Genomic DNA, 45,439 nt, shown 5'->3' on the forward strand with positions numbered 1-45,439 from the left:
GGCTGAGTGGGGTGGCCGGGCTGGGCCGGGTAGCCGGGGTACGCGGGGTACTCAGGCTGAGTGGGGTGGCCCGGGTAACCGGGGTAACCGGGGAAACCGGGGTGGTAGCCCGGGTAGCCCGGGTACGTGGCGTGGGGCGGTTGCGGCGGCACGGCCGCCGCAGCGTCCGGGGCCGGCGGGGCCCAGGGATCGCGCGGCTGCTGCTCGGGCCCGGGCGCGGGTGCGTCCACGGGTACCGGGCGCTTGGTCAGCGTCACGTGCTCCTGCGGGGCCTGCGGTACCGGCGGCACGGGCGGCGCCCAGGGGTTGTGCCCGGCCGGCGCACCCGCCTGCCCGTACCCGGGGGCGACCGGCACCGGCGGCGCCCACGGATCCCGCGGCCCGGGCACCTCCGCGGGCGGCGCGCCGGCAGGCGCGTCAGGAGCGACCGGAGCATCCGCCGCACCGACCACGGCATGCGAGCCGTCACCGGGCTCGGCATCGGCGACCGGCGCGTCAGCAGGCGTCGCGCCCTCCGCACGAGTCACGCTTCCCGGCACCACCGCGCCCTCGACATCGGGAGCCGCCGAGGCATCCCCACCCGGAGCGGCGCCGGGCTCGGCCTCCGCGACCGGCGCGTCAGCGGGAGTCGCGCCCTCCGCGGGCGGCGCGCCGGCAGGCGCGTCCGGGGCGACCGGAGCATCAGCCGCACCGACCACGGCATGCGAGCCGTCACCGGGCTCGGCATCGGCGACCGGCACGTCGGCAGGCGTCACGGCCTCCGCACGAGTCACGCTTCCCGGCGCCCCCGCGCTCTCGACATCGGGAGCCGCCGAGGCATCCCCACCCCGGGCGGCGACGGGGGCGGCGTCCGTGGGCGCCGCAGGCGCCGGGGCGGGCAGCTCGAAGTCGGATGCGGGCCGTGCGTCCGCCGGGGCCGCCGAGGACGACGGGGCCGCCGCTTCGGGGGTGTCGCTCGCGGCGTCGCGCGGCGTCGGGTGCTCGGGCTCGTGGGACATCGCTGCCTTCCTGCTGACTACGTCGGGCAATGCTATGGCCTGCGAAGACGCCGGACGGAGGCAATTTCGCGTTTACGATGGCGGTTGCCGCCGACCCCGCAGGAGGATCGCCCCATGTCCGACACCGCGTCAGCCCTCGACGCCTTCATCGCGGGACTCCCGAAGGCCGAGCTCCACGTGCACCACGTCGGCTCGGCCTCACCCCGCATCGTGGCGGAGCTGGCCGCGCGGCACCCGGATTCCAAGGTGCCCACCGACCCCGCCGCCCTCGCCGAGTACTTCAGCTTCCGGGACTTCGCCCACTTCATCGAGGTCTACCTGTCCGTGGTCGACCTGATCCGCGACGCGGAGGACGTGCGTCTGCTGACGTACGAGGTCGCCCGCGACATGGTGCGCCAGAACATCCGTTACGCCGAGCTGACCGTCACCCCGTACAGCTCGGTCCGCCGCGGCATCCCGGACAAGGCGTTCGTGGAGGCCATCGAGGACGCCCGCAAGGCGGCCGAGGCGGAGCTCGGCATCGTGCTGCGCTGGTGCTTCGACATCCCGGGCGAGGCCGGGCTGGCCTCCGCCGAGGAGACCACGCGCATCGCCACCGAGCTGCAACCGGACGGGCTGGTCAGCTTCGGCCTCGGCGGGCCGGAGATCGGTGTGCCGCGTCCGCAGTTCAAGCCGTACTTCGACCGCGCCCGCGCCGTCGGCCTGCACAGCGTGCCGCACGCGGGCGAGACCACCGGCCCGCAGACGATCTGGGACGCGCTGAACGAGCTGGGCGCCGAGCGCATCGGCCACGGCACCAGCGCCACCCGGGACCCGCGCCTACTGGACCACCTGGCCGAGCACCGCATCCCGCTGGAGGTCTGCCCGACCTCCAACATCGCCACCCGCGCCGTCGCCACGCTCGACGAGCACCCCGTCAAGGAGATGGTGGCCGCGGGTCTGCTGGTCACCGTCAACAGCGACGACCCGCCGATGTTCGGCACCGACCTCAACACCGAGTACGCGGTGGCCGCGCGGCTGCTGCAGCTCGACGAGGGCGGGCTGGCCCAGCTCGCCAGGAACGCCGTGGAGGCCTCGTTCCTCGACGCCCCGGGCAAGGCGAAGCTCACCGCCGAGATCGACTCCTACCTGGCGGGATGGCAGCGCTAGCGGTCGCCCACCGCGGCGACCCGTACCGCCACCGCGAGAACACCCTGCCCTCGCTGCGCAGCGCGCTGCGCGCGGGGGCGGACGCGGTGGAGATGGACGTACGGCTGAGCCGCGACGGTGTGCCGGTGCTGCTCCACGACCCCACGCTGAAGCGGCTGTGGGGCGTGGACTCCGCCGTCGCCGGCCTCGCGGCGGACCGGCTGCCGCCGGGCGTGCCGACCCTCCACGAGGCGCTGGCCGCCGTGGACGGCTGCCGGGCCCTGGTCGACCTCACCCTGCCGGAGTCCGCGGGCCCGGTGCTGTCCGCGGTCCGGGACGCGGGCGCCGGGGACCGTACGTACTACTGCGGGGAGGCGGCCGCCGTGCTGGCGGTGCGGGACCACGACCCGGCCGCCGAGATCGCACTGACCTGGAAGACCTCCGCGCCGGTGCCGCCGCTACTGCTGTCGGAGCTGCGTCCGCGCTGGATCAACCTGCGCTTCGGGCTGGTCCGCGCGCCCCTGGTGGAGTGGGCGCACGGCGAGGGCCTGCTGGTCGGCGCGTGGACGGTGGACCTGCGCCGGACGATGCGACGGCTGGAGCGGCTCGGCGTGGACGCCGTCACGAGCAACCGCATCGACGTGCTGCGCGCGGAGTTCGGCAGCCGGTGAGCTTCTCCCACCCGGCCGCGGTCTGCTCGCCGTACGGCCCCGGACCCGGGCGACCGCCGGTCCGTCAGGCGAGGGCCGGCTCGGCCGGCACCGTGCCGGAGCGCTCCAGCCGCTTGATCATCCGCCGCAGGACCAGCAGCGGCACGATGCCGAGGACGCCGAAGGCCATGTCCACGGGCATCCACCACAGCGGCAGGCCGCGCAGCGGGATGCAGATCGCGGCGAGCGGGATGATCCCGACGCAGGCGATCATGGCCCACTCCACGATCCAGATGTTGCGCACCGGATCGCGCCAGACGCCGTAGAAGGCCACCGCGATCACCAGGTGCGCGAAGGCGAGCCAGTCGGTCCCGTACATCATGAACGGGTACTTCGCGTCGGTGGCGTCCAGCCCCTCCCGCACGTGGGAGATCCAGTCACCGACGGCTCCCGGCAGACCCCAGCCGTCCACCCACCGCACCTCGTGCACGAGCGGGAACGCGGTGGCGCCGCTCAGCACCAGGCACACGACGAAGACAACCAGCCATGCGCGTATGCGCTGTTCGAGGGCTCTTCGATACTCCATGGAGCGGAGCGTACGCGCGCATGCCACGGCCCCGGACACGGGGGCCGGTCCGGGGCCATGGCGGGCTCGCGCCCTGTGGCGTCAGCCGTCCAGGGACGTCATGACGTGCTTGATGCGGGTGTAGTCCTCGAAGCCGTAGGCGGACAGGTCCTTGCCGTAGCCGGACTTCTTGAACCCGCCGTGCGGCATCTCGGCGACCAGCGGGATGTGGGTGTTGATCCACACGCAGCCGAAGTCGAGGCGCTTGGACATGCGCATCGCACGGGCGTGGTCCTTGGTCCACACCGAGGAGGCGAGGGCGTACTCGACGCCGTTCGCCCACTCCACGGCCTGGTCCTCGTCGGAGAAGGACTGGACGGTGATGACCGGGCCGAAGACCTCGTTCTGGATGATCTCGTCGTCCTGCTTGAGGCCGGAGACGACGGTCGGGGCGTAGAAGAAGCCCTGCTCGCCGACCCGGTGGCCGCCGGCCTCGACCTTGGCGTGCGCCGGGAGGCGCTCGATGAAGCCGGTGACCTGGGCGAGCTGGTTGGCGTTGTTCAGCGGGCCGTACAGCACGTCCTCGTCGTCCGGGGCGCCGGTCTTGGTGTCGGCGGCAGTCTTGGCGAGCTGGGCCACGAACTCGTCGTGGATCGACTCGTGGACCAGGACGCGGGTCGCGGCGGTGCAGTCCTGGCCGGCGTTGAAGTAGCCGGCGACGGCGATGTCCTCGACCGCCTTGGCGATGTCGGTGTCCTGGAACACCACCACCGGCGCCTTGCCGCCCAGCTCCAGGTGGACCCGCTTGACGTCCTTGGCGGCGCTGGCCGCCACCTGCATGCCGGCCCGGACCGAACCGGTGATGGAGGCCATCGCGGGGGTCTCGTGCTCGACCATCAGGCGGCCCGTCTCGCGGTCGCCGCAGACGACGTTGAAGACGCCCTTGGGCAGGATCCCGCCGATGATCTCGGCGATCAGCACGGTGGAGGCCGGGGTGGTGTCCGAGGGCTTCAGCACGACCGTGTTGCCCGCGGCGATCGCCGGGGCGAACTTCCACACGGCCATCATCATCGGGTAGTTCCACGGGGCGACCTGGGCGCAGACGCCGACCGGCTCACGGCGGATGATCGAGGTCATGCCCTCCATGTACTCGCCGGCCGAGCGGCCCTCGAGCATGCGGGCGGCACCCGCGAAGAAGCGGATCTGGTCGACCATCGGAGGGATCTCCTCGCTGGCCGTCAGCCCGATCGGCTTGCCGGTGTTCTCGCTCTCGACGGCCACGAGCTCGTCCGCCCGCGCCTCGAAGGCGTCGGCGATCTTCAGCAGCGCCTTCTGGCGCTCGGAGGGCGTCGTGTCGCGCCAGGCGGGGAAGGCGGCCGCCGCGGCGGCCATGGCCGCGTCGACATCGGCGGCGGCGGAGAGCGGGGCGGTCGCGTAGACCTCGCCGGTGGCGGGGTTCACCACGTCGGTGGTGCGCCCGTCGGCGGCGTCGCGGAATTCTCCGTTGATGTGGTTGCGCAAGGTACGGAGCTCGCTCACTGCACCTCTCCCTGTTCCTGTCCGATGTGTGAGACGGACCCCAGCCTACCTGCAGCACTGCCGTATTCGACATAGCCGAAACTCCGAAACAATGGATTCCGTGAGTTTCGAGCCCCAAAACCACGGATTTCATCGATCGGGGCTTGCGTGACGGCTGACCTCTCGTGCAGAGTGGGGTGCGTGGCCACTCGTACTCCGGATCACAGGGGCGCCAACGGCGCCTTCGTGATCGATTCCGTCTCCAAGGCGATCATCGAACAGCTCCAGGAGGACGGCAGGCGTCCGTACGCCGCCATCGGCAAGGCCGTGGGCCTGTCGGAGGCGGCCGTACGGCAGCGCGTCCAGAAGCTGCTCGACCAGGGCGTCATGCAGATCGTCGCCGTCACCGACCCGCTCACCGTGGGGTTCCGGCGGCAGGCGATGGTCGGCATCAACGTCGAGGGCGACATCGAACCCGTCGCCGACGCGCTCGCGGAGATGACGGAGGTCGAGTACGTCGTCGTGACCGCGGGCTCCTTCGACCTGCTGATCGAGATCGTCTGCGAGGACGACGACCATCTCCTGGAGACGATCAACAAGCGGATCCGCACGCTGCCCGGCGTGCGGTCCACCGAGAGCTTCGTCTACCTCAAGCTCCGGAAGCAGACCTACACCTGGGGAACCAGATAGCCATGAGCGCGGACCTTTCCAAGACCGCGTACGACCACCTGTGGATGCACTTCACCCGCATGTCGTCGTACGAGAACGCCCCTGTGCCGACCATCGTGCGCGGCGAGGGCACGTACATCTACGACGACAAGGGCAAGCGGTACATCGACGGCCTCGCGGGGCTGTTCGTGGTCAACGCCGGCCACGGCCGCGTGGAGCTCGCCGAGACCGCCTACAAGCAGGCCCAGGAGCTCGCCTTCTTCCCGGTGTGGAGCTACGCCCACCCCAAGGCCGTCGAGCTCGCCGAGCGCCTGGCCGACTACGCCCCCGGGGACCTCAACAAGGTCTTCTTCACCACCGGCGGAGGCGAGGCGGTCGAGACCGCCTGGAAGCTCGCCAAGCAGTACTTCAAGCTCAAGGGCAAGCCGACCAAGTACAAGGTCATCTCACGCGCCGTCGCCTACCACGGCACCCCGCAGGGCGCCCTGTCCATCACCGGCCTGCCGGGACTGAAGGCCCCCTTCGAGCCGCTGGTCCCCGGCGCCCACAAGGTGCCCAACACCAACATCTACCGCACCCCGCTCTTCGGCGACGACCCCGAGGCCTTCGGCCGCTGGGCCGCCGACCAGATCGAGCAGGAGATCCTCTTCGAGGGCCCCGACACCGTCGCGGCCGTCTTCCTCGAGCCGGTGCAGAACGCCGGCGGCTGCTTCCCGCCCCCGCCCGGGTACTTCCAGCGGGTCCGCGAGATCTGCGACCAGTACGACGTGCTGCTCGTCTCCGACGAGGTCATCTGCGCCTTCGGCCGCCTGGGCACCATGTTCGGCTGCGACAAGTTCGGCTACGTCCCGGACATGATCACCTGCGCCAAGGGCATGACCTCCGGCTACTCCCCCATCGGCGCGTGCATCATCTCCGACCGCATCGCCGAGCCCTTCTACAAGGGCGACAACACCTTCCTCCACGGCTACACCTTCGGCGGCCACCCGGTCTCGTCGGCGGTCGCCCTGGCCAACTTCGACATCTTCGAGCGCGAGCAGCTCAACCAGCACGTGCTCGACAACGAGGGTGCCTTCCGCGCCACCCTGGAGAAGCTCCACGACCTGCCGATCGTCGGCGACGTCCGCGGGAACGGCTTCTTCTACGGCATCGAGCTGGTGAAGGACAAGGCCACCAAGGAGACCTTCACCGACGAGGAGACCGAGCGCGTCCTGTACGGCTTCCTCAGCAAGGCGCTCTTCGAGAACGGCCTCTACTGCCGCGCCGACGACCGCGGGGACCCGGTCGTGCAGCTCGCGCCGCCGCTGATCGCCGACCAGTCGACCTTCGACGAGATCGAGGGCGTCCTGCGCACCGTCCTCACGGAGGCCTGGGCCAAGCTCTGACGGTCCCCGCCGGAACACGGGATCCAGCGGCCGGGGCCGCCCTCCGTCGACGGAGGGCGGCCCCGGCGGCTCGTCAGGCAACCCTCACTTCAGGGCGACCCGGTCCCCGCCCGCCGCGACGGGCGCGACGGTCGTGGTGCCGGCGAAGGCCCACCGCCAGAGCCGACCGCCTTGGCGGTCGCGGTGCGGATAGCCGACGAAGGTGGTGGCGGCGTCGGTCGTGGCCCGGGTGAGGCGGCCGGTGACGGTCAGCTTCCCGCCCTTGGCGACCGGCTCGGGGGACGCGTTGACACTCAGCTTGGCCACCTTGTAGGGGGTGACGCCGTCACCCGCGGAGACCGAGGCGGCCGATGTGCCGCTGCCGGCGAACGACCGCCGCCGGACGCCGGAGGTGCTGACCCCGACCGTCGTCCTCAGCGAGCCCTTGCTGCCCGAAGTGACGCCGTGACGGTCGTGGAGCCGCCTGCCCCCATGACGATGGGCTTGCCGATGTTGATGGTCGTGCCGACGATCGCGATCCCGGCCGCGTGGGCCGGTGGTGCGAGCAGCAGACCACCTGCGACCGCTCCTGCCACGAGCAGGGCGGCATTACGTAGGGATGTCAACGAACCCCCACGGATCTCACACCGTGCCGGAGGCACGGCCGCCGCATCGTGCCACAGCCACACAACGCGCAAGTGAGCGGATGATCTTCCTGACGAACCTCGCTCCCGCTACTCCGCACGGGTGGGCGCGGGCCGGAAACGCGCCCCCGTAACCGTGGTCCCGGGCCGTGGGGCGCGTACGGTGCCGCAGTGACCCGGACTCCCCGCGTTCGTTAGAGGCCAACGTGAACCCACCCGACAACGACGTGCTGTGGGCCCGCGGCCTGCGCCACGCGCACGACCGCTCACCCGCTCTGCTCGGCGTGTCACTCGGCGTACGGGAGGGCGAGATCCTCGGCGTCCTCGGCCCGCACGGCGCCGGGAAGACCACCCTGCTGCGCTGCCTGTCCGGCGAACTGCTTCCCGAGCAGGGCGAGGTGTGGTTCAACAGCTCCCCCGTGCACACCCTGGGCGTGACCGCCCGGGAGCGGCTGCGCCGTGAGCGCTTCGGCTGGATCGACAGCAGCCCGCAGCTGCTCCCCGAGCTGACCGTCCGGGAGAACGCCGCGCTGCCGCTGCTGCTGTGCGGCGTCCCGTACCGCACGGCGCGCGCCGCCGCGCAGGAGTGGCTGGACCGGCTGGACATCGGCGGGGCCGCCCGCAAGCGTCCCGGCCGGCTGCTGCAGGCCGAGCGGCAGCGGGTGGCGATCGCCCGCGCCCTGGTCAACCGGCCCTCCGTGGTCTTCGCCGACGAACCGACCGCGCCGCTGCACCGCGCGGACCGTGCCCAGGTGCTGCGCATGCTGACCAGCGCCGCCCGCTCGCACGGCATCACCGTGGTGCTCGCCTCCAACGAACCCGAGGTCGTCTCCCTCGCGGACCGGGTGGTCACCCTCGTCGACGGGCGCTTCGTGACCGGCATGCCGCACCAGGAACGGGAGGACGCCGACTCGTGCTCAGCCTCCGTGTAGCCCTCGGCTCCCGGCCGGAGGTGCTGCTGCGCCGGCTGCTGGTCGTCGCCGCGGCCGCCGGCACGGGGTTCCTGCTGCTCGCCGTCCTCGGGCACGCCCTCGCGCACCCCGAGGACGCCCCGGACGGCCTGGTCCGGCTGCTCTGGTGCGCCGTGCCGTTCGCCGCCACCGTCCACCTGTCGGTTCTCGTGGCCCGTACGGAGCCGAGCGGACGGCTGCACGCGGGCCTGGCCGCGGCCGGGCTCGGCCGGCACGGGCTGCCCCTGCTGGCCGCGGCGAGCTCCGCCCTGAACTGCGGCCTGGGCGTCCTGATCGCGCTCCTGGGCTTCCTCTTCCTCCGCGGTGAGCTGCCCGGCCCGCACCTCGGCGCTGCCGCCGAGGCGCTGGGCGCGGACCGTGAACTCCCGTTCGCGGGCGCGTTGACCCTGCTGGCCTCACTGCCGCTGGCCGCCGCGGTCTCGGCCGCGGTCGTGCTGCGGCCACGGCGGTCCCGTGGGGACGAGACCACCGCCCGCGACGACGGGGTGCCGTCCGGCCTGCCGTGGGGGGTCGCGCTCGTGGCGATCGGCCTCGCCGTGCAGATCTCCTCGGCCGGGGACGCCGGCGCCCCGGGGCCCGACGGCGCACTCCCGCTGCCCGGCGGTCTCGGCCATGCCGCCCCGGCCGTCGTCGGCGGCTGGCTGCTGACGGCCACGGGCATGGTGCTGGCCATGCCGGGCCTCGTCCACCTGTGCGGACGGCTGCTGGCGGCGTACCGGCCGGGTGCCCTGCGGCTCCTCGCGGGCCGCGCCCTCCAGGAGGAGGCGACGCTCGTGGGCCGTCCGCTGGGCGCGCTGTGCGCGGTGGCCGCCACCGCCCTCGCCGGCAGCGACCGGTTCGGCGCCGTCGCGCACCCCGTCGGACCGCTCACCGTACTGGGCGCCGTCCTCGTCGTCCTGTCGGCGGTCGCGACCGCCCTCACCGCGACCGTGGACGCCAAGCGCGCCCGCCGTCCGGCCACCGCCGCCCTCAGCCGGCTCGGCACGCCGGCCGCGCTGCTGCGCAACGCGGCCGCCGTGCGCGCCCTCGCGGTCCTCGGCGTCGTGCTCCCGCTGACCCTGCTCATCGCCCACCTGGGCACACTGCCGCTGCCGTAGCGCCGTGCGGAGCCCCGCGGCGGCGGCCCCCGCCGCGGGCGCTAGGGTGGCGGGCGTGCTGTCGCCGAATGATCCGAACGATCACGAGATAGAGACCCTCGAGGAGTTCGACCGCGTCGCCGCGTCGGGCTCGCTGCGCGGACACCGCGTCCAGTCGGTCGACCTGACGACCCGTACGCCCGTCCTGATGTCCGCCGACACGACCGAGGCCGTGTTCCTGGGCTGCCCGATGGAGCCGGAGGCGGCCGCCCACGTCCGCGCCGGCGGCGCCATGGTCTTCCCGCCCGTCCCGGACCTGCCCTTCGACCCGTACCGGGGCTCCCTCTACGGCCCCGACGCGCTGTACGAGGGCCTTGACGAAGGCGGCTACGAGGCGACGCCGGACGCCCGCGGCTACCAGTGGTTCCTGCGTACCCGGGGCAGCGGCGACATCTACGCGTCGATGCTCCGCAGCATCCACGACGACGCCGTCTCCGACGCCTTCGACGAACTCGTCTCGGACGCCCGCGTCGTGGGCGTCATGGGTGGTCACGCCATGGAGCGCGGCACCGAGGCGTACGCGGGCGCCGCCCGCCTCGGCCGGGCACTGGCCCGCGAGGGCCTGAGCGTGGCCACGGGCGGCGGGCCCGGCGCCATGGAGGCGGCCAACCTCGGCGCCTACGCCGCACCCTTCGCCGACGCGATGCTCGTCGAGGCCCTGGAGACGGTGGCCAAGGTCCCCTCCTTCCGCCCGTCCATAACGGACTGGGCGCGCACCGCCTTCGACGTGCGCGACCGCTGGCCCGGCGGCGGCGCCTCCATCGGCGTGCCGACGTGGTTCTACGGCCACGAGCCGCCGAACGCCTTCGCCGCGCACATCGCCAAGTACTTCGCCAACGCCACCCGCGAGGACGGCCTGCTGGCCCGCTGCACCGCCGGGGTCGTCTTCCTGCCGGGCGCCGCGGGCACCGTCCAGGAGATCTTCGACAACACCACGCCGAACTACTACGAGTCCAACGGCGCCCCCCGCCCCATGGTGCTGGTCGACCGGGACCACTGGACCCGGCGCCTGCCGGCCTGGCCCCTTCTCCAGGCGCTGGCGGAAGGCCGCTCCATGGAGCGGCGCATCGTGCTCGTCGACTCCGTCGAGGACGCCCCGGAGGCCCTGGCGCGCCTGACGCGCAGTTAGCCCGTACTCCGGAATCCGCACGACCGGGGCAGCCGACCACGGCCCCACCCCGCACCCGCCCACTCGCGCCACGGCTCCGCCCCAAAGGCCCCCGCTGCTCAACGGGGTCTACCCGCCCAGGACCACAACCTCGTCCGCCGTGAAGGAGACGCCGACCGTGTCCCCCTCGGCGGGGGCGTCGCGCAGGGCGCAGCCCGCCTCCAGCGGGGGCCCCTCCTCGGGGCGCAGGAGGAGGGTGACCTGGTCGCCGCGGAAGGTACGCGCGAGCACGTCGCAGCGCAGCCCGTCGGCGGCCGGGACGAGCCGTACGCCGGCGGGCCGGACGAGCAGCCGCCCGGCGCCCTGCGGGGAGCCCGGGGGGACGGGGACCTTGCCCCAGGCGGTGTCGGCGGCGTCGCCGGTGACGGTGGCGGCCACCACGTTGTCGAAGCCGAGGAAGCGGGCGACGAACTCGGAGGCGGGCCGCTGCCACACCTCCAGCGGGGTGCCGGCCTGCTCGACCCGGCCGTCACGCATGACGACGACGCGGTCGGCGAGCGCGAAGGCCTCGCTCTGGTCGTGCGTGACGGCCAGCACCGTGGTGCCCAGCCGCCGGAAGAGCCCGCGCAACTCGACGACCAGGCGCTCGCGCAGGCCCCGGTCGAGCTGGCCGAGCGGCTCGTCGAGCATGAGCAGCCGCGGCCCGGGTGCCAGGGCCCTGGCCAGGGCGACGCGCTGCTGCTCGCCGCCGGACAGGGAGGCAACGGCGCGCCGCTGCGCACCGGGCAGGCCCACGAGCTCCAGCAACTCCTGGACCGTGCGCTCCCGTTCGGCACGTCCCGCGCCGCGCATGCGCAGACCGAAGTCGACGTTCCCGGCGACGTCGCGCTGCGGGAAGAGCTGGTGGTCCTGGAACATCAGGCCCACGCCACGCCGGTGTGCGGGAACCCCCCGCTGGTCCCGGCCGGCCAGCAGGACGCGCCCGGCGTCCAGCGGCTGCAGCCCGGCGACGACCCGCAGCAGCGTCGACTTCCCGCTGCCGCTGGGCCCGAGCACGCACACCGTCTCGTGCTCGGCGACCTCCAGGCCGACGGCGTCCAGGGCGGTGTGGCCGCCGAAGCGCACGGTGGCGCCGTCCAGTCGCAGCAGGGTCATCAGAACTCCCCGGACCTGTCGATGCGGATACGTTCCAGCGCCAGCAGCGCCCCCGCGCACACCAGCATCAGCACGGTGCTGAGCGCCATCGCCTGGCCGTAGTTGAGCTCCCCGGCCCGCCCGAGGAAGCGGGCGACCGCGACCGGGAGGGTGGGGTTGTCGGGGCGGGCGATGAAGACGGTGGCCCCGAACTCGCCCAGGGACACCGCGAAGGCGAAGCCCGCGGCCACCAGCAGCGCCCGCCGCACCAGCGGGAGGTCGACCTCCCGCCACACCCGCAGCGGGGAGGCGCCGAGCACCGCCGCCGCCTCGCGCAGCCGGTCGTCCACGGCACGCAGCACCGGCAGCATGGTGCGCACCACGAAGGGCACGCCGACCAGTGCCTGCGCGAGCGGCACGAGGATCCACGAGGAGCGCAGGTCCAGCGGCGGCTCGTCGAGGGTGATGAGGAAGCCGAAGCCGATGGTCACCGCCGAGGTGCCGAGCGGCAGCATGAGCAGGGCGTCGAAGCCCCGCACGAGGCGCCCGGCCCGCCGGGTGAGGGCGGCCGCGGCCAGCCCGCCGACGACCAGGGCGATCGCGGTGGCGGCGGCCGCGTACTGCAGCGAGTTCCAGACCGCGGCGACGGGCGCCACCAGGAAGGTCCCGCCGCTGCCGGCCACCGAGCCCAGCGCCCGGTAGGAGCCGAGGCCGTAGCCGTCGGGCCCGTGCAGCGAGCGCTCGGCCAGCACGCCCAGCGGCAGCAGGATCAGCAGCGCGGCCACGCCGAGCGCGCCCGCGAGCAGCCCCCACTCGCCGGCGCCGCGCGGCCGGCGCGCGGTGCGGGCCGGGTCCACCAGCCGCAGCGCGCTCTCCCTGCGCCGTACCGTCCCGGCGTGCACGGCGAGGATCGCCGCGACGGCGGCGAACTGGACGATCGTCAGCACGGCCGCCGTCGGCAGGTCCAGCAACTGCGCGGTCTCACGGTAGATCTCCACCTCCAGGGTGGAGAAGGTGGGACCGCCGAGGATCTGGATCACGCCGAAGGAGGTGAAGGTGAAGAGGAAGACCATCAGCGCGGCCGCGGCGACCGCGGGGGCGAGGGCGGGCAGCGTCACCCTGCGCCACGCCGCGAGGCGTCCCGCGCCGAGGACCCGCGCGGCCTCCTCCTGCCGGGGGTCCAGCTGGGCCCACAGGCCGCCCACGGTCCGTACGACCACGGCGTAGTTGAAGAAGACGTGCGCGAGGAGGATCGCCCAGACCGTGGTGTCCAGGCGCACCCCCCACAGTTCGTCGAGCAGCCCGCCGCGCCCCAGCAGCGCGAGGAAGGCCGAGCCGACGACCACCGTCGGCAGCACGAAGGGCACGGTCACCACCGCGCGCAGCACCTGCTTGCCGGGGAAGTCGAAGCGGGCGAAGACGTACGCGCCGGGCAGCGCGATCGCCAGGGTGAGCGCGGTGGAGGCGGCCGCCTGCCAGCAGGTGAACCACAGCACGTGCAGGATGTCGGGCTCGCCCAGCACCTGCGCGAACCGGCCGAACCGCCACCGCCCGCCCTCGCGGAGCCCGCGGGCGACGATGGCGGCGACCGGGTAGCCGAAGAACAGCCCGAAGAACGCGACCGGCACGGCCATCAGGCCCAGCCGTACGGCGAGCGGCCGGACGGCCGCCGCCCCGGCGCGCGTCCCCTCGGCGGTCTTCGTTACTTCAGCACGAGCGAGGACCACGACTTGACCCACTGCTCCCGGTTCCCGGCGATCTTCTCCGGGGCGACGGTGGCCGGTTCACCGATGACCGGCGCGTACTTGGTGAAGACCTCGGGCAGCTTCGCGTCGTCGCGGACGGGGTTGACGAACATGTTGAGCGGCATGTCCTCCTGGAAGGTGCGGCTCAGCAGGAAGTCGACGAGCGCCTTGCCGCCCTCGGTGTTCTCCGCGCCCTTCAGCAGGCCGGCGAACTCCACCTGCCGGAAGCAGGTGCCGGTCGCGACACCGGTCGGCCCCTGCTCGGGCTGCGTCTTCAGACCGAGCACCTCGGCGGGCGGGCTTGAGGCGTACGAGACGACCAGCGGCTTGTCGCCCTTGCCGCCGCCGGCGCCGGAGAAGGTGTCGTAGTACGCCTGCTCCCAGCCGTCGACGACCTGGACGCCGTTGGCCTTGAGCTTCTTCCAGTAGTCCTCCCAGCCCCCGTCTCCGTACTTCGCGGTGGTGGCGAGGAGGAAGGCGAGACCCGGGGAGGAGGTGGCGGCGTTCTCGGTGACCAGCAGGTCCTTGTACTCGGGCTTGACGAGGTCGTCGAAGCTCTCCGGCACGGGGAGCTTGTGCTCGGTGAAGTACTTCCGGTCGTAGTTGACGCAGACGTCGCCGAAGTCGATCGGGGTGACGCGGTGCTCCGCGGCGTCCAGCTGCAGTGCGGCGGGCACCTTGTCGAGGTCCTTGGCCTCGTACGGCTCGAACAGGTCGTTGTCGAGGGCCCGGGACAGCAGCGTGTTGTCGACGCCGAAGAAGACGTCGCCCTGCGGGTTGCCCTTGGACAGCACGGCCTGGTTGACCGCGGCACCGGCGTCGCCGCCGCGCAGCACCTTGACGGTGTAGCCGGTCTGCTCGGTGAACGCCTTCAGCACGTCCTTCGACGCGGCGAAGGAGTCGTGGCTGACGAGGGTGACGGTCTTGGAGGCGGCGCCCTTGCCCTTGGCGGTGTCCCCGCCGTCGCTGCCGCAGGCGGCGAGCGCGGTCGCGCCGAGCGCGACGACGAGGACGGTGCCGGCCGCACGCCGACGGATGGTGCTCATGTGGTGACTCCCTACGCCGGTATGACCCGGATCAGGTCCGAGGGTCTGCGGCCGTGCCGCACTCTCAGCGCTTTCCGCGCTCCCCTGTCGGATGTTCTTTTGTGTGCTGTGCGTGACGTCGCGGCAAACGGCCGCAAACGACCGTCACCCTAGCAAGCGCGGATCAGCGCTCGGAAGCCGCCAGCTGCCCGCAGGCACCGTCGATCTCCTGCCCCCGGGTGTCCCGGACGGTCACCGGCACGCCGTGCGCCTCCAGCGCCGCGACGAACGCCCGCTCGTCCTCGGGCCGCGAGGCCGTCCACTTCGAGCCGGGGGTCGGGTTGAGCGGGATCAGGTTGACGTGCACGCGGCGACGCTTGAGCAGCCGGCCCAGCAGGTCCGCCCGCCACGCCTGGTCGTTGATGTCCCGGATCAGCGCGTACTCGATCGAGATCCGGCGCCCGGACACGTCCGCGTAGTGCCACGCGGCGTCCAGCACCTCGCGCACCTTCCAGCGGGTGTTCACCGGCACCAGGGTGTCGCGCAGCTCGTCGTCGGGCGCGTGCAGCGACACCGCGAGCCGGCACTTGAAGCCCTCGTCGGCGAAGCGCAGCATCGCCGGGACCAGGCCCACCGTCGACACGGTGATGCCCCGCTGGGACAGCCCCAGCCCGTCCGGCTCCGGATCGGTCAGCCGGCGGATGGCGCCGACGACACGCTTGTAGTTCGCGAGCGGCTCGCCCATGCCCATGAACACGATGTTCGACAGCCGCGCCGGGCCGCCCGGGATCTCCCCGTCCCGCAGCGAGCGCATGCCCGCCACGATCTGGTGCACGATCTCCCCGGTCGACAGGTTCCGGTCCAGACCCGCCTGGCCGGTGGCACAGAACGGGCAGTTCATGCCGCAGCCCGCCTGCGAGCTGATGCACATCGTCACCCGGTCCGGGTAGCGCATCAGCACCGACTCGACCAGGGTGCCGTCGAACAGCCGCCACAGCGTCTTGCGCGTGGTGTCGTTGTCCGTGCTGCTGTGCCGCACAACCGACATCAGGTCCGGCAGCAGCCCCTCCGCCAGCTTCCCCCGCGCCGCCGCCGGGATGTCCGTCCACGCGGCGGGGTCATCGGCGTAGCGCGCGAAGTAGTGCTGCGACAGCTGCTTGGCGCGGAACGGCTTCTCCCCCAGCTCCGCGACCGCCTCCCGGCGCTCCTCGGGCGAAAGATCGGCAAGGTGCCGCGGCGGCTTCTTGACTCCGCGCGGCGCGACGAATGTGAGTTCTCCGGGTGCAGGCATGGTTCGTCCAGTGTCGCAGATCGATAAGGCGCCCCCAGGTCGGATGGGTGAGGCCCCCGTCACCCTCGGGTGTCCCCTGTCAACGCCGGCCGGCCTTCCGTGGCCCAGGGGACGCCGTCCGCGCCGCCAAAGGGCTTCGAGTCCGGGCGGCGGATTCGGCCTGCTGGATCTTGGCGTCCACAGCGTCGAGTTGGCTCTCCGGATACAGACGGATCACCCGCAGGCGCGCCAGATTCGGAAGTAACTCGTTCGCACGTTCGATACTCGCTTCGTCCGTGCGCTTTGAGCATGTCCTTCGCTGCCGCCCGTGGTGCACCCTCCATACCCGCAGTGGCCTTGGCCTGGGGGTTTAGCCCAGGTAGAAGTCCTTTCGGGCGGTTACGAAAGCCTCGATCGACTGGGGTGGCGTGCCCGTCACGCGCTCGACACCGTCGGCGGTGCGGTTGTAGCGGTTGTCCCGGTGAAGTTGGGCCATGGTGGCGACGTGCTGTTCGAGGTGCGGCGGCATCCCCAGCTTCGGAAGCTGGGCCTCCCACCTCTCCGGGGGCACGTCCACGTAGGACACCGGACGGCCCAGCGCCCGCGAGAACTCCTCGGCCAGCTCCGTCATATCCACCGAGCGCGGCCCGGTCAGCTCGTAGACCTGCCCGATGTGCGGTGCCGGATCGCGGAGCACGGTGGTGATGACCCGGGCGACGTCATCCACGGCGACCGGCGAGGTGCGTCCGGCGCCGAACGGAAGCGCGATCGTGCCGTTCTCCTGGATCGACCGTGCCGCCATCGTGGTGAAGAGCGGAGTGTCCAGGAATGCCGTCGGCCGGATGTGCACCACGGGCAGACCGGACCAGTTCAGTACCTGCTCCGTCAGCCAGTGCAGCCGCTGCTGGTGCGACTCCGCGGTGCTGGTGGGGGTCATCTGCGACACCGTCATCTGCGACAGGTCGACCAGGGCCTCCAGTTTCCCGTACTCCTTGGCGACGGAAGCCACCACGGTTGCCGCCAGCAGGTGGTCCGGCGACACGCGCATCGCGAAGTACATCCGCGTCACGCCCTGTAGTGCGGCCGCCACCGTCTCCGGCCGGGTCAGGTCGCCGATGACAACCTCTGCACCGAGCGACCGCAGTTCGGCCGCACGCTCGTCCTCACGACGGACCATGAAACGCACGGGCACGTGCTGAGCCCGCAATTGATCGAAGACCGTGCGGCCCACGCCGCCGGCGCCGGGGATGAGAACAAGGTTGTCGGTGACCATCAGTCGATCTCCTTCGGAGTGATGGAATAGGCGAGTTGTGGTGTGATCCGAGCGTCAACAGAGCTGGCAGCGAGGGGTTCCGGATCGACGTGCCGAGGAGTTCCCCGGTGTCGGCAACGGCACTGCGGAGATGCCCCGTAGAGGTGGTCGTCTCCGGTGTCGCACGGGGATGGTTCGGATCACCGTTGGGATCAGACGCTCTGGCGCCGGGACTTGTCACTGGCGACGGCCTCAGCGACATCCTTGCCCGGCAGGAAGGCGAGCACGACCACGGCACCGACCAGTGCGACGGCCGCCGACCCCATGGCGGTGAGGTGCATGGCATGGATGAAAGAGTCCTTTGCGGGCCGCACCAGCGCCCTGCCGACCGGTCCGAGCTTCTCGGCGACGGTCAGGGTGGCCTGGAGGGATTCACCTGCGGCATGTCGGTCGGAGGCGGGCAGTACGCCCAGGTGGCCGTCGATACCGTTGCGATAGGCGGTGGACAGCAGTGACCCCAGCACGGCGACCCCCATGGCGCCGCCGACCTGCCGGAAGGTGTTGTTGACCGCGGATCCTGAGCCGGCCTTCTGTCTCGGCAGCGACGACATGATCATGACGGTGGCGGGCGGCATCACATGGGCCATCCCCGCGCCCATCAGGAAGAACAGCACCTCCAGTACCCAGATGGGGGTGTCCTGGCCGAGCAACAGGAAGCCGGCAAAGGACACGGCGGTCAGGACGAGGCCGACGGCGCACACGGCTCGGGCGCCGAAGCGGTTGACGACCAGCCGGGCCCGCGGGGCGAAGAACATCTGGGAGGCGGCCAGCGGCAGCACGAGCAGACCGGACTGCAGGACGCTGTAGCCCCGAACGCTCTGGTTGTAGAAGACGCTGAAGAACGTGACGCCCATGAGGGCGAAGAAGACCAGGCCGATGGCGGCGACGGACGCCGAGAACCGCCGGTTGCGGAAGTAGGCAACATCGAGGGCCGGATGATCGCTACGGGCCTCGTACGCCACGAATCCGGCCAGGACCGCCAGGCCGCCGAGGATCGTCACCCAGGCCTCGGGCCGGGTGAAGTCGCCCAGCTGACCGCCCTTGATGATGCCGTAGACCAGCAGCGCCAGACCGGCGATCGACAGCAGCACGCCGACCGGGTCGAGCCTGCCGGGCCTGGGGTCCTTGGAGTCGGGGACGATCGCCACCATCGCGACCAGGGCGGCGAGCACGATCGGCACATTGACCAGGAAGACCGAGCCCCACCAGAAGTGCTCCAGCAGGATGCCACCCGCGATCGGGCCGGCGGCGATGGCGAAACCGACCACACCGGTCCATATGCCGATGGCCTTGGGCTGCTCCTCGCGCTCGAAAACGTTCATGATGATCGCGAGGGTGGTGGGCAGGATGAAGGCGCCGCCGAAGCCCATCACGGCGCGGAAGGCTATGAGCTGCCCGGAGGAGTCCGACAACGCGGACAGCGCAGATCCCGCACCGAACACCAGCATGCCGAAGAGCAGCACCTTCTTGCGGCCGAGCCGGTCACCAAGCAGGCCCGCGGTGAAGAGCAGTCCGGCGAAGACCAGCGTGTAGGAGTTGACCGCCCACTCCAACTGGCTCTGGGTGGACCCGAGTCCGGTGGGAGCCGGCTCGGCGATGACCTTCATCGCCACGTTGAGGATCGAGTTGTCCAGCATCACCACCAAGAGGCTGCACGAGAGCACGACCAGGATCACCCAGCGCCGGCGGTGGACCACCTCGGAAACGGTTCGTTGCCGGGCAGGCGGCACGGGCGACGGGGACTCCGCGGGTGCCGAGGACTCGGTGGGGGTGGGCGGTGGTGCCACAGAGGTCTCCAGTGCTCTCGGTAGTGCTGCGATTGCGGGACAAAGGCCGTCAGCCTCGGGCAGGGAGCCAGCTCAAGGCGCTGCCTGGCCTGCCGAATGATCCCGTCGGCACAAAATAGCTGTCGCGATACAACTAAACACAGGCTAAGATAGATGACAAGCGACAGCCATTCGAGGAGGGTGATTCCGTGGGCCGCGTGTCCAAGGCGCAAGCACAGGAGAACCGGCAGCACGTCGTGGCCACCGCCTCCCGGATGTTCCGCGAGAAAGGCACCGCGGTCAGCATCGCCGACCTGATGAAAGCCGTTGGGCTCACCCATGGCGCGTTCTACAAGCAGTTCACTTCCAAGGAAGACTTGGTCGACACCGCCATCGCCCACGCCTTCGAGGATCCGGCGGCACACTCACCGGTGACGCCCGAGGAGCAGACCGGGGACCCCGAGGCCGCCCGCAGGACGCTGATCGAGCAGTACCTCTCGATCTGGCACCGCGATCACGCCGGCGACGGCTGCCCCGTCTCCGGGTTCGCCGCCGACCTGGGGCGTGACCCCGGCCAGGCCACCCGCTCCCAGCAGGTCTACATCAACGGCGTACGGAACCGCGCCGCTCGCCTGGCCACCGGCGACGACGACGGCATGACACAGCTCTGCACCATGGTCGGCGCCCTCGTCCTCGCCCGCGCCACCCGGGGCAACCCGATCTCCGACGAGCTACTGCAGGCCGCGCGCACGGCTCTCACCGAGCACGAGAGCGGGAGGTCCGACACTGCCGTAGCGCAGTGACCGAGCCAACGTCTTGGAGCCGGCTCCGGAACGGGCTCAACTCGCAGGGGGCAACAGCCTGAGCTCAGGTGCTCTTGCCCTGCGATGGCCGCCGTCTGCGCGGCTGTCTGTCCCCGATCGTGATGGATCGTCGCGGAGCGCGACGTCCGGCACCCGTGGGCGACGTGTGCCGACTTGTGTCAGTAGTGCCAGCAGTAGAGGCCGAGGGCACCGCCGGCACCGTCGACCGTTGTCGCGAGCTCGGCAGTACTCATCAGAACGACCAGAGGATCGTCGTCGGTCATATCGTCTCCGTCTTCGAGCCTGAGCCTCTCAGCCCACCGCGTGGCAAGTTCACGCAGCTGACTGGAGGTGGCGTTGGCAAGTGCGCTGGGGAGCTTCGCCGAGAAAGCGAACACCCCAACCCCGTCGTTGAGTACAGGGGCGACGTAGTGGGGCCAGTCCCTCTTGTTGAGCTCGTGCTGTGGTGGGAGGTGGGAAGACGGTGCGTCGCAGTACATCTCCCACTCGACGACGGCGTCGTCTGCAGAGAAGTCGTGGCAGGTCAGCGATGTAAATGCCGGCCCGGGACCCTTGAGCCGGGTCTTGGCGGCAGTCTCGTCGTCGGGAGCGAGGAAGAAGACGATGTCCATGCTCACCTCGGGATGATGACAGGTAACGGGCCGACGCGGGTTATCCGGGAACGGCGGAAGCGGTTCCATGGCGGCCGGTGGGACTTGGGCGAGACCGCTTGGCATCATGCCCGTATGGACTTTGATCTCCTGCCGCCGCTCGGCCTCGGTCCGCTGCAGATCGGCATGCCCCGGGAAGCGGCGAATGCGGCGCTGGACTCGCTCCGCGATCACTCTGCGCTCTCCGAGTCCGACCGCCCAGGGCAACACATCTTTCGTCCCAGCGGCCTCATGATCAGCGTCGAGTGCACGCGGGGCACCCTGCAGGCCGTCGAGCTGGGGAGGCCGCTGGCGCAAACCGACCGAGTGATGTTCCGAGACCTGGACGTCTTCGCGCTTCCTGCACGCGAGGTAATCGAGCGCATGCGCGAGTACGCCACCGTTGACCCGGATCCGGACGATCCGGCGTCTTTCCTTGCTCCTGACCTGCTCCTGGGCTTCTGGCGCCCATTCGCTGCTGACGATGCGCCTGAAGAGGAGCAGGGTTACTACTTCAGCTCCGTGCTCTTGGCGGAACCCGGCTACTACGACACCCCCGCCCAGGCGGCGGAGCGAAGCAGACAGAACCACTAGCGGTCCGTGTCGTCCGTGCTGGGAACCGGGACGGTTCCACCTCACCTTGATCGACTCGTCCCGCATCAACTCGGCGACCGAGGAACGCAGCCGGGCGCGCTGTTCAGTCGCCTGAGTGGCCCCAGAAGCAGATCTCCTGAGGGATGCCCTCGTCGTCGTGCAGCACTGCGCACCGTCCGACCTACCGCGACCGGGGAAGACGTCGAAATCCCTGACGTGTGCACGCGTCAACCTGCCGGTGTCGAGCAGTTCGCGCGCCTCCTCGGCCGTCACAGGTTCCACGGTGTTGTAGTCCGGGGTCTCGTCGGGCCCCACGACGCGCAAGATGTCCGGGATCGAGTGCGTGCCGGCCTCCTGGACCAGCTCGTCGGCCCACAGCTCCTCCAGCGACTGCGGGCGAGGCTCCCGCTCCGCCTTCGGTCGCCAGTCGGCGCCGCCCACCCAGTAGTAGTCCCACGCCGAAGCCCCCACCGGTCCCCAGCGCCCTCCCAATGCCCTTGGACCGCGGAAGCTGGCACCCGGCTCCGACATTCAGGCCCAGGTGGGAACGCGGGCGGTAGCGTCTGCGTCATGTCCGATGCTCTCGACGTGGCGGTGGCGCTGCGAGGCGGGGTGACCAGCCGTTCCCAGGCCTGGGACTTCGTACGTCGGTTCGCCGACGAGTGGACGGGACGCCCCTTGCGTCCCGAGGACGGCTGCACCGCCGCCGAACTGGATTCCGCCGAGGCCGACTTGGGCTTCGAGCTTCCCGCCGCCCTGCGGGAGGGCTACGCGCTGCTCGGCCGCCGCGAGGACCTGACCGGGCAGCAGGATCCGCTGGTCCCGCCGATGGGTCTCCATGTGGACGACGGCTTCGGCGGCGTCCTCGTCTTCCGCGTCGAGAACCAGGCCTGCGCGTCATGGGGCATCCCACTGGGCCGGGTCGAGCAGGACGATCCGCCCGTGGTGGTGGAGTCGCACGAGGGGTGGGTCCCGTTCCTGGACCACATGTCCGTGGCCTGGGTGGAGCTGGTGCTGAGCGAGTCGCTGCTCGGGGCGGGAAGCCTGTACGACGCCTGCGAGTTGCCGGACGCGCTCCTGCCGAACCTCGCGGCGCGCTACACACGGGTCGACCTGCCCGACCACCCGATGTGGGCCAGCGCCGAGGACTCACCCCTGCGCTGGTACGCGGCCCCAGGCCGCCTGCTGCGCCGCGACGGGGTGCTCGACCGGTGCTGGCTCCACGCGTGCGGACGCACGGCCGCGGATCTCGAACGGATCCGCGACGACCTGCCGGCCCGATGGGAAGCCTGACCGCTGGTTCCGTGATCGTGCCGTCAGCGGCCCCGGCCGCCGCGTTCGCGGCAGCTCAGTGCTTGAAGACGTCGACCCCGCCGGGCTCGGTCTCCAGTGACCGGCGGTCGAAGACCAGCATGCCGAGGAAGAACAGCCCGCCGACGACGAGCAGGCCCACCACGATCACCAGGGGCACCAGCGCCTCGCGCGGTGTCACCAGGGCGATGAGCGCGACGACCGTCCAAACCAGGGCGGCGAGGGCGACGGGCAGCTCGAGGCGTCCCAGGTCGAAGGCACCCTTGCGGCGGCCAAGGCGTCGGCGTACCGCCAGGTAGAGGACGATCGTCGAGCCGTAGATGAGCGCCGGGAGGATCGTCGACGCCGTGATCAGCTCCAGCAGTGCGGCGCCCGGTAGCGCCACCATCAGGACGACCCCCATGGCGAGGATGAGCACGGTGGCCGGGATCGGGGTGTGCGTACGCGGGTTGACCCGTCGCATGATCCGGTGCGCGGGGAAGCGCCCGTCGCGCGACATCGCGAAGATGATCCGCGAGCACGCCACCATCACCACCATCCCCGCCCCGAAGAAGGCGAAGGTGATCGCGACCAGCAGCGTCCGTTCCGTCACCGGGCCGAGCTGGTCCCGCATGATCGTGGCGACCGGGGAGCCGTCGCGGCTGATCCGCGGAATGTCCTCGATGGCCACAGTGAGCGTGATCAGGAAGAGCATGCCCAGCAGCCCCGCGGCCACGACCGAACCGACGATCGCTCGGGGGACGCTGCGGTAGGGGTCCTTGGCCTCCTCGGCGAGGTTCGCCGCGGAGTCGAAGCCGACGAGCGTGGCCAGGCCCATGATCATCGCGATCATGAGCCCGCCGCCGACGGTGAAGTAGTGCGGGGCCCCCTCGGTGATGCCGCGCGAGGTGAGGTTGCCGACCGCGCCGTTCCCCGTGACCGCCGCGGCGATGACGAGCGCGACCGCCATCACCACGACGAGCGCCAGCTCCAGCCCGACCGCCGCGCTGTTGATGAGGCTGACGAGGCGTGTGGAGGCCACCGCGAGCACGGCCTGGACGAGCAGCACCACGAGCGTGATGACGCGGGCCGTGTCCTCGTCCGGACTCATGCCGGCGAGCGGCATGAACGCCTGGCTCGCGAGGGCGTTGTCGATGGCGACCACGGCGATCGCCAGGTAGCAGAACGTCAGCCAGCCGAATCCCCACCCCACCTTCGGGTTCGCCAGCCGTGAGGCCCACTGGTACGAGGAGCCGCTGAGGGCGATGCGTCCCGCGAGCTGAGCCACCACCAGGGCCACCAGGGACTGCCCGACCGCGACGAGGATCCACAGCCAGATGCCGACGGGGCCCGCGTTCTGCAGCACGTCGTCGTAGGTGGAGAAGATGCCGACGGCCACGGAGATGAACGCGAACGAGATCGCGAAGACCTGGAAGGAGCCGAGGGTACGTTTCAGTTCCTGCCGGTATCCCCCCTCCTCGACCGACCGCTCGCCGGCCGACTCGTCCGTCGGGGCTTCCGCCACCTCAGCCACCTCGTCCTCGCTCGGGATCCTTCCGGGCCACACCCGTTTTCCACATATATGTCATGAATGCTTCCTGGCCTGCACCTTGAGGCTCCCCGGGTCGCCCGCGCCCCGCGAACGTTGGCCAGCGCTGCACGGCTCACGGCCGGTCAGGGTCTGTCCAGGCGCGGGCGTCGATCGGGTGAGCGCGGCCCGGCGGCCGGGAACGGGCTGCGCCACTGGGATGACCTTGGCGCCGGACGCCGGTGGGCGCGGGTACGGATCTCGTCGACAGGAGCCCGAGCCGTGCCGGAAGGCCCTCCGGTTCGGTGCCGGCCAGAGATCGACGAGGAGTGTCTCCATGCGTCCTGCAGACAGGACCCCTCCGCCCTCCAGGCGGTCCCTTCGACGGTTCGGACGGCTCGTCGGCACGGTGGTGCCGGCGGCCCTGATCGCCACCGCGATATCCGCGGCCTCCCTGACGACGGCTCAGGCCGCCGACACGAACGGCGCAGCCTCGTCCGGGTCGCCGGCGTCGAGCTTCCCGTGGCCCGACCCATATGACGACTACCCGTACCCCGAAGGAGACCTCGACCCCGGTCCCGGTCCTGGTCCCGGACTCGGCATCGGTCCCGGACTCGGCCTCGGCCCTGTCCTCGGCTCCGGTTCCCTCCTCGACACCGACCCCCTCCTCGGTCCGGGTCGCGGGCCCCTCCTCGACACCACCGGTGACGGCCCGGTCCTCGACCCGGCCGGTCCCCTCCTCGGCCCCGGGCGCGGGCCCTTCCTGGCCCCCTACCCCGGTCCCGGCAGGCTCTCGGGGTGTGACATCGACTCCACGGGCGTGGCCAACACGACCAACCGCGACTTCTCCGTCGCCGTGGTCCGCGGCCGGACGTTCGTCGGCCAGCGCGACACCGTCCCGGTGGGCGGCACCTACACCTGGCAGGACCTCAGTGTGCTCCCCGGGTACCCCGGCACCGGGGTGTGCGGCGCGAGCGTGAGCACCTCCTCGGTATCGGAACTGTCGGTCAAGGTCATCACCTTCCGCGGCGACGTGGCGGAGAGCCGCTGCACCATCACCGGTGCCCTGCCGGTCTGCAGTGCCTGGAGCCCGCTGCCGGGCACCTTCCAACCGCCGCCGGTCGCCATCCCCTGACCGGCCCGGGTCGACGGTCCGTCGTAGTGTGCGCCCGCCGAACGACGGGCACCGGCGTGGCCGGTCGTACGAGGGGCCGTCAGCCCCGGGTGGGTCCCGCCTGTGAGGCGGAGGACGGGAACCGGCCGCGCACCTGACGGGCCAGGCGGCCGTCAGGCCCGGCCATGGGTAGGAACCACGTCGATGTGGCCCGAACCGGAACGGAATTCCCTCCGGTCCGGCTCGGGCCCGATGTCGACGAGGAGTCTCCCCATGAGTCCTGCAGACAGGACCGCTCCGCCCTCCGGGCGGCTCTCGCGGTGGTACGGACGGCTTACCGGCGTGGTCGTGTCCGCGGCTCTCGCCGCCACCGCGGTCTCTGCCGCCGCCCTCGTTCCGGCCCAGGCCGCGGGCAAGGGCGGGGAGCCCTCCGCCGATCCGGCCGCGATACGTGAGTGGAACGCCATCGCCACGGACGTCATCGGCACCAACCTGGGCCCGACCCGGCCCTCGGGGCAGGCCGTCGTCTGGCACGGGTTCGTCTCGGTCGCCGTCTACAACGCCGTCGTCGGCATCGAGGGCCGCTACGCACCCTACAAGTGGCACGCCCGCGGGCCCGCCGGCGCGTCGCCGGAGGCGGCGGCCGTGACCGCCGCACACCACGTCCTGCTCTCCGACTTCCCGGCGTCCCGCACGCTGCTCGACACCGCGTACGCCGATTCCCTCGCCCGGATCCCCGACGGCAACGCCAAACGGCAGGGCGTGGCCTTCGGGGCGCGCGCCGCCGACCGTGTCATCCAACTGCGGCAAGGCGACGGCCGGTTCGCGACGGTGGAGTTCACCACCCCGCCGGCGCCGGGCGTCTGGCGGCCCACGCCGCCCGGGAACCTCCCGTTCATCGACACCTGGCTCGCCCGGCTGCGCCCGCTGCTGCTCGCCTCACCGTCCCAGTTCCGGCCCGGGCCGCCGCCCGCCCTGACCTCGGCCCGCTACGCCCGGGACGTGAACGAGGTGAGGACCATGGGCGCGCGGACGGGCTCGCCCCGCACCGCGCTGCAGACCGAGACCGCCCTGTTCTTCGGGGGCAACCTGGCCGTGCAGCTCCAGGCCGCGTTCCGCGACCACAGCGCCCGCCACCGCCTGGACATCGCCGACACGGCACGGTTGTTCGCCGCGGCGAACTCCGCGGCGACCGACGCCGTCATCACCGCGTGGGACGCCAAGCTCCACTACGGATCCTGGCGGCCGATCACAGCCGTCCAACTGGCCGGCACCGACGGCAACCCGGCGACCGAGCCGGATCCGCAGTGGCAGCCGCTGCTCGTCACGCCGCCGCACCCCGACCACATCAGCGGGCACGCCGCGGTCGCCGGCGCCGTGGCCCAGACCCTGACGGGGCTCTTCGGCACGACCCGCATCGACCTCACCTTCCCGTCCGACGCCACGGGCACCACACGGCACTACGACGACGCCGTGCAGTTCAACCAGGACATGATCGACGCCCGTGTGTGGGCCGGCATCCACACCCGGACGGCGGACACCGCAGGCTGCCAGGCGGGAGCCCGCGTCGGCCTCTGGGCCCTCACGCACTACTTCCAGCCCCTGCACCCGGCGCACCCCCACTCCTCCCGGCCGATCCCGCGCACGTGCCCGCAGACCGAGGCGAGCTGACCCGCCCTCAGCGTCGCGTGCCCTCCCGCCCGGCACCCGGGGAGGGCACGCGGTCGCGAGAGCGCCGGGCTCGCCCGGTCAGTCCCACCAGAAGCTCCACATCTGCTTGCCCAGGAGCTCGTGGGCCGCGAAGGTACGCAGGGTGTCGTGATCACCCGCCTGGGTGATGGTGTTCGGCGAGAAGGCGAAGTGCTCCGCGCCACGGCGAGCGCCTCGGCCATGGTGGTCGGCGGCGCGGCCACCGAGACGACCAGACGTTCACGGTTGAGCGCCAGCAGGCGTATGCCGAAGCGGTCCTCCCACGACCGCAGCACCGTGCACATCTCCTCGACGTCGGACGACCACAGGTCCGGCAGCCCGCGCTCGTCGGCGAGGGAGGGCACGTCCGTGCTGCGGGACACCCGCTGCACGACGCCCCACGCGTCGCCCTCGCTCACCTCCTCGTCGTCCGCCAGCGTGGCGAGGACATAGGCGGCCAGTTCGTCGGGATCGGTCCGAGGGCCGGCCGGGGGCGCCGCCGACCCCGGCCACCGGGGCCCGAAGGGCGCGATCAGTTCCTCGAACGGCTCGGGTTCGCCGAAGGCCTCGACGACCATCGCCCGGCCCGGATAGTCCTGCCCCGCCTCGGCGAGTGCCTCCTGGGCGTACTCCTCCCACCGCTCACCGAGGATCTGTTCCACCGTCCGGTGACTGCCCATCACTTCCCCCGCTCTCCCCGACCTGGACACGCGCACGCGCCGACGCCCCCCCTCCGGAGCAACGGCACGTACACAGTGTGCGCGCAGGGTGTGACACTTCCGTTGCCGGAACTGTGGATTCCGCCACAGCCCAGGCGGTCTTGCGGTGGCGGACCCGGCGGATGACCTTCCTGCCTTGCGCTGTTCCGGGCGCCGGACCGGCTCGGACGCATGCCGCGCGGTGACTTGACTGCCCGTCACATAGCGCCACTCGGGACGCGCGACGCGGTCCTGGGCCTCACGGGGTGCGCTCCGATTCCGGGTGGCAGATCTCGCACGGCGCGACGTCCGGCATGCCGAGGGCGACCTCGAACTCCTGCCGGTTCAGCCGCCCGCCCCCGGGCACGCGGCAGTCGTCGCGATGGAGGACGCCCCGGCCCGCACCGCCGCGCGGGTCGGGCACGCTCTGCAGCCGCCAGGCGGAGGTGCGACCGCGCTTCCCGCCCCGAGTTCGCGGAACGGCGTCATCTCCGGCCTCCGCCCCGGCCACGACCACGAAACCGGATTCCGCCTCCTGGATCTTGGCGTCGACTGCGGCGATCTGCATCTGCAGATAGAGGCGTATCACCCGCAGGCGCTGCGGATCCGGAGGAAGCTCGTACACACGTTCGAGTGTAAGCGGCGGACCGACCGCCGACCAGCGTCACGGGCCTCCGCACCGTGCGACCGACGTCACGACGAGCGGCGACAGCGCAGGTCAGGGAGGAATGTCGGCCGTGGGCCGCTCAGCGGCAGCCCGCCGCACGCACACCCGGCTTCCCGGCCCGGCCGGACTGCGCCAGGATGGGCCGGTGAACACGATCATCAGCGCCGCGGAGCTCGCCACCACCCTGCGCGACGGTACCGCCCCCGTGCTCCTGGACGTCCGCTACGAGCGCGGAGGGCCGTCCGGGCGCGCGGCGTACGAGGCGGGCCACATCGCGGGCGCGGTGTACGTCGACCTGGAGGCGGAACTCGTCGGACCGGCGGGCCCGGCCGGCCGGCATCCGCTGCCGGACGCCGGGGTGTTCGCGGCGGCGATGCGGCGGGCCGGGGTACGCAGGGGCAGCCGGGTCGTCGTCCACGACGGCGGCCAGGGCTGGGCCGCGGCACGCGCCTGGTGGACGCTGCGCTGGGCGGGCCACGACGACGTACGCGTGCTGGACGGCGGACTGGCCGCCTGGACGGCCGCCGGCGGCGGACTGACCACACGGGCCACCGCACCGGGGCCCGGCGACTTCGAGGCCGTACCGGGCGCGCTGCCGGTGCTGAGCGCCGACGACGCTGCGGTGCTGGCCCGTACGGGGGTGCTGCTGGACGCGCGCGCGGCCGAGCGCTACCGGGGCGAGGTCGAGCCGCTGGATCCGGTGGGCGGTCACATCCCGGGGGCCGTGTCGGCTCCGACGTCCGGGAACGTCACCGCCGACGGCACCTTCCGTCCCGCCCGCGAACTGGCCGGCCGTTTCACCGCCCTGGGGGTCACGGCGGACGGCGGCAGGGTCGGTGTGTACTGCGGTTCGGGGGTCTCGGCCGCGCAGCAGGTGCTGGCCCTGGCCGTCGCGGGGATCGACGCCGCGCTGTACGTCGGTTCGTGGAGCGAGTGGAGCGCCGACCCCGCCCGGCCCGTGGCGACGGGGCCGCAGCCGGGCTGAGCTGCTGACGGCCGGCTGCCGGGGATCAGCCCGAGCCGACGAAGACGACCAGCAGCAGCCACACCACGGGGGCGGTCGGCAGCAGCGAGTCGAGGCGGTCCATGATGCCGCCGTGGCCGGGCAGCAGCTTGCCCATGTCCTTGATGCCGAGGTCCCGCTTGATCATGGACTCGCCGAGGTCGCCGAGGGTCGCGCTGGCGGCCACCGCGAGGCCCAGCAGCAGACCCTGCCACCACCGGCCGTCCTCGATCAGGAACTGCATGGACAGGGCCCCCGCCACCATCGCGAAGGTGATCGCGCCGACCAGGCCCTCACGGGTCTTGCCGGGGCTGATGCGGGGAGCGAGCTTGTGCGTGCCGAAGCGCCAACCGACGGCGTAGGCACCGGTGTCGCTGATCACCGTGAGCAGCAGGAAGACGAAGACCCGCCACGGGCCGTCGCCCGCCGCGAGCATCATCACCACGAACGTGGCCAGGAACGGCACGTAGAAGGCGGCGAACACGCCCGCCGTGACGTCGCGGAGGTAGTTCTCCGGAGGCTCCGTCATGCGCCACACCAGTACGGCGAGCGCGGTGAGCGCCATCGCCACCCACGCGCCCTCGGCACCGCGTACGTAGCCCGCGACGACCATGGCGGCGCCGCCGACGGCGAGCGGCACCAGGGGAGCCCGGATCTCCTTGCGCTCGGCCAGGCGCGAGGTGAGCTCCCACAGGCCCACCACGACCGCTGCGGCGACGACGCCCACGAAGACGGCCTTGACGATGAAGAGCGAGGCGATGATGACGACCCCGAGGCCGACACCCACCCCTATCGCGGCGCGCAGGTTGCGCCCCGCGCTCTTCTTCGCCCGGCCGCCGTTCCCACCCGCCGCCGAGGGCTGCGGCACGGAACGGTCGGGCCGGGCGGAGTGCCGCTCCGGTTCGGGGGCGTCGTCGCGGAACAAGGGGCCGCCCATCCGGGTGGCCCCTTCATCCTCGCCTCCCCAGGAACCGGCATGTGGCGAGGGCCCCCAAGAAGAGTCGTTCACGGAGTTTCGCCTCGCGTTTTCGTCCGGTCCGGGTCGGTCGGATGGGTGGGTGGTCGGGTGGATGGGTCGCCCGGCCGCGGGTCTGCGGAGCCGGGGATCCGGTCCGGCGGTGTGCCGGATCAGACCTCCAGCAGCTCGGCTTCCTTGTGCTTGAGCAGCTCGTCGACCTGCGCCACGTACTTGTGGGTCGTGTCGTCGAGCTCCTTCTCCGCGCGGCGCACCTCGTCCTCGCCCGTCTCGCCGTCCTTGACGAGCTTGTCGAGGGTCTCCTTGGCCTTGCGGCGCACGCTGCGGATCGAGATCCGCGCGTCCTCCGCCTTGCCGCGGGCGACCTTGATGTACTCCTTGCGCCGCTCCTCGGTGAGCTGCGGGAAGACCACCCGGATGATACGGCCGTCGTTGGTCGGGTTGACACCCAGGTCCGAATCCCGGATCGCCTGCTCGATGTTGCGCAGCGCCGAGTTGTCGAACGGGGTGATCACGGCCATCCGCGCCTCGGGCACCGCGAAGGAGGCGAGCTGGTTGATCGGGGTCGGGGCACCGTAGTAGTCCGCCACGATCTTGTTGAACATCGCCGGGTGGGCGCGGCCGGTGCGGATCGCGGCGAAGTCCTCCTTGGCGACGACGACGGCCTTCTCCATCTTCTCCTCGGCTTCGAGGAGGGTCTCTTCAATCACCATGTGCTCCTGGTATTCAGAAGGCAGAGCCTCGGCCCTTGCGCGCGTCTTTCCTGCACGGTGTCCGACCGGCAGCGTCTTGTCCATCCCCGTTCCGGGCGGATCGCAGGCCGGATTGCGGCCGGCGCCGTCCGTCAGCGGGCGCCCGTGTCGTTGACGAGCGTGCCGATCTTCTCACCCTTCACGGCCCGCGCGATGTTGCCCTCCGCGAGCAGCTCGAAGACGAGGATCGGGAGCTTGTTGTCCTGGCACAGCGTGATCGCCGTCAGGTCCGCGACGCGCAGGTCGCGGGCGATGACGTCGGCGTACTCCAGGGCGTCGAACATCACCGCGTCGGGGTTCGAGCGGGGGTCGGCGTCGTAGACCCCGTCGACCCCGTTCTTGCCCATCAGCAGCGCCTCGGCGTGGATCTCCAGGGCGCGCTGCGCGGCGGTGGTGTCGGTGGAGAAGTACGGCATGCCCATACCGGCGCCGAAGATCACGACGCGGCCCTTCTCCAGGTGGCGCACGGCGCGCAGCGGGATGTAGGGCTCGGCGACCTGGCCCATGGTGATCGCCGTCTGCACCCGCGACTGGATGCCCTCCTTCTCCAGGAAGTCCTGGAGGGCGAGGCAGTTCATGACCGTGCCGAGCATGCCCATGTAGTCGGAGCGGGCCCGGTCCATGCCGCGCTGCTGGAGCTCGGCACCGCGGAAGAAGTTGCCTCCGCCGATGACGACGGCGATCTCGTAGCCGTCGCGGACGACGGCGGCGATCTCACGGGCCATCGTGTGCACGACGTCGGGGTCGACTCCGAGTCCCCCTCCGCCGGCGAAGGCCTCGCCGGAGAGCTTGAGCAGGTACCGGCCCTTGTGCGTGCTGCCGGTGGCGGTGGGTGCCTTGTCGGCGTCCTGTTCCATGGAGATCTCCTCGTGCACGTACGAAGAAGGCCATTGCCGAGGGTCCGTGATGGTTCCCTGTGGGCAATGGCCTCCTCGTCACAACTGCGGCCCGCCGGTGAGCGGCCGGCTGCGTACGACCCTAGCGGGGCCGTCGGTCAATCGCTTGCGCGGTGGTCGCTCAGACGCCGACGCGGAAGCGGGCGAAGCGCTTCAGCGAGACGCCGGCCTCGTCCAGGACCTTCTGGACGGTCTTCTTGTTGTCCTTGGCGAAGGCCTGCTCGAGAACGACGTTCTCCTTGAAGAAGCCGTTGACGCGACCCTCGACGATCTTCGTCAGGGCGGCCTCGGGCTTGCCCTCCTCGCGGGCGGTGGCCTCGGCGACGCGACGCTCGTTCTCGACGGTCTCGGCGGGCACCTCCTCGCGGGACAGGAAGGTGGGGGCGAAGGCGGCGATGTGCTGCGCGACGTCCTTGGCGACCTGGGCGTCGGCCTTGTCCAGCTCGACCAGGACACCGACCTGCGGGGGCAGGTCCGGGCTGGTGCGGTGCAGGTAGGAGGCGACGTAGCCGTCGGTGAACTGGGCGAAGCGGTCCAGGACGATCTTCTCGCCGAGAGTGGCGTTGGCCTCGTCGACGAAGGCCTGGACGGTCTGGCCGTCCTTGATCTCGGAGGCGAGCAGCGTCTCCAGGTCGGCCGGCTTGCTGACGGCGACGTGGGCGGCGAGGGCGTCGGCGGCGGCGATGAACTTGTCGCCCTTGGCGACGAAGTCGGTCTCGCACTTGAGCTCGACGAGGACACCCTCGCTGTTGTCACCGGCGATCAGGGACACGACGGCGCCGTTGGAGGCGGAGCGGCCCTCGCGCTTGGTGACGCCCTTCTGGCCCTTGACGCGGAGGATCTCGACGGCCTTGTCCAGGTCGCCCTCGGCCTCCTCGAGCGCCTTCTTGCAGTCCATCATGCCCGCGGCGGTCAGCTCGCGGAGCTTCTTGACGTCGGCGGCGGTGAAGTTCGCCATGGTCTGTCAGTCTCTTCTCGGAAGTCGGTGGATCCGGTGAGCGGTGGTTCTACGGACGAACGGCGGGGGCCGGAGCCCCCGCCGTCCTCACACGCATCGGAAGGCGGGCTGAGGCTCAGGCCTGCTCGGCGTCGGCGGCGGGCGCCTCGGCGGTCTCGGCAGCCGGCGCAGCCTCGGCGGCGGGCGCCTCGACGGTCTCGGCCGCAGTGGCCTCCGCAGCGGGCGCCTCAGCGGTCTCGGCAGCCGGAGCAGCCTCGGCGGCGGTCTCCTCGGCCTTCGCCTTGTCGCCCTCGAGCAGCTCGCGCTCCCAGGCGGCCAGCGGCTCGCCCTCGGCCTTGTCACCGGCGGTGGCGGCACCGGAGCGGGCGATGAGGCCCTCGGCGACGGCATCGGCGATCACACGGGTCAGCAGGGTGACGGAGCGGATCGCGTCGTCGTTGCCCGGGATCTTGTAGTCGACCTCGTCGGGGTCGCAGTTGGTGTCGAGGATCGCGACGACCGGGATGCGGAGCTTGCGCGCCTCACCGACGGCGATGTGCTCCTTCTTGGTGTCCACGATCCAGACGGCGCTCGGCACCTTCTGCATCTCGCGGATGCCGCCCAGGGTCTTCTCCAGCTTCTCCTTCTCACGGGAGAGAACCAGGAGCTCCTTCTTGGTGAGGCCGGAGGCGGCCACGTCCTCGAAGTCGATCTCCTCGAGCTCCTTCAGGCGCTGCAGGCGCTTGTAGACGGTCGAGAAGTTGGTGAGCATGCCGCCCAGCCAGCGCTGGTTCACGTAGGGCATGCCGACGCGGGTCGCCTGCTCGGCGATGGCCTCCTGGGCCTGCTTCTTCGTACCGACGAAGAGGATGGTGCCGCCGTGTGCGACGGTCTCCTTGACGAACTCGTAGGCGCGGTCGATGTACGACAGCGACTGGAGCAGGTCGATGATGTAGATGCCGTTGCGCTCGGTGAAGATGAAGCGCTTCATCTTCGGGTTCCAGCGGCGGGTCTGGTGCCCGAAGTGGACGCCGCTCTCCAGCAGCTCCCGCATCGTGACGACGGCCATGGCCGTACTCCTAGGGGTACTCGGTTTTCGCGGTCGCCGGACGGCGGCCGCGCCTGACGCCCCGAACGCGCCGTGCCACGAGGGACCGAGGAGCGCGTCCACCGCTCGCTGTAGGGCGGTGGCGGGGCGTGCGAAGTCGACCCGGTGACCCGGATCGCCATGGAAAGTGTACGGGACCGCCGGAGCGGCGGGCGACATCGTGCCTGGGGGCGGGGGCGGCAAGGGGTTGTCCACAGGCCGCTTCCATGATCATCCGGCGACGGCGGAACACGTCACCGTTGGGCCATGAGGACATACGCGGTGGTGGTGTTGGCGGTACTGACGTGGCTCGGGGGGCTCGTGCAGCCGGTGGGGGCCGCTGCCCGGACTCCGGTCGTCCCGGCCGGTGGGGGCGCGGAACGGGCCTGGCCGGTGGATCCCTCCGGCGGGGGCCGGCGACCGGTCGTGGAGCGGGGGTTCGATCCGCCGGCGGTGCCGTGGGCGGCGGGGCACCGTGGGGTGGACCTGCGCGCGGGGCCCGGTGCACCGGTGCGCGCGGCGGCGCCCGGCACGGTGTCGTACGCCGGTCAGGTGGCGGGGCGCGGGGTCGTGGCGATCGAGCTCGCCGGCGGGCTGCGCATCACGTACCAGCCGGTGCGGGCCTCGGTCGCGGTGGGCGACGAGGTCGGAGCGGGGCAGGAGGTGGGGGTGGTCACGGGAGGCCCGTGGCACTGCCCCGGCGGCTGCCTGCACTGGGGGCTGCTGCGCGGGGAGGTCTACCTCGACCCGCTGTCGCTGCTGCCGGACGGGATGCTGCGCGGCGGGCCGTCGCGACTCCTGCCGGTCTTCGGGGTGCCCTTGCCGGAAGAGGTGGCCGGAACGACGGCCGGAGCGATCGAGGCGGTCGGGAAGGTCCCGCCGCTCAGCCCAGGACGCCGCGCAGGGCCATGGTGACGGCCGCGTCGGCGATGGCGTCCGGCTCCTCGGCGGCGCCGAGCTCGATCCGGCGGACCGCGGAGTCGACGACGCCCTGGAGCAGCATCGCGGTGAGCCTCGGCTCATGGTGGCCGAGCGCGGCGAGCGCCTCGACGACCATGGCGACCAGACCGCCGTGGGCGGCGCGGATCTTCTCACGGGCGCCCGAGTCGAGTTCGCCCGCGGAGATCGCGACCACGGCCCGGTGCCGGCGGTCACCGACGAGCGTGAGCTGACTGCGGACGTACGCCTCGATCTTGGCTTCGGCGGTGGGGGCGGCCTCCATGGCCGCCTCGACCTCGGCCGCCCAGACGGGGAAGTCGACGGCGCACAGCTCCTCGACGACTGCGGCCCGGGAGCGGAAGTACTCGTAGACGGAGGACCGGGCGAGCCCGGTGCGCTCCGCGAGGGCGGGGAAGGTCAGGGCCTCCGTCCCGCCTTCGGAGAGCAGACTGCGCGCGGCGTCCAGCAGGGCGTCGCGCTGCATCGACCGGTGCTCGGCCACCGAGGCCGCTCGAATCTTGGGCACCTCACCACTGTACGGAAGCGGCGCGGCCATCGGGCGCACCCGTGGGCAAAGCGGCGTCAACGGCCGACGTCGGCCAGTTTCGCGCGCAATTGCAGAACGGATTTGGTGTGGATCTGGCTGACCCTGCTCTCGGTGACCCCGAGCACCTGGCCGATCTCCGCGAGGGTGAGCCCTTCGTAGTAGTAGAGGGTGACCACGGTCTTCTCGCGCTCGGGCAGCGTGTTGACGGCGCGGGCCAGCAGGCGGCGCAGCTCGCGGTCCTCGGCGACCTCGACGGGGTTGTCGGCGCCGGTGTCCTCCAGGGTGTCGACCAGGGTCAGCCGGTCGCCGCCGTCGGTGCCCGCGTGGAGCAGCTCCTCCAGGGCCACGACGTTGGCCAGGGAGAGCTGGCTGAAGACGCCGTGCAGCTCCTCCAGGGCGATGCCCATCTCGGCGGCGACCTCGGACTCGCTCGGGGTGCGGCGCAGGGAGGCCTCGAGGGTGGCGTAGGCGCGCTCCACGGCGCGGGCCTTCTGGCGCACCGAGCGCGGGATCCAGTCCAGGGCGCGCAGCTCGTCGATCATGGCCCCGCGGATCCTGGTGATCGCGTAGGTTTCGAACTTGATCGCGCGCTCGGGGTCGAACTTCTCGATGGCGTCGATGAGCCCGAAGACCCCGGAGGAGACGAAGTCCGCCTGTTCCACGTTGGCGGGCAGGCCGACGCTCACGCGTCCCGCGACGTACTTCACCAGGGGTGAGTAGTGCAGGATCAGCTGCTCGCGCAGGCGTGCGTCCCCCGTGGACTTGTAGGTCCGCCACAGCGCGTCGAGCGAGGTGGGGGCGGGCGGCCGGGGGTTTCCGGTGACGGCGGTCGCCGCCGTGCTGCCTTCGTGCCCGGGAGTGTGCCGGTGCATGCGTCGATCTGAGCCGTTCTGCGTGACCTGAGGGACGGGCGGGACTCGAACCTCCTTGAGCGTAGCGTGACCATACCGTCGCTCAGGGCGACGTTCGGGCGTCCCCATAACCTCGCCATCCAGGGGGTCCCAGGTCAAGAACCGTCCTGTCACCTGATGGTGTGTTCACCGGGAGAGCGTGTCGGCTTGGCCACCCCCCTCCGTCATGGGAGCCACGGGAGCCGTGGGAGCCGCCTCACGGCCTTGCGGCAACTTCCAGCGCGGGCCGTCCCGTTCGACGAAACCGAGGGCGTGCAGCTCATGGAGCCTGGTGAGGGTGTCGTCGGGGGTGCTCGCGGCGGCGACCGCGAGCTCCGCTACGCCGGCCCCGCCACGGGCGGGCAGGGCCTCCAGGACCCGGGCGGTCGCGGGCGGGAGCAGATCCCGCGGCAGGACCGGCCCGCGGCGCTCGGGCGCGAGGTCCTCGCCGATGCGGCCGACGAGCTCGATGACGTCGGCGGCGCCGGTGACCAGGACCCCCTCGGCGCGCAGCAGCTCGTGGACCCCCTGGGACAGCGCCGAGGTGCAGGGTCCCGGCACGCCCATGACGAAACGGCCCAGCTTGCGGGCCCGGCGGGCGGTGATCAGGGAGCCGCTGCGGTACTGGGCCTCGATGACGACGGTGCCCCGGGTGAGCGCGGCGATCACGCGGTTGCGGAGCACGAAGCGGCTGCGGGTGGGATGAGATCCGGGTGGCAATTCACCGATGAGCAGCCCCTGTTCGGCGATGCGTCCGATCAACTCGGCATGACCCGGCGGATACGGCACGTCCACTCCGGAGGCGACGACCCCCACGGTCGCCCCCGTCACGGACAGCGCTCCCCGGTGTGCGGCGCCGTCGACGCCGTAGGCGGCCCCGGAGACGGTGACCCAGCCGGCCTCCGCCAGGTCGGCGCCGAGGGACGCCGCCATGTGGGAGCCGTAGTCGGTGCACGCGCGGGCGCCCACGACGGCGACCGACCGCAGCGCCCACATCCGCAGCGAGGCGCCGCCGCGCACCCACAGTCCGTACGGGCGCTCGCCGCCCAGGTCGTCGAGCTGCCGCGGCCAGTCCGGGTCACCGGGGCACACGAAACGGGCCCCCATGGCCCGGGCCGCCGCCAGATCCCGCTCCGGCCGGGTCCGGCGGGCCCGCAGGGCGTATCCGGCCGCCCGCTGCTCGCCCGCCCCGGGCAGCTCTTCACCGGCGGTGAGGGCCCGTACGGTCTCGACGGGGCCGAGCTCCCGCAGCCAGGCGCCGACGAGCCCGTCGCCGGGATCGGCGATCCGCGTCACGGCGGCGCGGGCCAGACGCTCCTCGGGCGTCGGTGGCGGCTCCTCCTCCAGGTCCGGCCCGGCGTCCCCGTCCAGGCCGGGCGGCATCTGCGTCATCGGACGGCTCCCGTCGCCGCCATGCCGCGGCGCACACCGGTGCGCAGCTCCAGGGCGCGCTCCATGTCGACGCCGTCGGGCCGGTCACGGCCCGCGAGGTCGGCGACCGTCCAGGCCACGCGCAGGACCCGGTCGAGTCCCCGCGCGGTGAGGAGCCCGCGCTCCATGTCCCGCTCCGCGCAGCGCAGGGCCCCGGGCGCCATGGCCCAGCGGGTGCGCAACTCATGGCCGGGGACCTCGCTGTTGAGCCGCCACGGCGTGTCCGCGTACCGGGCGGCGGCGCGCTCGCGGGCCTCCCGCACCCGCGTGGCGACCACCGCGGTGGACTCCGCGGAGCCGGCGCCCCCGATCAGCTCGGAGCGGCTGACGGCTTCCACCTCGACCCGCAGGTCGACCCTGTCCAGGAGGGGCCCCGAGAGCCGCCCCTGGTAGCGGCGGATCATGCTCGGCGTGCAGTCGCACGTGCCGCCGGGTGAGCCGTACCGCCCGCAGGGGCAGGGGTTGGCGGCGAGGACGAGCAGGAACCGCGCGGGAAGGCGGACGACTCCGGCCGCCCTGGCGATCACCACGTGGCCGGACTCCAGGGGCTGGCGCAGCGCGTCGAGGGCCTGACCATTGAATTCGGGTGCTTCATCCAGAAAAAGCACACCTTTGTGGGAGAGCGAGACGGCACCCGGCCGTGGCAGCCCGTTTCCGCCGCCGACCAGGGACTGCATGGTCGCCGAGTGGTGCGGCGCGCAGTACGGCGGCTGGTCCACCATGTGCCGGCCCGGCGGCAGCATCCCGGCGACCGAGTGCACGGCGGTGACCTCCACCGCCTCCTGCCGGGTGAGCGGTGGCAGCAACCCGGGCAGCCGCTCGGCCAGCATCGTCTTGCCCGCGCCCGGCGGCCCCTTCAGGTAGATGTGGTGACCGCCGGCGGCGGCGACCTCCAGGGCGGTCCTGGCGGTGCCCTGCCCTGCGACCTCGGCCAGATCCGGGGTGCCGGTGTCGGCGAGCCCCGTGCCGTGGCCTGCGCCCGGCAGGGTCAGGCCGGCCAGCATCGGGTCGGGCCTGCCTTCGGCGGGCTCCTCGTCCTCCTGCGGGGCGAGCTCGTCGTTGAGCAGTGCGATCAGCTGCCGCAGGCTGCGGACCCCGAGCACGGAGACCCCCGGTACGAGCGAGGCCTCGGCGACCGTGCGCTCGGGCACCACGACGTGGCGGTACCCGGCGTCGGCGGCGGCGAGGACCGCGGGCAGCACCCCGCGGACCGGGCGGACCCGGCCGTCGAGGCCGAGCTCGCCGATCATCATCAGGTCGGCGATGTCGCGTGGGGCGACGCGGTCGTTCGCGGCGAGAACGGCGCACGCGACCGCGAGGGCAATGCGATCACTGAGACGCTTCTTCTACCCGAAAGGGCGGCCCCAGGTCGGTGCTACCAACACCGGCTCCCGGGGCCTGACGGATCAACCTGAGCAACCAGGAGAACCGCTGTGCTGAATGCTCTCATGCGTCCCCGGGTCGAGCGCCAGTCCGCTCCCCGCCGCTTCCTCTCCTCTATTACCGGCGTCTTCCGCTCGGTCGTCACCTCCGACGCCCCGGCCGACGTCGCCGTCAACGCCCCGGACCCGGCCGATGTGTACACCCCCGCCGAGCTCCCGGCCATCGAGGACATCGAGGCCGCCGCCGTCGCGTACAGCGTCGCCGCCGATCAGGCCCGTGCCGGAGACCGCGGCAAGCGCGCCGCCCGCAAGATCCTCGACCGTCTCCCCGCCGGCCTGTACGGCTCCTGGCTGGTGTCGCGCACTCCGTCGTCCCGGCAGACCGCCGACCTCGACGCGATCCGCGCCATCTTCAAGGAGCACGGCCTCGGCCCGGTCCCCATGAAGTCGTCCGCCCCCAGCCTGCGCGTCGAGCGCGTCGAGACCCTCTCGGAGGTGGCGGCATGAACACCACCGCCAAGAAGACCCGTAAGGCGGCCCAGGCCGCGCCCGTCGAGCCGACCCAGTGCGAGCGCAACGGCTGGTGCGTCAGCGGCTACAAGCACCCCTTCACCTGCTCCGGCCAGCAGGTCAGCATGGACTCCACGACCGAGCAGACCTACGCCGGCACCAACGAGCTGTACCAGATCCTCAACGGGCAGATCACCCTCGACGGTGACGACAACCGCACCCCGCAGATCGCCTTCGACGGCGGCGGCGACGAGTGGGTCACCTTCTCCCCCGACCAGCTGCGCGGCTTCGTCGCCAAGGTCCGCGCCCACCTGCCCCGCCTGGAGGCCCTGGCCGACCAGTTCGAGGCCATCACCGCCCCGGACGGCCGGCACTACAGCTGGTGCGACCACCACGCCACCGAGGACGGCACCACCGAGCACATCGGCCCCGAGTCGATCGTGCCGGTGCCGGACGGGATGGACGTCCGCGGGGGCGGGCTGCTGTCGGCGTACATCGTCCTCGACGACAACTGGACGGCGGCGAAGCCCGCGCTCAGCTTCAACTCGGGCGGCAACGGCGTCCTCCTCGACGGCCAGCAGGCCGACAAGGTCATCGCGGACCTCGAGCAGTTCGTCGCCAACATGAAGGCGCTGCGGGCCCAGATGGACGAGGAGCCCGTCGCGTGACTCTCCTCGCTGGGGACTCCGGTCCCGACATGAACGAGGCGCTGCGCCGGGTGCGGGGTATCCCCGCCCCGGCTCGGCCGGCCAGGCCCGCGCCGTCCCCGCTGTACGACGGGCGCAGGGTTCGCCTGTCGGGGCCGACGCCGGTGGACATCGCCCGCACGGTGGCCCGCCGGATCCTCAACGACAGCGGGGCCGCCGACATCCACGACCACAGTGCGATGGTCGGTGCCGCCTCGGCGCTGCACACGGTGCTGCAGGACCTCCTCGCCTCCCTCGACGCCCGGGACGGGGGCCAGCGATGACCGGCCGCCGGATCGTGCGCCTGGAGACCGTCGACGCCGGGGAGATCGAGCTGCACTGCCCGGCATGGTGCAAGGCCGTCCACACGGCCGGGTTCAACACCTACTCCTTCGAGCTCGTTCACTCCGACGGCGGCGAGTTCGTCGGGCCGGAGCCCGACATGGAGACCTCGATGCAGGCGAATCGGGAGTGGCAGGAGTACGGCCCGGCGGAGCAGACCACCCCGTACTACGGGGTCGACGTGCACCTGACCGCGAACGGCTACAGCGCGGAGGACTTGGAGCAGGCCGCGGCCACGCTCGAGGCGTTCGCCGCCGAGATGCGCGCCCTCGCGCCCAAGCTCGCCGAGCTGCAGGCGGAGGTGGGCAACTGATGGGCGCCGGAGCGAAGTGGCCGGTGAAGCGGCCCACAGAGAACGCCGCCTTACGGGCGCTGGACCGGTCCCGCCGGGAGCTTCCGCCCTTGCCCGCGATGTTCGCGGCGCTGCTGGACGCGACTGCCCTCGACGACCGGCACGGCGTGAACCTCCTCGGTCACCGCATTGCCCGCCGTGGTGGAGAGGTCGGCGCGTGATGGCCCGCCGTCGAACGCTGAGGCCCGAGGACCGGCGGTCTGTCCGCCGGTCCCTGGCCGCCCGCGACGGGGCCCAGTGCCGGTATTGCCAGCGCCCGTTCCCGGACCTGGCCGAAGCCACGTTGGACCACGTCATCCCCTATTCGATCTGGCGCACCTGGCGGCAGCGGAACCTCGTGCTCGCCTGCGAGCCGTGCAACAAGGCCAAGGGCGACAGCCTGCCGCTGATCGTGGCGCTGCTGGTTCTCCGCAACGTGCGCCTGCACCCCGAGTGGCGCCAAGCCTGCACCCCGACCCGGATGGGAGTCCCCTCATGAAGGCCGTTCTGCTCGGCGTCCTGCTGGGCCTGGTGGTCGTGTTCACCCCTGCGGCCGGTACTGCCGTCGCAGGTCTGCTGACCGCGGGCATCGTCGCCCTCGCCTCGCAGCCCGTCGTCTGGGCGTTCGCCGCCGGTGTGGCCGCACGTCCCCGCCTCGAGCAGCGCGCCCGGAGGTGGACGCGATGAGCCTCTACGACCGCGTCATGCGCGCCACCGAGGACCCGTCGGTCCCGCTCAGGGTCAACGCCGTAGCCCAGTCCGCCGCCCGCATCGCCGACGGCACCGGACACCCCGGCCTCGCAGCCGCCGCAGCGGGCGTGGCCGCCTTGGTGACCGCCGTCGACACCGTCATGCACGCCCCGAAAGCCGCCCCCGGCACCTACGCCGGCTTCAACGAGGACACCAAATGAGCCGCTGCCCGGCCGCGCACCCCGACGACCCCACCCCGTGCACCGGGCCCGTCGTCGTCACCGTGCTGGACGCCGTCAACGCGGGCGCCCACGGCTGCGAGCACCACGCCGCACGCCTCCTCGCCTCGCTGACGGGTGGCCGCGTCTACGCCCTGCCCGACGCCCCCGAGGGTGCCGCGATCCACGTGTTCACCGCGGCCGACTCCACCCGCCCGTTCGCCTGGTACGAGGACGCCCCGCGCACCAGGCACGACCAGCTCAGCAACTTCGAGAACCGAGAGAGGAGCGCAGACCGTTGAACGCACGCCAAGGCCTCGCCTCCGCCGCCGGAGCCGTGACCGTCACCCTGACGGCCGCCGCGTTCTGGCTGTCGTATGAACATTTGCACGACGTCGCGGCCAGCAACGGCCTCGGCCACTCCGCCGGCCGCGCCTGGGCCTGGCCCGGAACCGTCGACCTGTTCATCGTCGCGGGTGAGCTGCTGATCCTGCGGGCCGCGCTGCGGGGGAAGGCCGACTGGTTCGCGTACTTCCTCGCCGGTGTCGGGTCGCTGGGTTCTATCGCCTTGAACGTGGCGGGTGTCGGTGCCGGGGCGGAGCCGCTGGAGTACATCGTTGCGGCGGTGCCGCCCGTGGCCGCGCTGCTCGCGTTCGCCGCCGTCATGCGGCAGGTGCACGAGCGCCTGGCCGACGACGAGGGCAAGCCTGATGTTGTCAGCCTTGCTCCGGTTGTGGAGCAGGTCGACCTCATGCGCCTGCCCGTCCCCGAGGTAGCCCCCCGGGTACCGCGCGCGCTGCCTCCGGCCGTACCCCAGACCGTGCCCGCAGGAGTATCCCTGCTGCCGATCGTGGCCCGTCCCGAGGTAGCCCCCGCCCCTACTCCGGTTGCCGCTGCTGGGGTACCCCGCAACGGCGTCACGGCGCCCGTCGGGAAGCCCCGCACGGGTAGGGCAAAGCCCCTACCCGCCAAGGCTGGCGAGGACGCCCTGACGGGTAGGGCGCGCGCCAAGTTCGCAGACGTACTCGCGGGCGGCGAGGTGCCCGGCGTCGGGACGCTCCGCAGTGAGTACCGCATCGGCCAGGTCCGAGCCCAGCGCATCCGAGACGAGTTGAGGAGCACCCCGTGAGCACGCCCCGCCGCTACCGGTTCGACAACCCGATGCCGAGTACCGAGCCCGCCCGGCTGCCGGTCCGGCAGGAGATCGCGCAGGCGAACCTTTTGCACAATGTGCAAGAAGTTCCGCAGCCGCAGGTCGTCCACATCCACGAGGCCCCGCCGGACAGGACGCTGCAGCGTGTGGCGCTCGGCGCGGGCATCGGCGGGGGTGCGATCGTCGCCGGGATCTACTTCCTGCCGATGCTGATCCTCGCCGTGCAGTCCCTGGTCGCCGCGCTGATGAGCCTGGTCGTGATGCTCGCCGTCGCCGCCTGGGCCGTCGTCACGATCGTGAACGCGGTCGGCGGGAAGAACGGCCAGGCCACCGCGCAGGCCCTGTCCCGTCGCCGCCGCGGCCTGCTGCGCCGCCGCCGTTAGCTACGCCCCGGGGCGGCCACCCTGCCTGTGAAGCGAACAGCCGCCCCGGGTACCCCGCACCTCTTCCGAGAGCAGGAGATCGAAGTATGTCCGAGACCATCGCGGCAGGGGTACCCCACACGCCGCAGCCGGGTACCCCCGACCTCGAGAAGACGGGTACCCCCAGCAAGACCGACACGGGTACCCGCCGGGTACGGGTCGGGGCGATCCGCCGCGTCGTCGTCGACGCCCGCGGCCACGCCACCTACCGGCTCGCCATCCGCCACGGGGCCTACCTCGTCGGGGGTACCCGCATCCTCACCCGCCGCGCCTGGGACGCCCGCACCACCGCCCGCCACGAAAGGATGATGCGCGCCGCCGAACTCGCTGGCAGCGAGGAGATCGCCCGCAACTGGGAGCAGCGCGCCTACATCTTCCGCCAGTCCCGGCACCGCCGCCGCATGGAACTCCTGCAACTGGCCCTCAACGCCCCCAAGGCCCTGGCCGCCGGGACCGCGGCCGGCACCGGGGCGCTGCTGCTGCTCGGCATCATGCTGGCCTGGTACAACCACGACATCCACGACGTCCTCACCCCCATCAAGACCGTCATCGAGCTCGTCGGGTGGATCGCGTTCATCGCCTCCGTAGTGTGGGAGCCCCTGCTGTATGCCCTCCCGGTCATCGGCGTGGGCGCCGTGTGGTCCGTGGGCCGCAACCGGCAGACCGCCCCCACCTGGGCGCTTCCCGTCGACCAGGGCGAGCAGGGCGTCGTGCCTGATGAGGGCGCCATCTACCGGGCGCTGGGCAACCTGGGCATCGCCCCGCTCAACAAGGCCATCAAGGAGGGATGGCAGGTCCGCTGGGTGCAGCCGACGACCCGCCTGGGCAACGGCTACCACACCCAGTTGCAGCTCCCCATGGGCGTCACCGTGGAAATGATCCTCGGGAAGAAGGCTGTCCTGGCGCACAACCTGCTGCGGAAGCCCGTCGAGGTGTGGCCGACCGAGCCGCCCCGGCAGCCCGGCATTCTCGACCTGTGGGTCGCTGACCAGGGCTCCCTGTCCGGGTCGGTGCCGCCGTGGCCGCTGCTCCACGAGGGCACCACCGACTACTTCAAGGGCGTACCCGTCGCCGTCAGTCAGCGGGGCGAGCAGATCACCGGCAAGCTCATGGCCGCGAACTACCTGGTCGGCGGCATCATGGGCTCCGGCAAGTCGTCGCTGGTCATCTCCCTGCTGCTCGGTGCGATCCTCGACCCGATCGTCGAGGCCGAGGTGTACGTGATGGCGTTCAACGTCGACTACGACCCGCTGAAGCCGCGCCTGAAGACGCTGGTCAAGGGCGACGACAAGGAGCAGATCGAGGCCGCGCTGAACGCGCTGCGCCGCCTGGCCAACGAGGTCACCGAGCGAGGCAAGCTGCTGGAGTCTCTCGGCGGGGACAGCGTGAAGCTGACGCGGGAACTGGCCCTGCGCGACCCGCGGATGCGGCCGAAGGTCGTCGTGTTCGACGAGTGCCACGAGCTGTTCATGGACAAGGAGCACGGCAAGGAGGCCGCTGAGCTGGCCGTTCGCGTCATCAAGAAGGCCCGCAAGTGCGGCATCACGCTCATCTTCGTGACCGTGTCGCCGACCGCGGACAGCATCCCGAAGGACGTCACCCGCAACACCTCGCACAACGTGGCGTTCGCCGTGGGCGACCACATCGCGAATGACGGCCTGCTCGGTACGGGTAAGCACCGGGCCGGCATCACCGCCACGACCCTGATCCCGGGCGAGGACATCGGCACGGCCGTGACCACCGGCTTTACGGCCAAGCCGTTCGAGGTCGTCCGGTCGTACTACGTGGCCCGTGACCCGGAGAAGGGAATCGACGAGGTTACGCCCGTGGTGGAGCGCGCCATGGGCCTGCACGAGAGCGGCCCGGCCCCGGCCGAGCCCGAGTTCGCCCCGGCGGATCCGCTGGCGGACATCCTGACCGTTCTCGAGAACGCCCCGCGGATGCGCACCCAGGACGTGGTCCGCGGCCTGTCGGACCTCAACTCGGAGGCTTACGGCGACTGGTCGTTCGGCAACCTGCGCCGGGTGCTGGATGAGGCCGGGCACGGCGAGTACAAGACCGGCGGCCGGCAGCACGTGTCGCGGCAGCGCATCGTCGACGCCATCGCTGACCGTGACGACGACGGTGAAGACGGGGTCGAGTTCGACGCCGGCTGACGGTAGGGAGGCGGCCGTTTGGGAGGGAGTTCTCCCTACCCGCCTCCCTCCCCCG

General features: G+C 71.8%; 47 protein-coding genes, 3 pseudogenes and 1 riboswitch. Of the genes and pseudogenes, 27 read left to right on the plus strand and 23 right to left on the minus strand.

What is annotated here, in order from left to right; all coding sequences use genetic code 11:
* Nucleotides 1–998: pseudogene (locus PV350_RS14330) on the minus strand (hypothetical protein); the annotation flags it as partial.
* Between the two features lie 114 nt (nucleotides 999–1,112).
* On the opposite strand from PV350_RS14330, the gene PV350_RS14335 reads away from it, so the two are divergent.
* Both PV350_RS14335 and PV350_RS14340 read left to right on the plus strand, forming a co-directional pair.
* The gene (locus PV350_RS14335) at nucleotides 1,113–2,147 is read left to right on the plus strand and encodes an adenosine deaminase (RefSeq protein ID WP_500334105.1); all 1,035 of its coding nucleotides are present in this window, start codon (nucleotides 1,113–1,115) and stop codon (nucleotides 2,145–2,147) included.
* Complete coding sequence (locus tag PV350_RS14340; protein ID WP_500334106.1) at nucleotides 2,135–2,797, plus strand: glycerophosphodiester phosphodiesterase; 663 nt, start codon at nucleotides 2,135–2,137, stop codon at nucleotides 2,795–2,797. Before PV350_RS14335 ends, PV350_RS14340 begins: the two co-directional genes overlap by 13 nt.
* Nucleotides 2,798–2,861: 64 nt before the next feature.
* Here PV350_RS14340 and PV350_RS14345 read toward each other — a convergent pair whose 3' ends face one another.
* On the minus strand, nucleotides 2,862–3,362 hold the full coding sequence (locus PV350_RS14345; protein WP_499514282.1) for a hypothetical protein: 501 nt from the start codon (nucleotides 3,360–3,362) through the stop codon (nucleotides 2,862–2,864).
* Between the two features lie 81 nt (nucleotides 3,363–3,443).
* Nucleotides 3,444–4,880, minus strand: coding sequence for a gamma-aminobutyraldehyde dehydrogenase (locus PV350_RS14350; protein ID WP_499514281.1), 1,437 nt, complete (start codon nucleotides 4,878–4,880; stop codon nucleotides 3,444–3,446).
* Nucleotides 4,881–5,051: 171 nt separating this feature from the next.
* On the opposite strand from PV350_RS14350, the gene PV350_RS14355 reads away from it, so the two are divergent.
* The gene (locus tag PV350_RS14355; protein ID WP_499514280.1) at nucleotides 5,052–5,549 is read left to right on the plus strand and encodes an Lrp/AsnC family transcriptional regulator; all 498 of its coding nucleotides are present in this window, start codon (nucleotides 5,052–5,054) and stop codon (nucleotides 5,547–5,549) included.
* A 2-nt stretch (nucleotides 5,550–5,551) separates the two neighbouring features.
* Nucleotides 5,552–6,913: an aspartate aminotransferase family protein gene (locus PV350_RS14360; RefSeq protein WP_499514279.1), complete on the plus strand. Its 1,362-nt coding sequence runs from the start codon at nucleotides 5,552–5,554 to the stop codon at nucleotides 6,911–6,913.
* Nucleotides 6,914–6,997: 84 nt separating this feature from the next.
* Here PV350_RS14360 and PV350_RS14365 read toward each other — a convergent pair whose 3' ends face one another.
* Nucleotides 6,998–7,219 (minus strand): hypothetical protein, encoded by a 222-nt coding sequence (locus tag PV350_RS14365; protein ID WP_500334109.1) that lies wholly within the window; start codon nucleotides 7,217–7,219, stop codon nucleotides 6,998–7,000.
* A 10-nt stretch (nucleotides 7,220–7,229) separates the two neighbouring features.
* Here PV350_RS14365 and PV350_RS14370 point away from each other — a divergent pair, with 10 nt between their 5' ends.
* The 4 genes and pseudogenes from PV350_RS14370 (at nucleotide 7,230) to PV350_RS14385 (ending at nucleotide 10,772) form a co-directional block, all read left to right on the plus strand.
* Nucleotides 7,230–7,361, plus strand: a complete 132-nt coding sequence (locus PV350_RS14370; protein ID WP_499514278.1) for a hypothetical protein — start codon at nucleotides 7,230–7,232, stop codon at nucleotides 7,359–7,361.
* A 462-nt stretch (nucleotides 7,362–7,823) separates the two neighbouring features.
* Nucleotides 7,824–8,468, plus strand: a pseudogene (locus PV350_RS14375) (ABC transporter ATP-binding protein); the annotation flags it as partial.
* Nucleotides 8,450–9,604 (plus strand): hypothetical protein, encoded by a 1,155-nt coding sequence (locus PV350_RS14380; RefSeq protein WP_500334111.1) that lies wholly within the window; start codon nucleotides 8,450–8,452, stop codon nucleotides 9,602–9,604. The pseudogene PV350_RS14375 and the gene PV350_RS14380, both read left to right, overlap by 19 nt.
* Before the next feature lie 46 nt (nucleotides 9,605–9,650).
* A complete protein-coding gene (locus PV350_RS14385) occupies nucleotides 9,651–10,772 on the plus strand; it encodes an LOG family protein (RefSeq protein WP_499514275.1) in 1,122 nt (373 codons plus the stop codon).
* 108 nt (nucleotides 10,773–10,880) lie between these two features.
* On the opposite strand, the gene PV350_RS14390 is transcribed toward PV350_RS14385, so the two are convergent.
* The 6 genes from PV350_RS14390 to PV350_RS14415 form a co-directional block, all read right to left on the minus strand.
* Entirely contained in the window at nucleotides 10,881–11,906 is a 1,026-nt protein-coding gene (locus PV350_RS14390) for an ABC transporter ATP-binding protein (RefSeq protein WP_499514274.1), read from the minus strand.
* Complete coding sequence (locus PV350_RS14395; protein WP_500334165.1) at nucleotides 11,906–13,519, minus strand: ABC transporter permease; 1,614 nt, start codon at nucleotides 13,517–13,519, stop codon at nucleotides 11,906–11,908. Before PV350_RS14395 ends, PV350_RS14390 begins: the two co-directional genes overlap by 1 nt.
* Nucleotides 13,520–13,587: 68 nt before the next feature.
* Entirely contained in the window at nucleotides 13,588–14,676 is a 1,089-nt protein-coding gene (locus PV350_RS14400; protein ID WP_499514273.1) for a thiamine ABC transporter substrate-binding protein, read from the minus strand.
* Nucleotides 14,668–14,772: riboswitch (TPP riboswitch) on the minus strand. It overlaps the preceding gene by 9 nt.
* A gap of 67 nt (nucleotides 14,773–14,839) precedes the next feature.
* Nucleotides 14,840–15,946, minus strand: coding sequence for a dual-specificity RNA methyltransferase RlmN (gene rlmN, locus PV350_RS14405; RefSeq protein ID WP_500325724.1), 1,107 nt, complete (start codon nucleotides 15,944–15,946; stop codon nucleotides 14,840–14,842).
* A gap of 349 nt (nucleotides 15,947–16,295) precedes the next feature.
* The gene (locus tag PV350_RS14410) at nucleotides 16,296–17,198 is read right to left on the minus strand and encodes an NmrA family NAD(P)-binding protein (RefSeq protein WP_499514252.1); all 903 of its coding nucleotides are present in this window, start codon (nucleotides 17,196–17,198) and stop codon (nucleotides 16,296–16,298) included.
* 191 nt (nucleotides 17,199–17,389) lie between these two features.
* Nucleotides 17,390–19,024: an MFS transporter gene (locus tag PV350_RS14415; RefSeq protein ID WP_500334114.1), complete on the minus strand. Its 1,635-nt coding sequence runs from the start codon at nucleotides 19,022–19,024 to the stop codon at nucleotides 17,390–17,392.
* A 188-nt stretch (nucleotides 19,025–19,212) separates the two neighbouring features.
* Between PV350_RS14415 and PV350_RS14420 the strand changes: the two genes are divergently transcribed.
* A complete protein-coding gene (locus tag PV350_RS14420; RefSeq protein ID WP_500334116.1) occupies nucleotides 19,213–19,806 on the plus strand; it encodes a TetR/AcrR family transcriptional regulator in 594 nt (197 codons plus the stop codon).
* Between the two features lie 179 nt (nucleotides 19,807–19,985).
* Here the strand turns inward: PV350_RS14420 and PV350_RS14425 are convergent, their stop codons facing one another.
* Nucleotides 19,986–20,444, minus strand: coding sequence for a hypothetical protein (locus tag PV350_RS14425; RefSeq protein WP_500334118.1), 459 nt, complete (start codon nucleotides 20,442–20,444; stop codon nucleotides 19,986–19,988).
* Nucleotides 20,445–20,552: 108 nt separating this feature from the next.
* Here PV350_RS14425 and PV350_RS14430 point away from each other — a divergent pair, with 108 nt between their 5' ends.
* Together PV350_RS14430 and PV350_RS14435 are read left to right on the plus strand one after the other, a co-directional pair.
* The gene (locus PV350_RS14430; protein ID WP_500334120.1) at nucleotides 20,553–21,050 is read left to right on the plus strand and encodes a hypothetical protein; all 498 of its coding nucleotides are present in this window, start codon (nucleotides 20,553–20,555) and stop codon (nucleotides 21,048–21,050) included.
* Nucleotides 21,051–21,620: 570 nt separating this feature from the next.
* The gene (locus PV350_RS14435) at nucleotides 21,621–22,343 is read left to right on the plus strand and encodes an SMI1/KNR4 family protein (RefSeq protein ID WP_500334122.1); all 723 of its coding nucleotides are present in this window, start codon (nucleotides 21,621–21,623) and stop codon (nucleotides 22,341–22,343) included.
* A 55-nt stretch (nucleotides 22,344–22,398) separates the two neighbouring features.
* Here the strand turns inward: PV350_RS14435 and PV350_RS14440 are convergent, their stop codons facing one another.
* Nucleotides 22,399–23,865 carry an APC family permease gene (locus PV350_RS14440; RefSeq protein WP_499514245.1) on the minus strand — a complete coding sequence of 489 codons (1,467 nt, stop codon included), beginning with the start codon at nucleotides 23,863–23,865 and terminating at the stop codon, nucleotides 22,399–22,401.
* 340 nt (nucleotides 23,866–24,205) lie between these two features.
* Here PV350_RS14440 and PV350_RS14445 point away from each other — a divergent pair, with 340 nt between their 5' ends.
* Complete coding sequence (locus PV350_RS14445; RefSeq protein WP_500334124.1) at nucleotides 24,206–25,003, plus strand: hypothetical protein; 798 nt, start codon at nucleotides 24,206–24,208, stop codon at nucleotides 25,001–25,003.
* Nucleotides 25,004–25,255: 252 nt separating this feature from the next.
* Nucleotides 25,256–26,653, plus strand: coding sequence for a vanadium-dependent haloperoxidase (locus PV350_RS14450; RefSeq protein WP_500334126.1), 1,398 nt, complete (start codon nucleotides 25,256–25,258; stop codon nucleotides 26,651–26,653).
* Here PV350_RS14450 and PV350_RS14455 read toward each other — a convergent pair.
* Both PV350_RS14455 and PV350_RS14460 read right to left on the minus strand, forming a co-directional pair.
* The gene (locus PV350_RS14455; RefSeq protein ID WP_500334128.1) at nucleotides 26,572–27,351 is read right to left on the minus strand and encodes a DUF4253 domain-containing protein; all 780 of its coding nucleotides are present in this window, start codon (nucleotides 27,349–27,351) and stop codon (nucleotides 26,572–26,574) included. The genes PV350_RS14450 and PV350_RS14455 overlap by 82 nt on opposite strands.
* Nucleotides 27,352–27,628: 277 nt before the next feature.
* The gene (locus PV350_RS14460) at nucleotides 27,629–27,994 is read right to left on the minus strand and encodes a DUF6233 domain-containing protein (protein ID WP_500334130.1); all 366 of its coding nucleotides are present in this window, start codon (nucleotides 27,992–27,994) and stop codon (nucleotides 27,629–27,631) included.
* A gap of 187 nt (nucleotides 27,995–28,181) precedes the next feature.
* Here PV350_RS14460 and PV350_RS14465 point away from each other — a divergent pair, with 187 nt between their 5' ends.
* The gene (locus PV350_RS14465) at nucleotides 28,182–29,021 is read left to right on the plus strand and encodes a sulfurtransferase (protein WP_500334132.1); all 840 of its coding nucleotides are present in this window, start codon (nucleotides 28,182–28,184) and stop codon (nucleotides 29,019–29,021) included.
* Between the two features lie 25 nt (nucleotides 29,022–29,046).
* On the opposite strand, the gene PV350_RS14470 is transcribed toward PV350_RS14465, so the two are convergent.
* From PV350_RS14470 to rpsB, 5 genes are all read right to left on the minus strand, one after another.
* Entirely contained in the window at nucleotides 29,047–30,048 is a 1,002-nt protein-coding gene (locus PV350_RS14470; RefSeq protein WP_500334134.1) for a phosphatidate cytidylyltransferase, read from the minus strand.
* Between the two features lie 119 nt (nucleotides 30,049–30,167).
* Nucleotides 30,168–30,725: a ribosome recycling factor gene (frr, locus tag PV350_RS14475; protein ID WP_319140848.1), complete on the minus strand. Its 558-nt coding sequence runs from the start codon at nucleotides 30,723–30,725 to the stop codon at nucleotides 30,168–30,170.
* 134 nt (nucleotides 30,726–30,859) lie between these two features.
* Nucleotides 30,860–31,624: a UMP kinase gene (gene pyrH, locus PV350_RS14480; RefSeq protein ID WP_499514239.1), complete on the minus strand. Its 765-nt coding sequence runs from the start codon at nucleotides 31,622–31,624 to the stop codon at nucleotides 30,860–30,862.
* Nucleotides 31,625–31,784: 160 nt separating this feature from the next.
* Nucleotides 31,785–32,621 carry a translation elongation factor Ts gene (gene tsf, locus PV350_RS14485; RefSeq protein WP_499514238.1) on the minus strand — a complete coding sequence of 279 codons (837 nt, stop codon included), beginning with the start codon at nucleotides 32,619–32,621 and terminating at the stop codon, nucleotides 31,785–31,787.
* 115 nt (nucleotides 32,622–32,736) lie between these two features.
* Complete coding sequence (gene rpsB / locus PV350_RS14490) at nucleotides 32,737–33,669, minus strand: 30S ribosomal protein S2 (protein WP_499514237.1); 933 nt, start codon at nucleotides 33,667–33,669, stop codon at nucleotides 32,737–32,739.
* 285 nt (nucleotides 33,670–33,954) lie between these two features.
* On the opposite strand from rpsB, the gene PV350_RS14495 reads away from it, so the two are divergent.
* On the plus strand, nucleotides 33,955–34,602 hold the full coding sequence (locus PV350_RS14495; protein ID WP_500334136.1) for a murein hydrolase activator EnvC family protein: 648 nt from the start codon (nucleotides 33,955–33,957) through the stop codon (nucleotides 34,600–34,602).
* Here the strand turns inward: PV350_RS14495 and PV350_RS14500 are convergent.
* From PV350_RS14500 to PV350_RS14515, 4 genes and pseudogenes are all read right to left on the minus strand, one after another.
* Nucleotides 34,571–35,128, minus strand: a complete 558-nt coding sequence (locus PV350_RS14500; protein ID WP_499516962.1) for a TetR/AcrR family transcriptional regulator — start codon at nucleotides 35,126–35,128, stop codon at nucleotides 34,571–34,573. The genes PV350_RS14495 and PV350_RS14500 overlap by 32 nt on opposite strands.
* Nucleotides 35,129–35,208: 80 nt before the next feature.
* Nucleotides 35,209–36,045, minus strand: coding sequence for an RNA polymerase sigma factor WhiG (gene whiG, locus PV350_RS14505; protein ID WP_499514235.1), 837 nt, complete (start codon nucleotides 36,043–36,045; stop codon nucleotides 35,209–35,211).
* A 165-nt stretch (nucleotides 36,046–36,210) separates the two neighbouring features.
* The gene (dprA, locus tag PV350_RS14510; protein ID WP_500334139.1) at nucleotides 36,211–37,455 is read right to left on the minus strand and encodes a DNA-processing protein DprA; all 1,245 of its coding nucleotides are present in this window, start codon (nucleotides 37,453–37,455) and stop codon (nucleotides 36,211–36,213) included.
* A pseudogene (locus tag PV350_RS14515) lies at nucleotides 37,452–38,813 on the minus strand (YifB family Mg chelatase-like AAA ATPase); the annotation flags it as partial. The pseudogene PV350_RS14515 and the gene dprA, both read right to left, overlap by 4 nt.
* Before the next feature lie 114 nt (nucleotides 38,814–38,927).
* Between PV350_RS14515 and PV350_RS14520 the strand changes: the two are divergent.
* The 12 genes from PV350_RS14520 to PV350_RS14575 all read left to right on the plus strand — a co-directional run bounded on the left by PV350_RS14520 (nucleotide 38,928) and on the right by PV350_RS14575 (nucleotide 45,384).
* Nucleotides 38,928–39,383, plus strand: a complete 456-nt coding sequence (locus PV350_RS14520) for a hypothetical protein (RefSeq protein ID WP_500334141.1) — start codon at nucleotides 38,928–38,930, stop codon at nucleotides 39,381–39,383.
* A complete protein-coding gene (locus PV350_RS14525) occupies nucleotides 39,380–40,054 on the plus strand; it encodes a DUF6907 domain-containing protein (RefSeq protein WP_500334143.1) in 675 nt (224 codons plus the stop codon). Before PV350_RS14520 ends, PV350_RS14525 begins: the two co-directional genes overlap by 4 nt.
* The gene (locus tag PV350_RS14530) at nucleotides 40,051–40,356 is read left to right on the plus strand and encodes a hypothetical protein (protein WP_500334145.1); all 306 of its coding nucleotides are present in this window, start codon (nucleotides 40,051–40,053) and stop codon (nucleotides 40,354–40,356) included. Before PV350_RS14525 ends, PV350_RS14530 begins: the two co-directional genes overlap by 4 nt.
* The gene (locus PV350_RS14535) at nucleotides 40,353–40,727 is read left to right on the plus strand and encodes a DUF6907 domain-containing protein (RefSeq protein WP_500334147.1); all 375 of its coding nucleotides are present in this window, start codon (nucleotides 40,353–40,355) and stop codon (nucleotides 40,725–40,727) included. Before PV350_RS14530 ends, PV350_RS14535 begins: the two co-directional genes overlap by 4 nt.
* 23 nt (nucleotides 40,728–40,750) lie before the next feature.
* Nucleotides 40,751–40,927, plus strand: coding sequence for a hypothetical protein (locus PV350_RS14540; protein WP_500334149.1), 177 nt, complete (start codon nucleotides 40,751–40,753; stop codon nucleotides 40,925–40,927).
* Complete coding sequence (locus PV350_RS14545) at nucleotides 40,927–41,244, plus strand: HNH endonuclease (protein ID WP_500334151.1); 318 nt, start codon at nucleotides 40,927–40,929, stop codon at nucleotides 41,242–41,244. The genes PV350_RS14540 and PV350_RS14545 overlap by 1 nt, the downstream gene beginning before the upstream one ends.
* Nucleotides 41,241–41,432 carry a hypothetical protein gene (locus tag PV350_RS14550; protein ID WP_500334153.1) on the plus strand — a complete coding sequence of 64 codons (192 nt, stop codon included), beginning with the start codon at nucleotides 41,241–41,243 and terminating at the stop codon, nucleotides 41,430–41,432. Before PV350_RS14545 ends, PV350_RS14550 begins: the two co-directional genes overlap by 4 nt.
* Nucleotides 41,429–41,656, plus strand: a complete 228-nt coding sequence (locus tag PV350_RS14555; protein WP_500334155.1) for a hypothetical protein — start codon at nucleotides 41,429–41,431, stop codon at nucleotides 41,654–41,656. The genes PV350_RS14550 and PV350_RS14555 overlap by 4 nt, the downstream gene beginning before the upstream one ends.
* Entirely contained in the window at nucleotides 41,653–41,955 is a 303-nt protein-coding gene (locus PV350_RS14560) for a hypothetical protein (protein ID WP_500334157.1), read from the plus strand. The genes PV350_RS14555 and PV350_RS14560 overlap by 4 nt, the downstream gene beginning before the upstream one ends.
* A complete protein-coding gene (locus PV350_RS14565) occupies nucleotides 41,952–42,782 on the plus strand; it encodes a DUF2637 domain-containing protein (protein ID WP_500334159.1) in 831 nt (276 codons plus the stop codon). Before PV350_RS14560 ends, PV350_RS14565 begins: the two co-directional genes overlap by 4 nt.
* The gene (locus tag PV350_RS14570) at nucleotides 42,779–43,189 is read left to right on the plus strand and encodes a DUF6251 family protein (protein ID WP_500334161.1); all 411 of its coding nucleotides are present in this window, start codon (nucleotides 42,779–42,781) and stop codon (nucleotides 43,187–43,189) included. The genes PV350_RS14565 and PV350_RS14570 overlap by 4 nt, the downstream gene beginning before the upstream one ends.
* 86 nt (nucleotides 43,190–43,275) lie before the next feature.
* Nucleotides 43,276–45,384 (plus strand): FtsK/SpoIIIE domain-containing protein, encoded by a 2,109-nt coding sequence (locus PV350_RS14575; protein ID WP_500334163.1) that lies wholly within the window; start codon nucleotides 43,276–43,278, stop codon nucleotides 45,382–45,384.
* The last annotated feature ends 55 nt before the right edge of the window (nucleotides 45,385–45,439 follow it).

Origin of the sequence: Streptomyces sp. PA03-6a (assembly GCF_033792765.1) — a bacterium.
In the GTDB taxonomy this organism is placed as follows: domain Bacteria; phylum Actinomycetota; class Actinomycetes; order Streptomycetales; family Streptomycetaceae; genus Actinacidiphila.

What these genes read in the sequence shown, in the direction of transcription:
- tsf (WP_499514238.1), bottom strand. Translation starts at nt 32,621, where the DNA reads ATGGCGAACTTCACCGCCGCCGACGTCAAGAAGCTCCGCGAGCTGACC.
- PV350_RS14555 (WP_500334155.1), top strand. Translation starts at nt 41,429, where the DNA reads ATGAGCCTCTACGACCGCGTCATGCGCGCCACCGAGGACCCGTCGGTC.
- rlmN (WP_500325724.1), bottom strand. Translation starts at nt 15,946, where the DNA reads ATGCCTGCACCCGGAGAACTCACATTCGTCGCGCCGCGCGGAGTCAAG.
- pyrH (WP_499514239.1), bottom strand. Translation starts at nt 31,624, where the DNA reads ATGGAACAGGACGCCGACAAGGCACCCACCGCCACCGGCAGCACGCAC.
- PV350_RS14455 (WP_500334128.1), bottom strand. Translation starts at nt 27,351, where the DNA reads ATGGGCAGTCACCGGACGGTGGAACAGATCCTCGGTGAGCGGTGGGAG.
- PV350_RS14390 (WP_499514274.1), bottom strand. Translation starts at nt 11,906, where the DNA reads ATGACCCTGCTGCGACTGGACGGCGCCACCGTGCGCTTCGGCGGCCAC.
- PV350_RS14435 (WP_500334122.1), top strand. Translation starts at nt 21,621, where the DNA reads ATGTCCGATGCTCTCGACGTGGCGGTGGCGCTGCGAGGCGGGGTGACC.
- rpsB (WP_499514237.1), bottom strand. Translation starts at nt 33,669, where the DNA reads ATGGCCGTCGTCACGATGCGGGAGCTGCTGGAGAGCGGCGTCCACTTC.
- PV350_RS14575 (WP_500334163.1), top strand. Translation starts at nt 43,276, where the DNA reads ATGTCCGAGACCATCGCGGCAGGGGTACCCCACACGCCGCAGCCGGGT.
- PV350_RS14340 (WP_500334106.1), top strand. Translation starts at nt 2,135, where the DNA reads ATGGCAGCGCTAGCGGTCGCCCACCGCGGCGACCCGTACCGCCACCGC.
- PV350_RS14345 (WP_499514282.1), bottom strand. Translation starts at nt 3,362, where the DNA reads ATGGAGTATCGAAGAGCCCTCGAACAGCGCATACGCGCATGGCTGGTT.
- PV350_RS14550 (WP_500334153.1), top strand. Translation starts at nt 41,241, where the DNA reads ATGAAGGCCGTTCTGCTCGGCGTCCTGCTGGGCCTGGTGGTCGTGTTC.
- PV350_RS14545 (WP_500334151.1), top strand. Translation starts at nt 40,927, where the DNA reads ATGGCCCGCCGTCGAACGCTGAGGCCCGAGGACCGGCGGTCTGTCCGC.
- PV350_RS14535 (WP_500334147.1), top strand. Translation starts at nt 40,353, where the DNA reads ATGACCGGCCGCCGGATCGTGCGCCTGGAGACCGTCGACGCCGGGGAG.
- PV350_RS14335 (WP_500334105.1), top strand. Translation starts at nt 1,113, where the DNA reads ATGTCCGACACCGCGTCAGCCCTCGACGCCTTCATCGCGGGACTCCCG.
- PV350_RS14395 (WP_500334165.1), bottom strand. Translation starts at nt 13,519, where the DNA reads ATGGCCGTGCCGGTCGCGTTCTTCGGGCTGTTCTTCGGCTACCCGGTC.
- PV350_RS14410 (WP_499514252.1), bottom strand. Translation starts at nt 17,198, where the DNA reads ATGGTCACCGACAACCTTGTTCTCATCCCCGGCGCCGGCGGCGTGGGC.
- PV350_RS14430 (WP_500334120.1), top strand. Translation starts at nt 20,553, where the DNA reads ATGGACTTTGATCTCCTGCCGCCGCTCGGCCTCGGTCCGCTGCAGATC.
- whiG (WP_499514235.1), bottom strand. Translation starts at nt 36,045, where the DNA reads ATGCACCGGCACACTCCCGGGCACGAAGGCAGCACGGCGGCGACCGCC.
- PV350_RS14360 (WP_499514279.1), top strand. Translation starts at nt 5,552, where the DNA reads ATGAGCGCGGACCTTTCCAAGACCGCGTACGACCACCTGTGGATGCAC.
- PV350_RS14400 (WP_499514273.1), bottom strand. Translation starts at nt 14,676, where the DNA reads ATGAGCACCATCCGTCGGCGTGCGGCCGGCACCGTCCTCGTCGTCGCG.
- PV350_RS14525 (WP_500334143.1), top strand. Translation starts at nt 39,380, where the DNA reads ATGAACACCACCGCCAAGAAGACCCGTAAGGCGGCCCAGGCCGCGCCC.
- PV350_RS14560 (WP_500334157.1), top strand. Translation starts at nt 41,653, where the DNA reads ATGAGCCGCTGCCCGGCCGCGCACCCCGACGACCCCACCCCGTGCACC.
- dprA (WP_500334139.1), bottom strand. Translation starts at nt 37,455, where the DNA reads ATGACGCAGATGCCGCCCGGCCTGGACGGGGACGCCGGGCCGGACCTG.
- PV350_RS14495 (WP_500334136.1), top strand. Translation starts at nt 33,955, where the DNA reads ATGAGGACATACGCGGTGGTGGTGTTGGCGGTACTGACGTGGCTCGGG.
- PV350_RS14450 (WP_500334126.1), top strand. Translation starts at nt 25,256, where the DNA reads ATGAGTCCTGCAGACAGGACCGCTCCGCCCTCCGGGCGGCTCTCGCGG.
- PV350_RS14445 (WP_500334124.1), top strand. Translation starts at nt 24,206, where the DNA reads ATGCGTCCTGCAGACAGGACCCCTCCGCCCTCCAGGCGGTCCCTTCGA.